Source organism: Bradyrhizobium daqingense, from assembly GCF_021044685.1.
Classification (GTDB): domain Bacteria; phylum Pseudomonadota; class Alphaproteobacteria; order Rhizobiales; family Xanthobacteraceae; genus Bradyrhizobium; species Bradyrhizobium daqingense.
Genome location: NZ_CP088014.1, coordinates 2,080,803 through 2,138,473, shown reverse-complemented (window position 1 = coordinate 2,138,473; position 57,671 = coordinate 2,080,803). Strand labels below are relative to the sequence as shown.

Below are 57,671 nucleotides of genomic sequence, written 5' to 3'. Positions count from 1 at the left end.
TGGCGCCAATTTTCCGGTGGAGGCCGCCGCGTTCAAGACGGCGGCGGAACGCGCGCTGCCGTTCCCTTCCCTCGTCATCGCCAGCACGGACGATCCCTATGGCGAGATCGATGCGACACGACAGCGAGCCAGGGCCTGGCAGTCCTCTCTCATCGTGCTTGGCGCACTCGGCCATATCAATGCGTCGAGCGGACTCGGCGACTGGCCGCAAGGGCGCGCGCTACTGGAGGCCTTCAGTGCGGGCCTTTCGCGATGACCGGTCAGCGCAGTTTGCGCAGCACGGGCGCAGCGATGGCAGCGAGCCCGGGATGTCGGCGCAGGCCCTGCGCGGCGTGGTCGCGCCAAGCGTATGGCAGGCCACGCCAGGACAGCGCGACGCTGACGTCGGTCAGCGGGACCCTCGTGGCGCCGAAGCGGCGCTTATAGTCCTGGTTGCCGATGCTGAGATCGAAGCGGCGCACGCCCTTCGCATGCAGCGCCGCCATGGTGCGCTCGATCACGAGCAGCCCGGGAGAGCAGCTCGACCATGAATCGCCGCCGTGACTGATGCGCAGCAGGCAATAAGTCGCGCCTTGCCTGATGCCGAACGACGTGCCGATGACGCCCTCGTCGCAGACCAGCGCCGCGACGACGGCATAGCCATCCGCGATGCCGTTGCCGACCACGTCGCGATAGAATCGCGCATGGGTCTCGTCGTTGAGGACGAACGGCGAGCCGAGCTTTTCCATGCGCGCCTGCTGCTGCACATCCATCACGTCCAGCAGTTCGTGGGCGCGCGCGACATCGGTGGCGAGCTCGAACCGTGCGCCGGCGTGGCGGGTGAAGACGCGCCAGCAGCGCGGCATCTGCATGCGCTTGATCGAAGCCTGGTAGGCTTCATAGTCGTCGCCGAGCAGCACGAGATTGCCATTGAGCGAGGAGGACCCGCTCCGGCCGAGTGATACCAGCGGATTCGGCTTGCCGCCGATCTCTGCCGGCATCTTCCTCAGGCGCAGCAGATCGAAGCCATCGGGCAGGGCGCGCAGTGCGGGGATCAACGCCTTGCCGATCGCACGCATCGCCGCCGCATCCAGCGCGGCGTCGCGCGACAGGATCGGCGCATTGTTGTCGGAGACGCCGAGATCGGCAAATTCGACGATGCGGATACCGCGCCTGACATGGCTGATCATCGGCACCAGCGCGATGTCCCTGCCCGTCGCGGCATCGGAGATGACGGCGATCAGCGGTGCGAGGTTGCCGAATGCCGCGTACCAGGCGCCGAGCCAGTGATCATGCTGGAACGCGGTGCGATGACCCACGTTCAGGCGCAAAGCAGCCTGCCGCCAGTCGCGCAGGAAATCGACCGCGATCCCCGGCGTGCTCGACACCCGACCTTCTGATTGCTCGACGCTGAGGAATGTCATCCGCGTGACATACGGTTACTGGGTGCTTCCAGATAGATTATGTTTCGTCGCAGACCACAAGCAGCGTCGCTGCTTATCGTTAAGCCGATGCCACCAAAGGCGCTTACTGCGACAAGCTGTCAGCGCGCCGGTTCCGCCGCCTCGACGCACTGGAACCTGGCCAGGAAGTGCAGACCGGCCACCGCAAGCACGAACATGAACCAGATCGGATTTTGCCGATCGAGCAGGAACGTCTCGGTGGCACCGTAATACAAGCCGAACAGCCATATCGTCAGGAACAGCTTTCCCAGCGCGCCGCTGCGGTTGTGCGCCTGCGCCGACTGGAAATTGCGGAGCGGCGCGAGCGCGAAGACGAGTAGCACCAGCAACAGCCCCGGCAGGCCGATGGTGACCGCGAGATCGAGATAGCTGTTGTGGCTGTGGGCCGCGGTCGTCGCCCATTCGGCGCCTTGCGCGGTCTGTCGCGCGGACACGTCGTCCCAGAACGCCGCATAGCCGTGGCCGATGATCGGCTTTTCTGCGACGGCTGCGAGGGCGAACTCCCAGATCGCGGAACGGCCGGTGAAGGTGGGATCGAGCGGAAGCGTCCGCGTGATGCCGCCGAGCGCCGGGCTCATGACGCTGCCAACTGTCAACAGGTTCATCAGGATCAATGGCACGAAGCAGATGATCCGCTTCAGCCACAGGCCGTGCGTGACGTACACCAGTGACGCCAAGAGGTAAATTGCGAGGCACAGCACCGACGACGTTTTGCCGCCGGTGAAGATCAGGAAGATGCCGGCGAGCGCGGCGATCGCCGGGCCCATCACAAACGAGCCGGCCGCGGACAGATAGATGCCGACATAGACCAGGATGGTCATCACCGGCGAAGCCACGTTCTTGTGACCAAAGCTGCCGCGCCAGTCGCCGGCGAGCTGCGGCTCGGTGATGTCGAGTGCCGTATGGATTGAATATTGCGGGGCGAGGACCACGCCGAGATAGCACAGCGCCAGCAATGCGAGCGCGGCAGCGCCGAGGCATAAATTGAAGCTGCGCTGCGTCGGCGGCAACAGCGGCAGCAGCACGGCGAGCGACGTCACGCTCGCGACGAGCACGAACCGCTGGAACGACACGCCGCGACTCTCGGAGAAGACAATGTTGATCAGCAGCCAGCCGATGAGGCAGAGATGCAGCGGGGTAAGCAGGGTCTTCAGCGCCGGTGTATCCGTCACGGCGACACACAGTACCGCGACGACGGCCAGAAGGCCGTAGACGATGTAGGTCAGCGCCATTCGTCCGCCGACCACGGTCACGAAATGCTCGCTGCGCAGGTCCGGAAACGGCTCGAGCGTCACCAGGATCAACAGCAGGGCCGCGACGGCGACGAGGCATCGCGCCGCGCGCATGGCGCTCACCCCTGCGAGTCCGTCACGCAGGACGTGGCCGAATGATCGGTCTTCGACGTCAGTCATATCAGCGGTGCTGCAATCCAAGCTGCAATCCATGGCGACAGCTGGTGAGGCCGGCCAAGCTCAGGTCTAGCTCACCGCCGTTAACCACCCGTCAACCAGCTTGGCGAAGGCGACAGGCAGATTTGGCACGAGCAGCGTTGCCGCGCTCCTCCGGATTTGCAGCAGGCCCGATGTCGCCTGCTTAACGTTACTCCACGAATCAGGCGTCGCGCGGGCGCTCGCGGCAGCGAACTCGCCGATAATGCGGCTATCATCCGCGGCAGCCGAGGTTTCGGCAGACGCGCCCTGGTTAACAGACCATTAAAGACGAGCTGCCGCTTGATCACCGCCGACGAGGTTCTCGAATTACCGGCCGCCTCACGCGTAGCGCCGGCGACGCGCCTGCCGCTGCCGGTCACCCCGACCCCCTCGGTCTCCGTCGTCATTCCCGCCAAGAACGCTGCGGCCTATATCGGCGAAACCATCGCGAGCGCACTGGCGCAGGACGATGTCGGCGAGGTGATCGTCGTGGACGACGGCTCGACCGACGACACGATTGCCATCGTTCACGCCATGCGCGATCCGCGGCTGCGGATGATGAGCAACGATTCTGCCGGCGTGTCTGCGGCGCGCAATCTCGGCGCGCGCCATGCGAGCGGCGATTGGCTGCTCTTCCTCGACGCCGACGACCGCCTGCGTCCCGGCGCCGTGGCGGCGCTGCTGACGGCGGCGCGCGGCGCCCCGCGCGCGGTTCTCGTCTATGGCGATTACAACACGATCGACAGCGAGGGACGGCAGATCGGCCGGCGCGACCTGCTGAAGAAACGCAGCAAGCCATCCGGCGACGTGCTGACGCGGCTTGCGGCCGGCAATTTCATCGTCAATGGCGGCATCGTGATCACCCGTGCCGAAGCTTTCCGCGCCGTCGGCGGCTTCGACGTCTCGCTCAGATATTGCGAGGACTGGCACTGCTGGTGCCGGCTTGCCGCGATCGGCGAGTTCGAGTTCGCACCAAAGCTCCTGCTCGACTATCGCGTGCATACGGCCAACACGATGAATGCGGGAGTGCGGACGCCGCACGACTTCTTCCCCGCGGTCGCACGCGTGTTCGACGACGGCCTGATCCTGGCAAGACTGCCCGAAGGCATGGCCGGCCCGCTGCGCCAGGCCGCCGAGGTCCATCTCGTCACCTATTCGGCGATGCAGGCCGTGCGCTTCGGCAGATATCGCCAGGCCTTCGCCTATCTCGCGATGGTTGGCCGGCGGTCGCTCAAATCGCTGCCGCGCGCGGCGCTTCGGGTCCTTCTCACCCGCTTTGGCATCTAGGACGCCTATCACGGCATCAGGACACGATCTTCGAGGCCTCATAGGGCCTCGGCTCGATGCCGAATGCCGCGAGCACCGAGCCCAGCGCGACCATCACCGGATGCATCGCAACGACGGCCTTCGAGGACGTCAGCAGGCTGGCCGCGCGAACCAGCGACAGCGGCAGCCGCCCCAGCATCTGCGCGAACACCAGCGCGCGCGCCGTCGCGCTCTGCGCGGCCTTCGACTGCACGCGATAATTGATGGCGCCGATGCGCAAGCCTCGCTTCGCGATCCAGCCGAGGCTGGTGCGGCTCTGCGGCACGGTCTCGGTGATGACGGCCTCGGCCGTCCAGTGGAAAGTCAGGCCGGCATCGCGGCACCGCACGAAGAAATCGCAATCGCCGCCGCCGAGGAAATTGAACCGCAGGTCGAAGGCCGGGCGTTCGAACCGTTCGAACACCGCGCGCGTGATCAGGCAATTGCCGCAGCCATAGATCAGCGGCACTGCGCCGCTGTAATCATAGGCGGGACAGAAGGCGGGATGTCGCGACAGCCAGGGTTGGCTGTTGTCTGCGAAAACCGGCAGCACCGGTCCGCCGACCACGTCGGCGCCGGTCGCCTCCGCGGTGCGAACCATCAACTCGAGCCAGTCGGGCGATGCGATCTCGTCGTCGTCGATCATCAGGAAGCGCGTCGCGGCGGGAAACAACGCCTGCGCCGTCTCGAACGCGGCGTTGATCGCCTGGCAATTGCCCTGCCGCTTCTCGACGAGGCAGATGCCCTGCAGCCTGCCATCGGCGAGATATTCCGCGGCGACCGGCGCGCTTTCGCGCCGCGCCGTATCGTTCTCGACCATGACGACGGCAAAGGAGCGGGGCGTGCGCTGGCTCACCAGCGAGTCCAGGGTCAGCCGCAGATGCTGCGGACGACGGAAGCAGGGAACGCAGACGACGATGCCGACCGAAAGATCGATGACGCGGGAGCTCGCCACGATCTCCCGATTGGGATCGGAGACCACGTCCGAGATGCGCGTCGCGGACAGCTCTGTCGGGATCAATGTCATGGCGTCCTAGATGTCCGAGATATGTTGAAAAAACCCTGCTTCGATCACGCGGATCGGTCACGTCCCGCCACGGCACAACGTCGCGGGACAGTGGCGTCCCAAAATGAACGGCCGCGCGGCGCATCCCGCCACGACGCCGGCGATTTGCAGCCATCTCGGCACGATACCGCGCACTTAACCGCGTTCGCGTGCTTCTGACGCAAAACCGTGCACGCGTGGTAGTGCAATTCGCAGTCCAATGCGCCGACGACGGCTCGAGATGAACAATGCTGTAGTTAACGCCTATGTGCATTAACCGGACTGTAAGCACTGCGAGCAGTGAGACGGCGCGGCATTAGATTTGCTCTTCGGGGGAGCGAGTTTTTTCCTGTAAATTTGAATAGAACAAGCGCGGTCAGAAAATCATGAACAAGCCAGCGACGATCGATTTCGCGACAACCACGGCCATCAAGGCCTCCGCGGCGGCCCCACTCGCACTGCACGATCTGGTCCCCGGCGAAGCCCGCGACAGCCTGCTCGCCGTCCATGACGTGCTGCGCCGCGAGCTGCCGCAAGGCCGGCTCGCCATCTATGAAGCCGGCGGCGGCTCGTGCAGCGTCCTGCCGCCGGAATTGCCGGGCCGCAGTCACGTCACCGTCGTCGACATCGACGAGGACCAGGTCCGCAACAACACCTATGCGGATGAAGCGATCCTCGGCGACGTCCAAACCTGTCGTTTCGGGGGCGAGACCTTTGATCTCGTGATCTGCTACAACGTGATCGAACATCTTCCCGATGTCGAAGCCGCACTGCTGAATTTCCGCGATGCGCTCAAGCGCGGCGGATTGATCCTGATCGGCGCGCCCAATCCGCGCTCGCTGTCGGGGGTCATCACCAAATATTCGCCGCACTGGTTTCACGTCTGGTTCTACCGTCACATCCGCGGCATCAAGGATGCGGGCCTGCCCGGCGAGCCGCCCTTCCCGACCTTCTTCCATCCGCTGGTGACGTTGCCGAGGCTCGAAGCCTTCGCAGCCGCCAACGGGCTCGAGATGATCTATCGGCGCGAAGTCGAGAGCCCGCGCTATCCCGAGATGCGCGGGCGCAAGCCGCTGCTTGCAGCCCTGGTCGACGCCGGTGCCGCAGTGATGAACGCGGTGCTCCCGCGCGGCACCGACGTCCGCCGCGGCGACTATCACGTCATCCTGCGAAAGAGCTGAAGCCATGCGCGCGCAATCGATCGAACGGCGAGCGACGCTTCGCGGGCACGCTGCGCGCGGTAACCACCCGTTAATCTCTGGGGGATCGCGGCGACGCTCCGAAAGGCGGCATGCGCTTAAACGCTTTGTTTGCCATTTCGGTGAATAGTCCCTCAATGAGTATGGTTAATTTTCCCTGTTGCGTTAATTGGGCACCTATATCCCGGGTGCGTGGCGTAAAGCGAAGAGTAACCCCTCAGCCGCGGCACTTGGAATGAAAGCTGGGGATCATGCTTGACTATGACCAGCCGATCGATCGGGCCAGACCGGAGGCGCAACGGAAGCCTCAAGCCGGCTTCAACGCGCTGGAGCTCGCCAATCTGCTGTGGCGGCGAAAGGTCGCGATTGCCGCGGCCGCGCTGCTCGGCGCGACGCTTGCCGTCACCGTCGGCAAGAGCCTGACCCCTCGCTACACCGCCACTGCCCAGCTCTATGTCGACCCGCGCGAGCTCCAGCTGGTCGATCGCGAGCTCACGCCGCGCGCGCAGGATGTCTCCGGCATGTCCATGGTGGTGGAGAGCCAGGCGCGCCTGATCACCTCCAACAGCGTGCTGCTCCAGGTCATCCAGCAAGCCGGTCTCGACAAGGATCCGGAATTCGGCGGGGGCGGCGGCGCGAGCCTGATGTCCTCGCTGCTCGGCCTGGTCGGCCTGCAACCCCGCGCGCCTTCCGCAGCTGAGAAGAAGGAAGTGGAGCTCGCGGCGCTCGACGCGTTGAACAAGCACATCACGGTCCGCAAGACCGAGAAGAGCTTCATCGTCGACATCGAGGTCTGGTCGACCGATCCGGCCAAGGCCGCGATGCTCGCCAACACGCTGACCAATGCCTACCTCGCGGAATCCCGCAACTCGCAGGCTTCGGCAGCACGCCGCGCCACCAACGATCTGTCCGGCCGCCTGAAGGAGTTGCGCGAACGGCTGCGCAATGCCGAGACCGCGCTCGCCACCTACAAGGCTCAGAACAATTTCGTCGGCACCCAGGACACGCTGATCAGCGACCAGCAGCTGTCTGCCAGCAACCAGCGCCTCGCCGCCGCCCGCGCCGCGACGATGGATGCGCAGGCTCGGCTCGACCAGATCGAGGCGAGCCGGCGGACGGCTGCGGATGCAGGAGCGATCCCCGAGGCGCTGCAATCGCCGACGATCGCGAATTTGCGCGCGCAATACGCCGACGCCCGCAAGAAGTATGCTGAGCAGGCCGGCGAGCTCGGCCCGCGCCACCCGGCGCTGCGCCAGACCGAGAAGCAGGTCGAGGACCTCAAGCGCACCATCAGCGAGGAGATCGACCGCTTCGCCCAATCCGCCAAGAACGATCTGACCCGCGCCCGCGACTTCGAGGCCTCGCTCAACCGGGCGCTGGAAGCGCAGAAGCGGCAGAGCGTCCAGCTCAGCCAGGCCTCAGTGCGCCTGCGCGAGCTCGAACGCGAGGCCGATGCCAGCCGCGACGTCTATCAATCCTTCCTCAAGCGCTCGCGCGAGACCGAGGAGCAGGAGAGCCTGAACACCTCGGCAGCCCGAATCATCGGCGAAGCGACGGTGCCGCAGCGGCGGTCGTTCCCGCCCGCGATGAGCCTGTTCGCCATGATCGGCTTCATCTTCGGCGCGGTCGCCGCCTCGAGCTGGTTCGTCGCGGCCGAGCTGATGTTCGCCGGTGCGAGCGCGCCCGCGCCGACGCCGGTACGTCCACAGCGTACGCCGGCGCCGGATGCCGCGCGGGCCCCGCAGCGCGCGCGTGCCCCGGAACCCTCGCCGCCTGAGCAGGAAGTCGCGCAAGCAACGCCGGAACTCGTCGCGCCTCCGCTGCAGCCTGCAATGGTCGAAAAGCCGCTGATCGAGAAGCCGCTGATCGCACGGTTCCAGGAGGCCGACGTCATCCATACGCTCGGCGCCATTCTCGCCACGGGCGGCGGCGTCGATCTTACGCGGCTGGGCTGGCCGACGCTGCGCCCGGGCTTCCCCCTGACCACGCTGCTCAATGCCTGGCGCGACATGCGTGCTGCGGTAGCCCGCCGGGCCGCCGGCAAGGCAATGCCAGTGATCGCGCTCGTCGGTCCCGGCGAGACTACCGGACGCAGCGTGACCGCACTGAACTTTGCGCTGGCGGCCGCGCGCGACGGCGCCCGCGTGCTGATCATCGACGCCGACCATCTGGCACGCCCGCTCTCGAACAAGGTCAGCCGTGGCGGAAAGAACGAACCGAGCCGGCTCGGCTGGCTCTCGATCGGCAGCAAGGATTCGCGCGAGATCAAGACGGTGAACGGCATTTCGGTGCTGCCGGCCGCTGACGGCGACGCAGGCAAGGCGACCGAAGCCATCCGCAAGGCCATTGCGCAGGCGCGCGCCGCGGGCGGATATGATCTCGTGATCCTCGACGGCCCCCCGGTGCCGCTCGCAGCCGGCGGCCGCAAGCTGCTCGACGATACCGACGCGGTGGTGGCGGTGCTGCCGACCAGCCTCGACATCAACGATGGCCTGGAAGAGATCCTGGCCACGCTCGGCCGCGCCGAGCGCAAGCTCGTCGGCGTCGTGCTCGACGAGCTCACTCCCGCAGCCCAAACGCGACAGCGGGGCAGACAATATGCTTGAGCGCCGCGTCAACATCGCTGGACGGGCGGCAACTGCCGACGTGCCGCGAACCACCGTCGGCGGCCTTCGCATGGCCGCGATCGACCTGGAAGAAACTGCCGATTTCATGATCGAGGCGACAGATCCCGACAATCGCATCGGCCGGCCCCTGTTCCTGACCTCGGCAAATGGCGAGGTGCTGGCCCGCTGCTCGACCGAGCCGCAGACCGAGCGCCTGTTCCGCGGCGCCGATCTGATCAACGCCGATGGCCAGCCGCTGGTCGCTGCTTCGAAGCTGCAATCCTGGTTTCCGCTGCCGGAACGCGTCGCGACCACGGACCTGTTCCACCTCGTCGCGCGCAAGGCGGAAGCGGTGGGCCGCACCTTCTACATGTTCGGCGCCAGCGAGGCCGAGAACATCGCAGCGGTCCAGAACGTCCAGAAGATGTATCCGAACCTCAAGATCGTCGGGCACAGCCACGGCTATCTGCGCGGCGAAGCGCTGCGCGCAAAGGTCGACGAGATCAACGCGCTTGCGCCGGATTATCTATGGGTTGCACTCGGCGTGCCCAACGAGCAGGCATTCGTGGAGGAGTTCACGCCGCATCTCACCAATGTTGGCGTTATCAAGACATCTGGCGGCCTCTTCAATTTCTTGTCAGGCAGCCGTTCCCGCGCGCCGCAATGGATGCAGAAGATCGGACTGGAATGGGCCTGGCGGACCTGGCTCGAGCCACGCCGCCTGCTCTGGCGCTATTTGACCACCAACCCCCGCGCGCTCTATCTTCTCTTCGGCCGCAACCGACCCCTCCGCTAGAAGAAGAGCTGAAGACGACATGACCGACCGACCGACCGTCCTCGTCACCGGGGGCGCGGGCTATATTGGCTCGCATGCCTGCCGCGCACTGACCGCCGCCGGCTACCAGCCCGTCGTTTATGACAATCTCTCGACAGGTCATCGCAGTTTCGTCGCTGGCCCCCTGGTAACCGGCGACCTGCTCGACGGCACGACGCTGGCGCGCGCCTTCGCCGATCACAAGATCACGGCGGTGATGCATTTCGCGGCGGCGAGCCTCGTCGGCGAGTCCATGACCGATCCGCAAAAATATTACATCAACAACGTGCAAGGCACGCTGTCCCTGTTGCAGGCGATGCGCAATGCGAACTGCCAGCGCATCGTGTTCTCCTCGACCGGCGCCGTCTATGGCAACGCCGACTCCAAGGAACTGCCGGAAGACTTTCCCTGCGCGCCGATCAATCCCTACGGCGCATCGAAGTTGATGATCGAGCGGATGCTCGTCGACTATCGCTCGGCCTACGGCTTCGGCGCCTTCTGCCTGCGCTATTTCAACGCCAGCGGCGCCGATCCGGGCGGCGGCATCGGCGAGTTGCGCGACAACGAAACCCATCTCATTCCGCGCGCGATGATGGCGCTCCAGGGGCATGTCGAGTTCGCGGTGTTCGGCGACGACTACGACACGCCCGACGGCACCGCGATCCGCGACTATATCCACGTCACCGACCTCGCGGCGGCACATGTGGCCGCATTGAAGCTTCTGGAACAGGGGCATGCCGGCGGAAGCTTCAATCTCGGCACCGGCTCCGGCTTTTCGGTGCGCGAGATCCTCAACGCCATCAGGCAGGAGACCGGACGCGAGGTGCCGCACACCGTCAAGCCGCGCCGCGCCGGCGATCCGACCTATTTGGTCGCCGATCCCTCGGCTGCGAAGAAGGTGCTGAACTTCGTGCCGCGTCACTCCGATCTACCGACGGTGATCCGCACCGCATGGGCCTGGCACCAGAAGGCGCATCCGTTCAGGCCACGTTAGAGAGCCATATTGCAGCTTGCCGGCGGGCAGCTCGAGCGGCTAAAGAGATGAAGAGACTATGACAACCAGCGGCGGCCGCTTTCCGGCCGCCCCGTGTTTTTCGTATGGCCGCCGATGGAAGCGGCATACGTGGCCCCGCGACGCGAGCCGTTTTTCAGCCTGAGAGACCACGACCGAGTGCGCGCATCGGCCTGCCTTGGCGCCACTCAAGGAGCACGAAGCGAATGCATCAGGCCGCAAGCCTGCAGTTCGAGCGCGTGGTGGACGAGTTCGCCCGCTGGCTCGCCGTGCCCGAGGAAGAACGTTCGCCGGCACCGGCCTGGTGGTGGGGATCCGCGATCGCGATGCTCGACGAACACCAGCCGATGCCAAGCGAGTGGTCGCGCACGCTCGGCCTCGGCAACGGATCGGTCTTTGCCGATGGCGCGCGCCTGCTGCTCGCGCTGTTCGGGGATCAGACTTCGATGCCGTGGCCGGACGATTTCCCGCGCAAGGCGGAAAGCAAGGATGACGAGGCTCGCGAGCTGCACCCGCAGCCGTCAGACGACAGCGCGTTTCAGCCGTAATGATGCAGCTTCGGTCGCGGCAAGGTCTTGCTCCGGCTGGAGCGGCGGAGCGCCAATCGGGACCATCGGCCGCAGCAGCTCGGCCATCTGCCGCGCCGGCAATGGTTTGGAGATCAGATAGCCCTGCATCTCGTCGCAGCCATGAGTGCGCAGGAACGCCTCCTGCTCGGCGTTCTCGACGCCTTCGGCAACGACGGTCATGCCGAGCGCCTTGCCCATGCTGATGATCGCCTGTGCGATCGCCTGGTCTTCCGAATCCTGCGGCAAGTCGCGCACGAAGGAGCGATCGATCTTGATCGTGTCGATCGGGAAGTGCTTCATCAGCGACATCGACGAATAGCCCGTGCCGAAATCGTCGATGGCAAGACGGATGCCGCGGCTCTGGATGGCGTCGAGCACCTTGAGCGCGCGACCGACATTGCGCATCATCATGCTCTCGGTGACCTCGAGCTGGAGCAGCACCGGCGACATGCCGGAGGCCGCCAGCGCCTCGTCGACGTCCTGCAACAGATGCTCGTCGGCGAACTGCCGCGGCGACAGGTTAACCGCCATCGACAGCGGCAGCAGGCCGCGGCGCTGCCAGGCCATGGCCTGCGCGCAGGCCTCGTTCAGCACCCAGCGGCCAATCGGGACGATCAGGCCGGTTTCCTCAGCCAGCGGAATGAACTGCGCCGGCGAGACATTGCCGAGATCGGGATGGGTCCAGCGCAGCAGCGCTTCGACGCCGGTGATCTGGCCGGTCTCCATGTCGATCTTGGGCTGATAGTTCAGCGAGAACTGCTCGCGCTCCAGCGCCCGGCGCAGTGCGCTCTCCAGCGACAGCCGCTCGATCGACTGCGTCTTCACTTCCTTGGAGAAGAAGCGATAGCCGTTCTTGCCGTCCTCCTTGGCGAGATACATCGCCATGTCGGCGTTCTTGGTCAGCGTCTGCGCGTCGGAACCGTTGGCCGGATACATAGCGATGCCGATCGAGGCCGTGGTGTGGCACTCGTGCCCGGCCAGCTCCATGGGCTCGGCGAGCGCGGCGAGCAACCCGGTGGCGATGTGCTGGACGACATCGATTTCGCCGCACTGGTCGAGGATCACCACGAACTCATCGCCGCCGAGCCGTGCCACGACGTCGCTGGCCCGCAACGCACCACGCAGGCGGTTCGCGACTTCGAGCAGGAGCAGGTCGCCGGCCTCGTGGCCCAGCGAATCGTTGATGACCTTGAAGCGGTCGAGATCGATGAACAGCACCGCAAAACGGTGGTCGTGGCGCTGCGCCGTGTCGATCGCCTCGCGCAGCAGCCCGTTGAACGTCTCGCGGTTCGGCAGGTCGGTCAGGCTGTCATGCGAAGCAAGGTATTCGATCCGCTCGTCGGCCTTGTGCTTCTCGTCGGCGCGATCGAAATTCTCCATCGCGAAGGCGACGTTGTCGGCGAGGCGCTGCAACAGCTCGACGAACTCGGCCGTGAAGGTGTCCCGCTCCGTCGACATGTAGATCATGACGCCGACAGCCAGATCGTGAACAATGAGCGGGATCGCCGCACCCGAACGCGCACCGTCGCCGCGAACGATGGCGTGGAAGGCGCTCACACGCGCGTCAGTGAGATAGTCGTTGCTGATGCAGGGCTGCCGGGTCCGGAACGCGGTGCCCGCCATCCCGCGTCCTTCGGGGCGTTCGGGGTCGACCGAGAGGCGGACGTTACGCGTGGTATCGGACGACGGTCCGGCGCTGGCGACGATCTTGAGCTGGTCGCTGTCGGCGCTTGCGAGCGCGACGGTCGTCGAGGTGAACTTGGCGCCGTTCGAAGCGGCGAGACAGACGAGGTCGAACAATTCGGCGCGCGACTTCGCCCGCATGATCGCCTCATTGGTCGCGCTCAGGGCCGCGAACATGCGCCTCAGTCGCTCCTTCTGCGCCTCGGTGCGGGCCTTTTCCTCGGCGCGATCGAAATTGTCGAGCGCGAAGGAGACGTTTTCCGCGAGGCGCGCCAGCAGCTCGACCAGATCCGGTGTGAAGGTATCCTCCTCCGGAGCAAGGAACAGCAGGATGCCGATCGGCTCCTGGCCGGCGCGCAGAAGCGGGAAGCTGGCGGCGGCACGGGTCCCGTCCTCCACGGCCTTTGAGTGCCAGTGTGCCGAGCGTGGATCGTGCATGTAGTCGTTGATGACACTGGGCCGGCGCGTCCGCACCGAAATTCCGATGATCCCCTGGCCCTCGGGATGCTCGGAGGAAATCGCGCAGCTCCGCCCGACCATCCGCTCCTGCAGCCGTCCCTTCACCGCGACGACCCGGACCAGCTCACATGTCTCGTCGATGAGTCCGATCGTCGCCGAGGCGAACATGCCGCCCAGTACCGCCGCCTGACATGCGACGTCGAACAGCTCCTCGCGGGTCTGTGCGCGCATGATCGCTTCGTTGGTGGCGCTCAATGCCGCGAACATGCCGCTCAACCGGTCCCGCTGCTTGTCGGCCTTCGCCTTCTCCTCGGCGCGATCGAGATTTGCGACCGCGAACGAGACGTTGCGCGCAAGCCGTTCCAGCAGTTCGAGCAACTCGGGCGTGAATGTGCCGATCTCGAGGGAGTTGAACAGGAACACGCCTTCGGTGCGGTCGCCGACGAGCAGCGGCAGCGCAGCGGAAGACTTGACGCCGGTGCGGCGCGCACTGTCGTACCACGGCTGGAGCCGGTCGTCGGCCAGCAGGTCGTTGGACAGGCAGGGCTGTCCGGTGCGGAAACACGTGCCGGTCAGGCCTCGTCCCTCCGGCACCTTATCCGTCGTGGCAAGTTTGAGTTTGCGCACTTCATCTGAGTTCGGCCCGGCGGAGGCGACGACCCGCAATAGCTCGGAGGCAGGCTCGGCGAGCGCGATCGTCGCCGAGCCGAACTTGCCGCCCTGTACCGAGGCTTCGCATACGAGATCGAACAGCTCGGCACGCGACGTCGCCCGGATGATCGCTTCATTGGTGGCGCTCAGCGCGGCATACATGCGCGCGAGCCGTTCTTCCTCGCGCGCGATCTGCGCCTTCTCCTCGTCGCGATCGAAGTTCTGGAGTGCAAACGAAACATTCTCCGCCATGCGCAGCAGAAGCGCGACGACTTCCTGATCTTTGGCCCAGGATTTGCTGATGAAGAAGAGGATGACGCCGACACTCTCGCCACCTTTGACCAGCGGGGCCGCGACGCAGGCTGCAACACCCGCGTTGACATTGACCTCCTCCCACAGCGTTCCCTTGGTGCGACTGACGAGGTCTTCCTCGACATGAGGCTTTTGACTACGGAAGACATTGCCGGAGACGCCGCGGCCATAGGGATTGTCGGCATCGACGGAGTATTTGGTCTGTGCGACGAGCTCGAGATTCTGGCCAGTGCCTGCGGCGGGCTTCAGCCAGTGGGAATCCCGCTCCTTCAACAGAACGACCGTCGCCAGCGACTTGCCCCCATGGACCGAGGCGTCGCACACGAGCTGGTACAGCTCCTGCTCCGTTTTGGCGCGCAGAATGGCCTCGTTGGTGGCGCTGATTGCGGCGAACATGCGGTTCAGCCGCCGCGTCGCCCGCTCGCTGGTCTGCCGCGCGGTCTCGCGCGCGAAGTTATCCAGCGCATAGGAAATGTTGGCCGACATCCGCTCGAACAGCGACACCATCTGCACGTTCAGAGAGCCGGCCTCGCGGCGGGTCACGAAGAGAACGCCGACACTCTTGCCGTTGCAGAGCAGTGGCAGCGCCGCAGCTGCGCCGATGGCGGCCGACGTCGCACCTGCGCGCCATGCCAGCGACCGCGGATCGTTCAGATAATCGTTGCTGATGCACAGCTTCTGATCGCGAAATGCCTCGCCGCCGACACCCGAGCCTTCAGGTGTGCCGGCTTCCGCCGTGATCACGATGGAGCGCAGCCGCGCAACGTCGTCGCCACAGCCGGCCGCGAAGCCCAGCCGCCGGCCATCCGGCTCCACCAGGAACACGGCGACCGCCAAAAAGTCCCCGCTCGAAAACCCGGCGTCGCAGACCTTCTGGTAAAGCTCCTCCGGCGATTTCGCGTAGAGGATCGCTTCGTTGATGGCGCTCAACGCCGCAAAGGTGCGCGCGAGTGTCGTCGGCACGATCTCAGCTCCCGGGCATTTCTGCCTATTTCTCCCGGGTGCCTTTATGACGCGCGATCGCCTAAGTGGTCGTTATTGCGCAATGTAAACCGTCGATCAAAGTGAACGAGCTGCGAACGAGGGCTGCGAAACTGTCGAAAATACCGCCGCGCGGGACGAATCCTCGACCTAACGCGCGCTCTCTTTACGAATTCGCAGCCCTGTATTGGTTTACGGGAGATTGATATCGCGGCGACGCTTTGAGACGATGCCGGCCAACAAGCAGCCCGCTCAAGGGCACCAGATCGAGGGAACGCGATGCCGATCGTCAGCGCCGATCGCCTCACGCCCATCAGCGCCGCTCTGCTTCGCGCCGCCGGAGCTTCCGAGGAAGGGGCCGGTCAATATCGACCGCGTCAAGGCCGGACACATCGGAGAACAGCAGCATGGATCGGCAGATGATACTGGTCGGCTTCCTCCAGGCGCAGAACTGCACGAATTTGCCGAGTTCGTGGCGGCATCCGGACTCGCGCGACGATTCGATGTCGGCGGACTATTATCAGGAGATCGCCAGAATTCTCGAAGCCGGCAAGTTCCACATGGCCTTCTTCGACGACCGCCTGGCGATGCCGGATCGCTACGGCAACGACCACGCCCACACCGTCGAGTATGGCATCCGCTGCGTGAAGATGGACCCGCTGATCGTGCTGACCACGATGGGCATGGTCACCGAGAAGCTCGGCTTGGCAGCGACCTGCTCGACCACCTATTACGAGCCCTTCGACGTCGCCCGCCGCTTTGCGACGCTCGACCTGATGTCGGGCGGACGTGCGGGGTGGAATGTCGTCACGTCGCTGAACGACGGTGAGGCGCTCAACATGGGGCGCGACTCCCACCCCGAGCACGATTCCCGCTATGACCGCGCCGACGAGTTCATGGAGGTCGTGCTCGGCCATTGGGACACCTGGGAGGACGGCGCGCTGATCATAGACAAGCAAAGCGGCCGCTTTGCCGACCCCGCCAAGGTCAAGCGCCTCGATCACAAGGGGCCGGCCTTCAAATCGCGCGGACCGTTCACAGTGCCGCGCTCGGATCAGGGTCATCCCGTGATCATCCAGGCCGGCGCGTCCGGCCGCGGCCAGCGCTTCGCGGGTCGATGGGGTGAGGTGATCTTCACCGCCGCGCGCAATCTTGCTGCGGCCAAGGAAGGCTACGCCTCTGTGCGCAACGAAGCCGCCAAGGCCGGCCGCGATCCCGACCAGATGTTCCTCTGTAACCTGACCACACCCGTCTGCGCGGCAACCAAGGCCGAAGCCGAGGACAGGATGGCGCTAATCAACACGCTGCCGCTCGAGATCGACGCATTGTCCTTGCTCGCCGAAGCGCTCAACTACGATTTCGCCTCGAAGGATATCGACGAGCCGCTGACGGCGGAAGAACTGAAGAGTATGCAGGGCATCCTCGGCATTCGCGACGGCGTCTTGAAGAATTCGGGCAAGAGCAATCCGAGCGCGCGCGACTTTGTCACCTTCTCCGGCCGCGGCCAGGTGCAGGATGCGATGGTCGGCGGCCCCAGGGACATCGCAGACAAGCTCGAAGAAATGTTCGTGGAACGCGGCTGCGACGGTTTTGTCATCGCCGCGACGTACGTGCCCGGCTCCTATGCGGACTTCGTGCAGCATGTCGTGCCCGAGCTGCAGCGGCGCGGACTGTTCCAGCAGGATTATCGCGGCAGAACGCTGCGGGAAAATCTCGGGCTGAAGCGGCCGTCGGCCGGCGCCTGGAAGAAGCAGCGGCGCGATGCTGCGGAATAGGTTGTCGGGTAGACGAAGAAATCCGCACTGCACTCCACGGTGCTGTAGGGTGGGAAAGCGAAGCGTGCCCACCGCTCTCCCCAACGCGAAAGGATGGTGGGCACGGCGCTTACGCGCCTTTGCCCGCCCTGCGGCAAGGTCCCTCGAAATCAAAACGGCAGCGCCACGCCGGTCTTGATCTCCTTCAGCACCACGTTGCTGCGGACATAGCGGATGCCGGGGATACGGAACATGAACTCGTCCAAGAACCTGTTGTAAGCGGCCATATCCTGCACGACCACCCGCAGGTGATAGTCGGCATCGCCCGTGGTCGCAAAGCACTCCAGCACCTCGCGACGCCCCGTGACGCGTGACACGAACTCGTCGACGAACTTGGCATCATGCCGCTCCAGCGAGACGTGGAGGATGGCGGACATCGTAAAACCCGCCCGCTCACGATCAATCAGCGCGGCGTAGCCATGGATGACGCCGCTGTCCTCGAGCGCACGCACCCGGCGCCAGCAGGCCGAGGTGGACATGCCGACCTCGTCGGCGACCTGCTGATTGGTGGCGCGGCCATCCTTCTGCAGATGGGCGAGTATTCGCGTGTCCTGTTCTTCGATCATGAAACCTCTCAAGGCGGAAAGTTCTACCAAATTTGATCGTGCTGCGCAAAACTCTACCGGATTCGTGATCTACGCGGGATGAATAGGTAAGACCTACCAGCCGCCAGGGCCTAACCTCCTCTGATCCGGCAGGGACTGCCGCGGGAGGTCCGCATGGACGCCATTCCGTCGCTCGACGCCTACGAACTCTCCGACCGCTACGACCGCGAGGAAGGCCGCGTTTTCCTCACCGGCACGCAGGCGATCGTTCGCATCGCACTCGATCAGGTCAGGCGCGATCGGGCGCGCGGCCTGAACACCGCGGGCTTCATCTCCGGCTATCGCGGCTCGCCGCTCGGCGGCGTCGATCTCGAACTGTGGCGCATCCAGGAACGGCTCAAGCGGGACCGCATCGAATTCCTCCCCGCCGTGAACGAGGACTTGGCTGCAACCGCCGTGCTCGGCTCGCAGCAGGTCGAGACGCAAGGCGATCGCGAGGTCGATGGCGTGTTCGGGCTCTGGTACGGCAAGGGACCGGGCGTCGACCGCTCCGGCGATGCGCTCAAGCACGGCAACGCCTACGGCTCCTCGCCGCATGGCGGCGTTCTGGTGGTCGCGGGCGACGACCATGGCTGCGTCTCCTCCTCGATGCCACACCAGTCCGACGTCGCCTTCATGAGCTGGTTCATGCCGACGCTGCATCCTACAAGCGTCGGCGAATATCTCGAATTCGGCGAATACGGCTACGCGCTGAGCCGCTTTTCCGGGATGTGGGTCGGCTTCAAGGCGATCTCGGAGATCGTGGAATCGGGCGCATCCGTCGCGCTGCGCCCGCCCCGCGACTTCCGCACGCCCGACTTCACGCCGCCGCCGGGCGGTCTGCACTATCGCTGGCCCGACCTGCCGGGACCGCAGATCGAGGAGCGTCTCGAAGCGAAGAAGCACGCGGTCTACGCCTTCGCGAAGGCCAATCCGATCGATCGCCACATCTACGACATTCCGAACGCGACCTACGGCATCGTCACGACGGGCAAGGCGCATCTCGACCTGATGGAAGCGCTGCGGCTGATGGCCCTCGACGAAGCGGCCTGCCGCAGCATCGGCATCGACATCTACAAGGTCGGCATGGTCTGGCCGCTGGCGCTGCATGACGCCATGGAGTTCGTGAAGGGCAAGCGCGAGATCCTCGTGGTCGAGGAAAAGCGCGGCATCATCGAGAGTCAGTTCAAGGAATATTTCTACGACTATCCCGGCAGCAAGCCCGAGCGCATGGTCGGCAAGCACGACGAGCAAGGCGCGCGGCTGATCTCCTGGATCGGCGAATTGTCGCCGCGCGCGCTCGCGGGCGTGCTTGCGCGCCGTCTCGATCCGATGTTCCCAGGCCTCAATCTCGCCGCACGCGCTGCCGCCTTGATGCCGGAGGCGGCACGCACGATCAACGTCGCCGGCGCGACGCGCACGCCCTATTTCTGCTCGGGATGCCCGCACAACACATCGACGAAGGTGCCGGAAGGATCGAAGGCGCTGGCCGGCATCGGCTGCCATTTCATGGCCAGCTGGATGGACCGCGAGACCTCCTCGCTGATCCAGATGGGCGGCGAGGGCGTGAATTGGGCGGCGTCATCGAAATTCACGGGCCACAGGCACGTCTTTCAGAATCTCGGAGAAGGCACCTATTATCACTCCGGCTCGATGGCGATCCGGCAGGCGATCGCCGCCAAGGCCAACATCACCTACAAGATCCTGTTCAACGACGCCGTCGCAATGACAGGCGGCCAGCCGGTCGACGGGCCCGTCAGCGTGTATGCGATCGCGCACAGCGTCCGCGCCGAAGGCGTTCAGCGCATCGCGCTCGTCTCGGACGATCCCGCGCAGTTCTCGCCGGCGGACCTGCCGGCCGGCGTCACCATTCATCCGCGCGAGGAGATGGACGCGGTGCAGCGCGAGCTGCGCGACGTGCCTGGCGTCTCGGTCCTGGTCTACCAGCAGACCTGTGCCACTGAGAAGCGGCGCCGGCGCAAGCGCGGGCAGATGGCCGACCCAAAGCGCTTCGCCTATATCAACGATCTCGTCTGCGAGGGCTGCGGCGATTGCTCGGTCGAGTCAAACTGCCTCAGCGTCGAGCCGAAGGAGACACCGTTCGGCCGCAAGCGCCAGATCAATCTCTCGGCCTGCAACAAGGACTTTTCCTGCCTCAATGGCTTCTGTCCCAGCTTTGTCACGGTCGAGGGCGCGACGCGCCGGAAGAAGGCTGCGAGCCAGATCGACCCGGTCGGCCGCGCCGCGACGCTTCCCCTGCCCGCTTCCGCGATGCTCGACCGGCCCTACGATCTGTTGGTGACTGGCGTCGGCGGCACCGGCGTGATCACGGTCGGCGCACTGATCGGCATGGCCGCGCATCTCGAACGCCGCGGCGTGTCGGTGCTGGACTTTACCGGCTTCGCGCAAAAATTCGGGCCGGTGCTGAGCTACATCCGGCTTGCCGCCTCTCCCGAAGCGCTGCACCAGGTTCGCATCGACCAAGGCGCGGCCGACGCGCTGATCGGCTGCGACCTCGTCGTCAGCTCCTCGCCGAAGGCCTCCGGCACCTATCGCCGCGGCACACGCGCCGCGGTCAATACCGCGGAAATGCCGACCGGCGACGTCGTCCGCTTCCGCGACGCCGACCTCGCCTCCCCTGCCCGCCTGCACGCGATCGGCCGCGTGATCAGCGAAGGCAATCTCGACACGATCAACGCGAATGCGCTGGCCGAACGGCTGCTCGGCGATGCCGTCTATGCCAACATCATCATGCTGGGCTTTGCCTGGCAGCACGGACTGGTCCCGGTCTCGCTGCAAGCGCTGCTGCGCGCCATCGAGCTCAACGGCGTCACGGTCGAGCGCAACAAGCAGGCGTTCGCCTGGGGCCGCATCGCCGCCGCCGATCCGGATTTTCTGCCGAAGACCGGCGATGCGCCCGCGGTCGAGATGCTCGATCAGCTCATTGATCGCCGCGCCGGCTTCCTCACCGCCTATCAGAACGATGCCTATGCGGCGCGCTATCGGGCGATCGTCGCGAAAGTCCGCCGCGCCGAAGCTGTCCTGGCCAGCGAGGCCTTGACTGATGCGGTCGCCCGCTCGCTGTTCAAGCTGATGGCGTACAAGGACGAGTACGAGGTGGCGCGGCTGCACATGCAGAGCGGTTTCATCGACGAATTGAAGCGAGAGTTCGAGGACGGCTTCAGCATCCAATATCACCTTGCGCCGTCCTTCCTGCCGTCAAGGCGCGACGCACGTGGGCGTCCGCGCAAGCGTGCCTTCGGACAATGGATCCAAAGGCCGCTCGCCATGCTGGCGCGGCTGAAGGGGCTACGCGGCACACCGTTCGATCCGTTCGGCTACGCCGCCGAACGGCGTGCAGAGCGGGAGCTGATCGGCTGGTACGAGCGCCTGATCGACCGCATGCTCGACGAGCTCGATGCTGCGCATCTGACTGATCTCATTGTCGTGGCCAAGGCCCCCATGAACATCCGCGGCTACGGGCCGGTGAAAGAGGCGGCGATCGCGTCTGTCAAAGCGGAGGTCGAAACCCTGCTGGCGCGGCGGATGACGGCGCGGGCAGCCTGACCACCGCGCCGCTCACGCATAGGGATTGATCAGCTTCTGCTGCTCGGCGCTGTGATGCACGAGCATGTCGATGAAGGTCCTGACTTTCGCCGACAGATGATGGCGGTGGGGATAGACCGCGTTCATCGACATCTCGACCGGGCGATATTCCGGCAGGAGCCGGACGAGGTGACCGGCGTCGAGATCGCCCTGGACGAGGAACCCGGCCATCATGCAGACGGCAGCGCCCTCCAGTGCCACCTGCCGCAGCGCCTCCCCGCTATTGGTGACGAAGCGGCCCGAGACGCGCACCGAGGCCGGAGCCCCCTTGCGGTCGAAAAAGCGCCATTCGTCGCCGAAGGGAAAGTTCAGGTGCCGAGCGCAATTGTGCGCGGTGAGCTCGTCGAGCTTCTGAACGCGACCGTGCCGCTCGAGATAATCGTGCGAGCAGCACAGCACGTGTCGCCAGGTGGCGAGACTGCGGACGATCAGGCTTGAATCCGGCGGCGCAGTCATGCGCAGGGCAACGTCATAGCCTTCCTCGATGAGATCGACTTCGGCCTCGCCCATGCGTAGGTCGATCTTGAGATCCGGATAGGTCGACAGCAACTGCGCCACCACCGGCGCGGCGAACGGCACCATATGCGTGGCGACGTGGATGCGCAGCGTGCCGCGGGGCACCGATTGCAATTCGCTCGCGATGTCATCCGCCTGTTCGAGATCGCCGAGGATCTGCGTGGCGCGGTCGTAATAGGCCTTGCCGATCTCGGTGAGGCTGACCCTGCGCGTGGTGCGGTTGAGCAGCCGCACGCCGAGCCGGTCCTCCAACGCCTGGACGTGGTTGCTCACCATGGTGGTCGACATGTTCAGCTTGCGGGCGGCTGCCGAAAAGCCGCCGGTTTCAACGACCCGGGCGAAAGCGGTCAGGCTGGTAAAGCGGTCCAAGGTGCGAGGCTCCGATTATCCACTCCTACTGGATAATTCTTCCATAAATGAGGGAATTATCACAGCCGCCTGGACAACGCATCTTACGCCCATCCACGGCGCACTTTTTAGAACGGGGCGTCCGGGAATTTTTTCGAGGATGCCATGTCGAACGCCTCTTATGTCGCTGAAACCAATGAACAAACCAGCCTTCGCCCGTCCCGCCAGGCGATCAAGCGCGCAGCCGTTGGCCTGGCACTGGCGCTCGGCGCAGCAGTCGCCGGCCACTACGGCTATGACTATTGGACCACCGGCCGCTATCTCGAAGCCACCGACGACGCCTATGTGAAGGCCGACTCCACGATCATCGCCCCCAAAGTTTCCGGCTACATCGCGAAGGTGCTGGTCGGCGACAACGAGAAGGTCAAGGCAGGGCAGCCGCTGGCCAAGATCGACGATCGTGACTTCAAGGCAGCACTGGACCAGGCCCGCGCCGATGTCGCCGCCGGCGAAGCGTCGGTGCGCAACATCGATGCGCAGCTCGAATTGCAACAGCCGATCATCGCACAGAGCACCGCCGACGTGGCTGCGGCGGACGCTAATCTGAAATTCGCGCAGGAGGAGCGCGCCCGCTACGACGATCTCATGAAGTCGGGCTCGGGCACGATCCAGCGCGCGCAGCAGACCGACGCGGCGCTCCGCGCCAGCAGCGCCCAATTGCAGCACGCGAAATCGGGTCTCCTGGCGGCGCAGCGCAAGGTCGACGTGCTCACCACCCAGCGCGCGCAGGCGACGGCCCAGCTCGACCGCGCCCGCGCGGTGGCGCAGCAGGCGGCGCTGAACCTGTCCTACACCGAGATCACCGCGCCGGTCGACGGCACGGTCGGCGCACGCAGCTTGCGCGTCGGCCAGTACGTGCAGGCCGGCACCCAGCTCATGGCCGTGGTGCCGCTCGATGCGGTCTATGTCGTTGCGAATTTCAAGGAGACTCAACTCACGCATATGCGCCCCGGCCAGCCGGTCGAGCTGCGCGTCGACAGCTTCCGCAGCCAGCCGCTGCGCGGCCATATCGACAGCCTGTCGCCGGCGAGCGGGCTCGAATTCGCGCTGCTGCCGCCGGACAACGCCACCGGCAATTTCACCAAGATCGTGCAGCGCGTCCCGGTGAAGATCGTGCTCGACGACCACGAACTCACAGGTCTGTTGCGGCCCGGCATGTCGGCGGTGCCGACCGTCGACACCAAGGCGACGGTGCTGGCCGAACGCGAGACGACCAGGCGCCTCGCCAACAATACGTCCCGCCCGCACGGCGGCTGAAGCTGACGAGGCTGTCATGAGCACGCTCCAACCCACCCAGAACGCCGCAGCCAGCCTCCCCGCCCCTGCTCCGCCCGCGACGCCGGCGGTTTCCGCGAGAACATGGATCGCGGTGATCGGCGCGACGCTCGGCGCCTTCATGGCGGTGCTGAACATCCAGATCGTCAATGCTTCGCTCGCCGACATCCAGGGTGCGATCGGCGCCGGCATTGACGACGGCGGCTGGATCTCGACGTCCTATCTGGTCGCCGAGATCGTGGTGATCCCGCTGTCGGGTTGGCTGACGCAGGTGTTCTCGATCCGGATCTATCTCCTCACCAACGCGGTCCTGTTCCTGGCCCTGTCGGCGGCCTGCGCGCTGGCGCAGGATCTGTCACAGATGATCGTGCTGCGCGCGGTGCAGGGCTTCACCGGCGGCGTGCTGATCCCGATGGCCTTCACCTTGATCATCACGCTGCTGCCGCGGGCCAAGCAGCCGGTCGGCCTTGCATTGTTCGCGCTGTCGGCGACGTTCGCGCCCGCGATCGGACCGACAATCGGCGGTTATCTCACCGAGAATTTCGGCTGGCAGTACATCTTCTACGTCAACCTCGTGCCGGGCGCGGTCATGGTCGGCATGCTCTGGTACGCGCTCGACGCAAAACCGATGAAGCTGTCGCTGCTGCGCGAGGGCGATTGGGCCGGCATCATCACCATGGCGATCGGCCTGTCCGCGCTCCAGACCGTGCTGGAGGAAGGCAACAAGGACGACTGGTTCGGCTCGCCGTTCATCGTGAAACTGTCGGTGATCGCGGGCATTGCGCTGGCCGCGTTCCTCATCATCGAGCTCACGGGGAAGAAGCCGCTTCTGAACCTGCGTCTGCTCGCTCGCCGCAATTTCGGCTTCGGCATGCTCGCGAACTTCCTGCTCGGCATCGCGCTTTACGGCTCGGTGTTCATCCTGCCGCAATATCTGGCGCGCATCCAGGGTTACAATGCCGAGCAGATCGGTATGGTGCTGGCCTGGACCGGGCTGCCCCAGCTCGTCCTGATCCCGCTCGTGCCGCGTCTGATGCAGAAATTCGATGCGCGGATCGTGATCGGCATCGGCTTCGTGCTGTTCGCGGCCTCCAACTTCATGAATATCTACATGACAAGCAATTACGCCGCCGACCAGCTGCTGTGGCCGAACGTGGTCCGTGCGATCGGGCAGGCGCTGGTCATGGCGCCGCTGTCGGCGGTGGCGACGGCGGGTATCGAGCCGGAGAATGCAGGCTCGGCATCCGGCCTGTTCAACATGATGCGCAACCTCGGCGGCGCCGTCGGCATCGCGCTCCTTCAGACCGTGCTGACCAAGCGCGAGCAGTATCACTCCAACGTGCTGATGCAATCGGTCTCGGTGTTCGAACAGGCGACGCGCACACGGCTGGAGCAGCTCACCCAGTATTTCATCAATCACGGCGTCCTCGACCATGCAGATGCGGCGCGCCGCGCCTATGTCGCGATCGGCCGTATCGTGCAGAAGCAGGCCTATATCCTCGCCTTCAGCGACACCTTCTACCTGCTCGGGATGGCGCTGATCGTTGCCCTGGTCGCGGTCCTCTTCCTGAAGAAGTCCGGCCAGATGTCCGCCGGCGGAGCCCACTGATTTCAGCCCAACAACGGAGAACGACGATGAAGCCCCGCATGAACTACTATCAGGCCGCGCCCGACACGATCAAAGCGCTGATGGCGCTGGAGGCGCAGATCCAGTCGACGGGCCTGGAGAAATCACTGATCGAGCTGGTCAAGATCAGGGCCTCGCAGATCAACGGCTGCGCCTATTGCATCAACATGCACAGCGAGGACGCCCGCAAACGCGGCGAGACCGAGCAGCGCATCTACCTGCTCGACGCCTGGCGGGAATCCCCGCTCTATTCCGACCGCGAGCGCGCCGCGCTGGCCTGGACGGAATCGGTGACGCTGATTTCGCAGACGCGCGCCCCTGAGGACGTTTACGAGCAGGTCCGCGCGCAGTTCTCCGAGGAGGAGACGGTGAACCTGACGATGCTGATCGCCGCCATCAACGCCTGGAACAGGATCGCGATCGCGTTCCGCGCAGTGCATCCGGTGAAGGTGAAGGCGTCGGTGGCATAGGGCAACCACATCGACACAAAAACAAGCCGTCATGCGCGGGCTCGACCCGCGCATCCATCCAAAAGAACGTCTGAGTCGCGATGGATTGCCGGGTCAAGCCCGGCAATGACAAATTAGACCGCCGTCGCCTTGGCGAACTCCACATAGATCTCGCGCAGACGTGTTGCCATCGGGCCGGGCTTGCCATCGCCGATCTTCTTGCCGTCGATCGCAACGATCGGCTGGACGAACAATGAGGCCGACGTGGCGAAGGCTTCCTTCGCTGCCAGCGCCTCGGCGACCGTGAAGGAGCGCTCCTCGACTCGGAGCTGGCGCTCTTCCGCAAGCGCTACTACGGCCTTGCGGGTACAGCCGGGTAGGATCGCATTGGAGTTCTTGCGGGTGACGATGACGTCGTCCTTGGTGAGGATGAACGCCGAGGACGAGCCGCCTTCGGTGACATAGCCGTCTTCCAGCATCCAGGCTTCGCCGGCGCCGGCTTCCGCCGCGGCCTGCTTCGCCAGCACCTGCGCCAGCAGCGCCACGCTCTTGATGTCGCGCCGTTCCCAGCGGATGTCGGGCACGGTGATCACGTTGATGCCGGACTTCGCCGCGGCGGCGTTGATGATGTCCTTCTCCGAAGTGAACATCACCAGGCTCGATTTGACGTCCCCCTTGGGAAACGCGAAGTCGCGGCCCTTATCGGCCCCGCGCGTGACCTGGAGATAGACCAGGCCGTTCTCGACCTTGTTGCGCGCGATCAGCTCCTTCTGCAGCTCGGTGATGCGTTCGACCGTCTCGGGCAGCCTCAAGCTGATCTCGCCGACGGAACGCTCGAGCCGCGCCAGATGTGAGGCATTGTCGACCAGCTTGCCGTCGAGCACGGCCGAAACCTCGTAAATGCCGTCGGCGAACAGGAAGCCGCGGTCGAGGATCGAGACTTTCGCATCCGAAAGCGGGACGAATGAGCCGTTGACGTAGGCGATCGAGTCCAAGGCAAGTCTCCTGGCAGGAAGGGGGATTCCTGCCGGTATACGGGATTTGGTGAGGCCGATAAACCCTCGATCCGTCATGCCGGGGCGTTCGCGAAGCGACTGAACCCGGAATCTCGAGATTCCGGGTTCGATGCTTCGCATCGCCCGGAATGACGACTCAGTCAGTGCGACAGGATCTTCGACAAGAACTTCTGCGCGCGGTCGCTGCGTGGCTTACCGAAGAAGTCGTCCTTCGCGGCGTCCTCGACGATCTCGCCGCGGTCCATGAAGATGACGCGGTTGGCGACCTTGCGGGCAAAACCCATCTCATGGGTGACGACCATCATGGTCATGCCTTCGCGGGCGAGATCGACCATGACGTCGAGCACTTCGCTGACCATCTCAGGATCGAGCGCGGAGGTCGGCTCGTCGAACAGCATCACGATCGGATCCATCGCGAGCGCGCGCGCGATGGCGACGCGCTGCTGCTGCCCGCCGGAGAGCTGCGCCGGGAATTTCTGCGCCTGCTCCTTCAACCCGACGCGCTCCAGAAGCTGCATGCCCTTTGTCACCGCCTTGTCGTGCGATCGGCCCAGCACCTTCTCCTGCGAGAGGCAGAGATTGTCGATGATCTTGAGGTGCGGAAACAGCTCGAAATGCTGGAACACCATGCCCACGCGCGAGCGCAGCTTCGGCAGATTGGTCTTGGGATCGTTGACCTTGGTGCCGTCGACCAGGATGTCGCCGCTCTGGAACGGCTCCAGCGCGTTGACACATTTGATCAGCGTTGACTTGCCCGAGCCCGAGGGGCCGCAGACCACGACCACCTCGCCCTTGGTGACACTGGTAGTGCAGTCGGTCAGCACCTGGAAGCTCGGCGTGTACCATTTGTTGACGTGGCTGATTTCGATCATGAGCGGCTAGCCCTAGCGGATGATGGCGATGCGCGCCTGCAGACGGCGGACGCCGTAGGACGCGATACAGGAAATGGTGAAGTAGACGACGGCTGCGAACAGGTACATTTCAACCAGGCGCCCGTCGCGCTGCGCCACCTTGCTCGCCGCTCCCAGGAAGTCGGTGATCGAGAGCACGTAGACCAGCGACGTGTCCTGGAACAGCACGATGGTCTGCGTGATCAGCACCGGCAGCATGTTGCGGAAGGCCTGCGGCAGCACGACGTAACGCATGGTCTGGGCGTAGGTCAGGCCCAGCGCGCTGGCTGCGGCCGGCTGTCCGCGCGAGATCGACTGGATGCCGGCACGCATGATCTCGGAGAAGTAGGCCGCCTCGAACATGATGAAGGTGATGAGCGAGGAGGCGAAGGCGCCGACGCTGATCGGACGCGAGGCACCGGTCACCCACTGCCCGATATAGGGCACCAGGAAGTAGAACCAGAAGATGACCAACACCAGCGGCAGCGAGCGCATGAAGTCGACATAGACCCCGGCGATGCGGCCAAGGATCTTAAAGCCGGAGAGCCGCATCAGGGCGAGCGCCGTGCCGAAGATGAGGCCGCCGAGGGCTGCAAGGCCGGTCAGCGTCAGCGTGAACGTCATGCCCTCGTAGAACAGATAGGGCAGCGCGCGGCGGATGACGTCGAAATCGAGATTGCCGAACATGGCTCATTTCCCCGTGATGTAGCCGGGGATCGCGACCCAGCGTTCGAGGAAGCGCATCGCGGTCACGACGACGGCGTTGACGAGGAGGTAGAGGATGGTCGCGGCGGTAAAGGCTTCGAACACCTGGAACGAGAATTCCTGCATCGAGCGCGCCTGCCCGGTCAGCTCAAGCAAACCGATGGTGATCGCCACCGCGGTATTCTTGATGGTGTTGAGGAATTCGGAGGTCAGCGGCGGCAGGATGATGCGGAAGGCCATCGGCAGCAGCACGTAGCGATAGCCCTGCGCGGTGGTCAGGCCCAGCGCCGTTGCGGCCATCTTCTGCCCGCGCGGCAGCGAGCCAATGCCGGCCTGCAGTTGCACGGCAACGCGTGCTGACATGAAGAAACCAACGCCGATCGCCGCGGTCCAGAACGGCGCGTTCGGCAGCTGTTTCAGCCAGGTGCCGGCGCCCTTCGGCAGCAGTTCCGGCAGCACGAAGAACCACAGGAAGAGCTGCACAAGCAGCGGCATGTTGCGGAAGAATTCGACATAGGCAAAGCCGAACCAGTTCGCACCCTTCGACGGCAGCGTGCGCATCACGCCGACGAGCGAGCCGGTGATCAGCGCGATGACCCAGGCCAGCGCCGCGGTCTTGAGGGTCAGCGCCAGTCCCGACAGCAGCATGTCGAGATAGGTACCGGTCCCCATCGGGTTCGGCTGGAAAAAGATTCCCCAGTTCCAGTTGTAGTTCACGTGTCCCCCGCGCGAACGCGCCCGTCATTGGGCGACTTGAGCAGTCTTCAGAGAAGTCCTAGACGCCTATGCAAATGTCCGGCCACCCCTGTGTCAAGAGTGGCCGGACATGATTCCGATCGAAAGATCGAGGTCTGTCTTACTTATAATCGTCCGGATTCGGCGAATCAGTCGGCTTGGCGAACTCGTTCTTCAGCTCGGCCGAGATCGGCGTATTCAGGTTCAGGCCCTTCGGCGGAATCTTCTGGGTGAACCACTTCTCGTAGATCTTCTGGGCTTCGCCCGACGTATAGAGCGCCGCGGTCGCCGCATCGACCACCTTCTTGAAGGCGGGGTCATCCTTGCGCAGCATGATGCCGTAGGGCTCAGGCTTGGAGAACGCGTCCTTGGAGACGGCGTAGTCGTCCGGATTCTTCGAGCCGGCGACGAGGCTGGCCAGCAGAATGTCGTCCATGACGAAGGCCACCGCGCGGTCGGTCTCGACCATCAGGAAGGCTTCGGCGTGGTCCTTGGCCGGAATGATGTTGGCGCCGAGGCCCTTGGCGACATTGGCTTCGGTGAGCTGCTTGATATTGGTGGTGCCGGCCGTCGAGACCACCGTCTTGCCCTTGAGGTCGTCGATCGACTTGAGGCCGCTCGACTTCTTGAAGACGTAGCGGCTGGCGGTCAGGAAGTGGGTGTTGGTGAAGGAGACCTGCTTCTGGCGCTCGGCATTGTTGGTGGTCGAACCGCATTCGAGGTCGATCGTGCCGTTCGCCATCAGCGGGATGCGGGTCGCCGAGGTCACCGGGTTGAGCTTGACCTCGAGCTTGTCGAGCTTGAGCTCCTTCTTCACGGCGTCGACGATCTTGTAGCAGATGTCCATCGCGAATCCGACGGGCTTCTGGTTGTCGTCGAGATAGGAGAACGGGATCGAGGAGTCGCGGAAGCCGAGCGTGATCGCGCCGGTGTCCTTGATGTTCTTCAACGTGCCGGTCAGCTCCTGGGCCCCGGCCTGGCTGACGACGAAGGTCGCGGCAAGCGCGAGCCCGATGTGACGGAAATGTTTCACTTTTCTCTTCCCCTTTCGGATGATGCGGCCCGGATGCAAGCACAAATCGGGCCGGATTAGAATGTGACTTTCGACTGGATCGAAGGCTCAGGTTAACGGGCCTGTTAGCGGGTCTTGCAACTCGCCGAGATCCCAGAACAGCCCCGCCATCACCGTCAAGGCCTCTTCGGTCAATGGCAGCAGGATGTGCTCATTGGGCGCATGCTGGGAGCAGCCGGGATAGGAGTGCGGCACCCAGATCGTCGGCAGGCCCAGGATCTCGGAAAACACGTCGTTGGGCAGCGAGCCGCCGAAATTCGGCAGCACGGCCGGCGCCTTGCCGGTGGTCTGCAGCACCGAATCCGCCGCCCATTTGATCCAGGGGCTGTCGAAGTCCGTGCGCGATGCAGCAAAGCTCTGCGCCGCCCGCACTTCGATCATCGGAAACCCCTTTGCGACCAGATGCGCGCGGATGGCCTCGATCAGGCCCTCGATCTTGGTCCCGACCACGAAACGCAGTTGCAGCACGGCATTGGCATGGCCGGGAATGGCGTTCGCCGGCTTCTCGATATTGCCCGACGACATCGCCAACACTTCCAGCGTATTCCAGGCGTAGAGCCGCTCGGCCGCCGACAGGCCCTCCTCGCCCCAATTCTCCGCCAGCGCTGGCTCGTCCGCGCTCGGCACCACCTCGACGTCGGCGAGATAGGCGCGGATTTGGTTGGTGAGGCGGGGCGGCTTCAAGGCATCGAGCTGGAGCCGGCCGTGGCCGTCGACCAGCGTGGAGATCGCGTTGACCAGGATGGTCGCGGGGTTAGCCAGCACGCCGCCCCAATTTCCGGAATGGTGACCGCCATCGCGCAGATTTACGTCGAGATGAATGCGGATGCCGCCACGACAGCCGAGGAACAGCGTCGGCCGATCGGCGGACAGGCGCGGCCCGTCGGAGGCCATGAACAGGTCGGCCTTGAGCGCATCGCGATTGAGATCGCAGACCTTGCCGAGATCGGGCGAGCCGATCTCCTCGCCCATCTCGACGATGAACTTGGCGTTGAAACCGAGCTTGCCGCCGCGGGCATCCCGCACGGCGCGCAGCGCCGCCATGTTGATGCTGTGCTGGCCCTTGTTGTCGGCGGTGCCGCGGCCATAGAGGCGCGTGCCCGCAACCGTGGTGCGCCAGGGATCGCGGCCATCGCGCCACTCGCCCTCCATGCCGTCGACGACGTCGCCATGGCCGTAGATCAGCACGGTCGGCGCGGACGCACCCTCGTGATGCTCGGCAAACAGAAACGGCGCCTTGCCGCTCGGGGATTCCACGATACGGCTGGAAAAATCCAGCGCGGCGAAAGCCGGCTGCATCTCCTGTTCCAGATAAGCGCGCAGTTCAGTGCCGCGCGACGGATTCTGGCTTTCAGTTCGGTACGCGACGCGGCGGTCGAGCTCGGAAAGAAACGCACCGGAGGTGAAATCCTCACGGGCACGGGCAATGGCATCAGCTCTGGTCATGGCTTGCATTTCGAGGTTCGGAGGCGAAGGACACTACCCGAGACGGGGAGGTCTTCGAAAGTGGGGGGCTTCGACAGGTCTTGGAGTTCTCTTGGGATTTCGTTCTTGCTCTCTTGAGGTTGGCTTGCCAAGTGCGGCAGCGCCAACGGATTTTGGCCTTGCCAAGGCCGAGACATCCAAGTCTAGGATATGCAAGAACGTCGCCAAGTCGGGGCGCACGTCTACCATTCGAAGAGCGCTCAGTACAGAGTGCCAATCGGTTCAGAGTGCCAAGGGACATCATGGCCAAAGAGATCAGGCTCAACGCCTTTGCGATGAATTGCGTGGCGCACCAGTCACCGGGCCTGTGGACCCACCCGCGCGATCGCACAGCCGACTATAACCGGCTGCCCTACTGGATTGATCTCGCCAAGACATTGGAGCGCGGCCGTTTCGACGGGCTGTTCCTTGCCGACGTGCTCGGGGTCTATGACGTCTATGGCAACAGCCCTGACGCAGCCTTGCGCAATGCGGCGCAGACGCCGTCGAACGAGCCGCTGCTGCTGCTCTCAGCGATGGCGGCAGTGACGCAAAATCTCGGATTCGGCGTCACCAGCAACCTGTCCTTCGAGCCGCCCTATCCGTTCGCACGGCGGATGTCGACGCTCGACCACCTCACCGAGGGCCGGATCGGCTGGAACGTCGTCACCGGCTATCTCGACAGCGCCGCGCGCGGTGCCGGCAAGGACAGGCAAACCGGACATGACGACCGCTACGACATCGCCGACGAATATATGGAGGTGGTCTACAAGCTCTGGGAAGGCAGCTGGGAGGACGACGCCGTGCTGCGCGACCGGGCCCGCGGCATCTTCACCGATCCGGCAAAGGTTCATCGCGTCAATCATGAGGGTACGAATTACCGCATCAACAACACCATTCATCTCAGCGAACCCTCGCCGCAGCGCACGCCGGTGCTGTACCAGGCCGGCACCTCGCCGCGCGGCCGACAATTCGCGGCGCGACACGCCGAATGCGTGTTCATGTCGGGCCCGTCGGCCAAGGTGATCGCGCCGCGCGTCTCGGCGATCCGGCAGGAGGCTGCCGCGCTCGGCCGCAACCCGGCCGAGATCCTGATGTTCTCGATGATGACGATCATCCTCGGACGGACCGAAGCCGAAGCGAAGGAGAAGTACGCCGACTACCGCCGCCACATCAGCCCGGAAGGCGCGCTGGCGCTGATGTCGGGATGGACTGGCGTCGACTTCTCCGGCTACGACCTCGACCAGCAGGTGCGTCACGTCCAGAACGATGCCGGCCGCAGTGCCATGGACAACGTCACCCGCGCCGATCCCGACCGCGTCTGGACCGTGCGTGACGTCATCGAGCATGTCGGCATCGGCGGCGCCGGCCCGGTCGTGGTCGGCACGCCGGAGATGGTCGCGGACAAGATCGAGCAATGGTTCGAAGCAACCGATGTCGACGGCCTCAACGTCGCCTTCGCGATCTCACCCGGGGATTTCGAGGATATCGCCGACATGCTGGTGCCGGAGCTGACCCGGCGCGGACGGTACAAGCCGGGCTACGAGCAGGGCACATTGCGGGAGAAACTGTTCGGCGCGGGCCGCGCAAGGCTAGATGCGCCGCATCCGGCGGCGGGGTATCGCGTGGGGAAGAAGGGGTAGACCCGCTGGCGTCGTCCTGGCGAAGCCAGAACCATGCCAAGGAGGGAGTGTGCCCCTCCGCGTCATTGCGAGCAAAGCGAAGCAATCCAGAAATCCTCCGCGGAAGCAGTCTGGATTGCTTCGTCGCAAGGGCTCCTCGCAATGACGGCCGTGGCGGCAGCCTGCCCCTACACCTTCCCGTCCACCATCACCTCGATCAGCTTCGTCCCCGGCCGGCTGAACGCTGACGAGAGGGTTGCCTTCAGTTCTCGCGGATCGCTGATCTTGATCGCCTCACAGCCGAGCGCCTTGGCGACGCCGGCGAAATCCACCGGCGGATCGACGAAATCCATGCCGACGTAATTGTCATCGCCATGAAAGGCGAGCAGGCGCTGCTTGATGATGCGGTAGCCGCCATTATTGGCGATGACGACGTTGAGCGGCAGCTTGTGATGTGCTGCCGTCCACAGCGACTGAATTGAATACATCGCGCTGCCGTCGCCGGAGAAGCACACCACGGGCCGATCCGGATTGGCGATGCTGGCGCCAACGGACGCCGGCAGGCCCCAGCCGATGCCGCCCGAGGCAAGGCCGTGATAGCCGTAGCGATCGCGGTGCGGCCGCAGCGCCGTCACCTGGCGGCTCGAGGTGAGGCCTTCGTCGACCAGGATGGCATGGTCAGGCATGGCCTCGATCATCTGCAGCACGAGGAAGTCCGGATCGATCGGGGCTCGGCCGGCGCTCTTGCCGACCTGCTCGACCAGCGCGGCGCGGCGCGCAGTCCAATTCTGCGGCGCTAGCTCGGCAAGACGCTGTTTTCCACGTTGCGCCAGCGCAGCGCCGCCCATCTCCTTCAACACCGGGATCAGCGCGCGCAGCGTTTCCTTCACATCCGCCTTCAGCGCGATCTCGGCGCCGTAATTCTTGGCGATCTCCCAATCGACGAGGCCGATCTGCACGATGCCGAGGCCATCCGGCAGCGCATCGACCTCACTATAGACCGACATACGCAGGGGGTCGCCGCCGAGCGCGATCAGGAGATCGTGGGGCGCGAGCGTATCGCGCGCGACCTTCTGCACGCGCGCCAGCGTGCCCACGAAGCTCGGACTTTCGGAGAGGAAATGCGCGCCATAGGGCGTGGAGGATTGGTAAGCCGCAGCGCCCAGTAGCTCCGCGAGCTCCGCAGCTTCCTTGAGCGCATCGCTCTTGACCACCTCGTCCATGGTGACGATCACCGGGCGCTCGGCTTTCAGCAGCCGCGCAGCAAATGCCTTGAGCGCCTCATCCGACGGCTTGGTGCGCGCATCGATGCGGGTGGAGCGGCCGAGATCAATGCCAGCCTCGGAATTGAGGATGTCACCCGGCAGCGAGATGAACACCGGGCCTGTCGGCGGCGTCATCGCGACCTTGGCGGCGCGGCGCACGATGCGCGGCAAATCTTCCAGCCGCGTCACCTCGACCGCCCATTTCACCAGCGGCTCGGCCATGCGCACCAACGGGCCATACAGCACCGGCTCCATCAGGCCATGGCCCTGCTCCTGCTGGCCGGCCGTGAGGATCATCGGCGTGCCCGTGAACTGGGCGTTGTAGAGCGATCCCATCGCGTTGCCGAGACCGGGCGCGACATGAACGTTGCAGGCAACGAGCTTGCCGGAGGCGCGGCTGTAGCCGTCGGCAATCGCGACCACCAGGCTCTCCTGCATCGCCATCACATAGGTCAGATCCGGATGATCTTTCAGCGCATGCATGATCGGCAGTTCGGTGGTGCCGGGGTTGCCGAACAAATGCGTGACGCCCTCGTCCTTGAGCAGCGCGAGAAAGGCGGAGCGGCCGGTGATCTTGTTCTTCATGTTTCCTCCAGGAGCGGGCGTTGCCGCAAGGACCGGCGCATGATGGCCGAAGTCGGAGGACGCGCGCAAGGAAGCGCGATCATGGCTGCGTTGCGCATGGCGGTCTCGTGTCCCGGACGCGGCGCAACGTGAAACGTTGCGACGCAGAGTCGGGACCCAGATTCGCGCTCAGCTCGCTGACGCATGGGTCCCGGCTCTGCGCAGCAGCGTTTCACGCTGCAGCGCGTCCGGGACACGCGAGCGGAACGAACAAGGCTACATCTCCTCGCGCCCCAATTCGAAGAAATCCTCGCCCTTCGCCCGCTTCTTCTTTTTCGAGCGTTGCCAAACCACACCTGGAAAACCCTTCAGCGGCACCAGCGGCTCGCCGGTATAGGCCCATTCCTGCAGCTCTTCGATCGCAATGTGATAGAGCGGCTGCCGACCGGTGCGCGCGTTGAACAGCGCACGCGGGATGTTGACCATGTGCGGACCACGCGGGCGCTCATAGGCGATCGGCGTGCCGCAATGCGAGCAGAAGCTGCGGGTGGTTTTCGTGACCTTGTCCTCGTAGCTTACGAGCGCAATCTTGCCAGCCGCGATGCGGAAGCGTTTCTTCCAGCTTCCGACATAGGTCGCATAGGCTGCGCCATGGGCGCGGCGGCTGGCGGCGGAATGATCGTGCCAGGCCCAACGCGCGGGCACGTCGATCTCGAAGCGGATCTTGCCGCAGAGGCATTGCCCAGTGGCTATACCTGCGGCGGCGGCGGCTTTGGCCATTGTGCCTCCCGTCGTCATTGCGAGCGCAGCGAAGCAATCCAGGCTGCCTCTGCGGAAAGATTCTGGATTGCTTCTGCGCTCGCAATGACGGAGTTTGTGGTGACAGTCGGAGCACCACAATAGCTCCGTGGCCCGGATGGAGCGAAGCGCAATCCGGGAATCGTGCCGCGGGGACGAATCCCGGATTTCGCTGCGCTCCATCCGGGCTACGAAGAAAGGCTACGCCGGCGTCAACTCGTCATACACCGGATAATCCGTGTACCCCTTCGCCTCGCCGCTGTAGAACGTCGCACGGTTGTACGGCGTGATCGGATAGTCGTGCTGAAGGCGGCGCGGCAGATCGGGATTGGAGATGAAGATGCGGCCGAAGGCGATGATGTCGGCGTGTCCCTGGGCGATGGCCGCATTCGCGGTCTCGCCGGTGAAACCGCCGGCGGTCATCAGGACGCCGCTGTAGATCGGGCGGAACAGTACCATCGCCGAGGGCACGTTCTCCCAGTGAACGTCGGCGCGGCCAGCGCCGCTGGAGCGCGGCTCGATGAAGTGAAGATAGGCCAGACCAAGCTTGTCGAGCGCCTTCACGACGTGGGTATAGAGCGGCATCGGGTCGGGCTCGCCGGAATCATTGGCGATGCCGTGAGGCGACAGCCGGACGGCGACGCGGTTGGCGCCCCAGACGTCGATCGCAGCCTGCGTCACCTCGAGCAGCAGCCGCGCGCGGTTCTCGATGGAGCCACCATATTGATCGGTGCGCTGGTTGCTGCGCGATTGCAGGAACTGCTCGAGCAGATAGCCGTTGGCGCCGTGGATCTCGACGCCGTCGAAGCCGGCGGCCAGCGCGTTCCTGGCCCCCTGCCGAAACGCCTCGACGATGTCCTTGACCTCCGCGGTCTCCAGCGCGCGCGGCGTCTCGTAATCGGCGATCTTGCCGTCGACGGTCATCGCCTTCATGCCCTCGGCCCTGATCGGGATCGCCGAGGCCGAGACCGGCAGCGCGCCGCCATGGAACGAGGAATGCGAGACCCGGCCGACATGCCAGAGCTGGAGAAAGATGATGCCGCCCTTGGCATGCACGGCGTCGACCACCTTGCGCCAGCCGGCGATTTGCGCCTCCGAATAGATCCCGGGGGTCGCAGGATTGCCGCGGCCGTGCGAGAGCACCGGCGAGGCTTCGGCGACGATCAGGCCGCCCGGCGTTGCGCGCTGGCCGTAATATTCGGCGTTGAGCGGTCGCGGTGCGAAGGTTTCGCGCTCGGCACGCATGCGCGTCAGCGGCGCCATCGCAACGCGGTGCGCAAGCTTGTACGGGCCGACCTGCAACGGTTTGAACAACGCCTCGAATTTCATGGGGTCCCCGGATGTCTATGAAAGGATGTGGATCATATAGCGAGGGGCGGTCACCGGAAAAGGTGCCGCCCCCAAGTAGATATTCCCTCTCGCGGAAGGCGAGCGAGAACAGATCTTACGCCGTCTTGATCCAGACGGCCTTCACGTTGAGATATTCCTCGACATGCTGCTTGCCGGACTCTCGCCCGTAGCCACTCATCTTGTAGCCGCCGAACGGCACGGCCGGATCCATGGCCTGGTAGCAGTTCACCCACACCGAGCCGGCGCGCAGGCTCTTCGCCACCGCATGCGCCTTGCTGACGTCGCGCGTCCACAGGCCGGAGCCGAGGCCGAACGTCGTGTTGTTGGCTCGCTTGACCAGCTCGTCCATGTCCTTGAACGCGATCGCCGAGATGACGGGCCCGAAGATCTCCTCCTGCGCGATGCGCATGTTGTCCTGGACGCCAGCGAACACCGTCGGCGAGACGAAGAAGCCCTTCGACAGCGCGCCTTCGGTGACGCGGCCGCCGCCGGCAAGGGCCCTGGCGCCCTCCTTCTGACCGATGTCGAGATAGCCGGTGACGCGTTCTAGCTGCTGCTCCGACACCAGCGGCCCGATCTGCGTGTTGGGATCGAGACCGTTGCCGACTTGCAGCTTCTTGCCGAACTCGGCGACGCGGCCGACGAACTCCTCATAGATCGACTGCTCGACGAACAGGCGGGTGCCGGCGCTGCAGATCTGCCCGGAGTTGGCGAACACCGCCATCGCAGCGCCCGGCACCGCCGCATCGAGATCGGCGTCCGCGAACACGATGTCCGGAGACTTGCCGCCAAGCTCCAGCGAGACCCGCTTGAGGTTGCCGGCGGAGGCACGGATGATCGACTGGCCCGTGACATGCGAGCCGGTGAAGGCGACCTTGTCGACGTCGTGATGCGAGGCGAGCGCAGCGCCCGCCGTCTCGCCGTAGCCGGGCACAACGTTGATGACCCCGGGCGGCACGCCCGCTTCCATCGCCAGCTCGGCGATGCGCAGCGAAGTCAGCGGTGCTTCTTCGGCAGGCTTGAGCACCACGGTGCAGCCGGTCGCGATCGCCGGGCCGATTTTCCAGATCGTTGCCGTCAGCGGCCCGTTCCAGGGGATGATGGCGCCGACGACACCGACCGGCTCCTTCAGCGTATAGGAGAAGATCTCGCCGGGGAGCGAATTCTCGATGGTCTCGCCGTGCAGCGCGGTGGTCTGGCCGGCGTAATAACGCAGCATGCCGATGGCGCGGAGACGATAGGCGCGGGTGCGGCTGACGGGAGCGCCCATGTCGAGCGTGTCGAGCTGCGACAATTCGTCGAAATTCTTCTCGACGAGGTCGGCGAGCTTGAGCAGCAGGTTCTGCCGCTCGAACGGCTTCACCTTGCTCCAGGGGCCCTCGAAGGCGCGGCGTGCGGCGGCGACCGCGCGGTCGATGTCTCCCTTGTCGCCTTCGGCGACGGTCGCAAGCAGCTCGCCAGTGGCGGGATTGCGGGTCTCGAACCGCTTGCCTGAGGCAGCGTCGACCCACTTCCCGTCGATCAGCATCTGCTTGTAGGACCCGTTCGCGAACGGATGGCGCGTGATCGGAATAGCCTGCGACACAGCCATGGCTGCACTCCCTGTCAGCTGATTATTGGGTTCGATCTGGGCAGGATCGTTGGTGGCGTAAAGTACAGCGGGGCCGGAGAAGCGTAAAGGCGGCGCGGAACGAAGACCTCCCATGCTGACTTGTGCAGCCTCGCGCGCGGGGCGTGCTATGCTACGGCGAAGCGCAATACTTCGCCGGAGAATCCGCATGTCACATCCCGCCATCGCCGAGGACAACGTTGCTGTGATCACGGGCGGCGCATCCGGCATCGGATTTGCCGCCGCCGCGGCGTTTGCGCGCACCGGCATGAAGGTGTGCATCGCGGATGTCGATCAGGGACGACTGGCCGAGGCTGCAGCAAAACTGTCGCCTAGCGGGGGTGCCGCAGATGTGATGATGTTTGCCGTCGATGTCAGCAAGGCCGACGGCGTGACGGAACTCGAACGCGCCGTGCGCGAGCGCTTCGGCGGGACCGACATCCTGATGAACAATGCCGGCATCCAGCCCGGCAGCACCTTGTTCGCCGAGCCTGACAATTGGCAACGCATCATCGACGTCAACATGTGGGGCATCATCAACGGCTCGCGCATCTTCGCACCGAACATGATCGCGCGCGGCAAGCCGGGCCTCATCATCAACACCGGATCCAAGCAAGGCATCACCACCCCGCCCGGCGATCCCGCCTATAACGTGTCCAAGGCGGGCGTGAAGGCGTTCACCGAAGCGCTCCAGCACGAGCTGCGCAACGCGAAGGACTGCCGCATCACTGCGCATCTGCTCATTCCCGGCTTCGTCTTCACGGGGCTCACCGCGAAAGGCAGCACGGAGAAACCGGCCGGCGCCTGGACGCCGGAGCAGACGATCGAGTTCATGCTGACGCGGCTGGAGGCCGGCGACTTCTATATTCTCTGTCCCGACAATGACGTGCCGCGCGCGCTCGACGAGAAGCGCATGATCTGGGCAGCCGGCGACATCATCGAGAATCGCCCACCGCTGTCGCGCTGGCATCCCGACTTTGCGGATGCGTTCGCGAGGTTCGTGAAGGGAGACTGACTGTCCACCCTAAAGGTGAGGAGCGCCTTTGCGCGTCTCGACTACAGCGTCTCCTGCTTGTGCCCGCAATTCTTGCAGGCGAACTTGACGCGGGTCTGGCCCTTCTCCGCCTGCACCCGGTTCGGCGCGCCGCACTTGCCGCAGACCGCCTCGATGCGGGTGGCGCCCTGCTTGACCACGATGGTCTTCTTTTCCATCGATTCGCGGATCAGGCGCTCGGCCTCCTCACGCAGGGATTGTTTCGACAAAGCTCGTCTCCGCCTCTGGAAAGCGCGAGAGCCATATCGCACCTGCGTGTGAAGCACAATGCGTGACGGATATCTCGGTCCATAAACGTCTTGCGAGATGTGCCTGGACGCAAACGCGGCGGAGCATGTTGCCCCGCCGCTGCGATTCAGTTCCGCTCTCAAGCCGCTTTGGAAACTTCCATCAGCAGCCGCTCGGCCTTGGCATCCTCGATACGATTCACGAGGCGGCTACTCTCGTGATTGTCGCGCACGGTCTTGGTCAACGTGATGCAGGTCTGGATCAGCATGACGATGCCCATGGTGAGATAGCCCTTCATCCAGAGGTCGATCGGCAGGAAGAAGATGCCGATGGCGACGAGGAAGGCGGAGGCTGCGAAGGATGCGTAAGTGAAGCTCACCCACGCGCTGCTGTGGGGCTGGCCATTCTGGTTCATGATGGTCTCCTAATGGTTCAATTGACGATTGGGTTCGAAACGAGTGTTGAGATCAGGCTGCCGGCATGCGCCTGGACTTCAACCGCGCCAGCACGTCATCTGCGGTCGTCTTGAGCCGGGGGCCGAAGCCCTGTTCGGCGAGTCGTTCGGCGGTCGCGAGCGGACCGCTGGCCGCGTCGAGCTCGACCAGGGCATCGTCGGCGGCCTGAGCCTCCATCTGCCGCTCGCGCAGGCGCCTCAGCGTACCCTCCGCCTCCGGCAATGTGGATTCGTAGGGACGTGCCGCCTCGATCCCGCTGCGGCGAAGCGAGCGAACCGCTTCCGAGGCGCGGGCGATACGGCGGCCGCGGTCGAGCTCGGTGATGCGGGCCTGCGCGTTGGCGACATGGCGCTTCAGCCGGGCGATCTCGGTCGCGAACAGCGCGCGCGCCGTCATTGCCGCATCGCGATCAGCTTCGAGAGCCGCGATCGCTTCGGCGGCGTCCTTGGCGAGGTCCTCGCGCCCGCCGTCGAGCGCCGCAACCGCGCGGGTCTCGAGATCGGCGATGCGCGCATTGGTCGTTTCGAGCTTGCGGCCTTCCTGCTGGTCCTGCGCAATCGCCAGCGCCAGCGTGCGCTTGCTGCGGTCGACGGCCGCGGCCGCATCGCGCATCTGTTGGTCGAGGATGAGAAGGGCGGTCCGGTCTTCCAATTCCTCCCCCGCTGCGGCCACGCTGCCGCGGAAAAGGGTCACGACGGTCTTGAACATCTGCAGCTCCCTGTTATGAGCGTTGCTCACAGATGGTTTGTAGCAAGAAACTTGAACATCGTTCAAGAAATATTTGAGCATCGCTCAAGAGTTTGGTTAATGATAAGTAAGGCATTGGAACGGCGAGAGAAATTACGGCTCGAACTGATCAAGGCGGCCGAGCGGATGATTGCGGAGCGGGGGTTGGCGGGCCTGAAGACCCGCGATCTTGCCCGGGAGATCGGGTGCGCCAACGGCGCTGTCTACAATCTCGTTGCTGACGTCGACGAACTCGTCCTGCGCGTCGGCTCGCGCACCCTGCATCGCCTCGACGAAGCCCTCAGCGCGGCGGAACGCGCGGGTGAACCATCGCCCCAGGAAATTCTGGTCCGCACCGCCATCGCCTATTGCGATTTCGCCGCCGAGAATCTCGAGCTCTGGCGCGCACTGTTCGAGCATCGCATGGCGGCTGACAAGGTCCTCCCCGACTGGTCCGTCAACGACCAGCTGCAGCTGTTCCGCCACATCTACCAGCCGCTGGCGCGGCTGTTTCCTGAGCGCGGCCAGGGGGAGCTGAGCATCACCGCCCGCAGCCTGTTCTCGGCGGTGCATGGTATGGTGGCGTTGGGACTGGAGCAGAAGCTGGTCGCCGTGCCGCTGCCGGCGCTGCGCAAGGAGATCGCGGGCCTCGTGCGCGCAATGCTGGATGGACTGGCCGCGCACGGGGCTTAAGGGCCGACGCGGTGAAACCATTGGCTGAGGCTGACTAAAATTTCGCCTGTCGTATCGCGACGGCCACGCCTAGCCTCGCGGCGAAACATCCCTCGCACTCCCGGAGTCCTTCATGCCCCTCCTCGTCCGCGGCGGCACCGTCGTCAATCACGATCATTCGCGCCGCGCCGACGTGTTGATCGAGGGCGAGACCATCGTCGCGATCGGGGCCTCGCTCGATGCGCCGACCGGCACCGACGTGATCGACGCCGGCGGCGCCTACGTCATCCCGGGTGGCATCGACCCGCACACCCATCTCGAAATGCCGTTCATGGGCACCGTGACGGCAGACGATTTCGAATCGGGAACCAAGGCGGCGCTCGCCGGCGGCACGACCATGGTGGTGGATTTCTGCCTGCCGGATCCCGGCGAGTCGATGCTCGCGGCCTATCAGGACTGGCGGCACAAATCCGAGAAGGCGGCCGCCGACTACGGCTTCCACATGGCGGTGACGTCGTGGTCGAAGCAGATCCACGACGAGATGGAGACCGTGGTCAAAACCTACGGCATCAACACCTTCAAGCACTTCATGGCCTACAAGGGCGCGCTGATGGTGAACGATGACGAGCTCTATAACTCGTTCGCGCGCTGCGCCCATCTCGGCGCCATGCCGGTGGTCCATGCAGAAAACGGCGACGTCGTCGCCTTGATGCAGGAGGCGCTGATCGCACGCGGCGTCACCGGCCCGGAAGGCCACGCCTACTCGCGGCCGCCGGAGGTCGAGGGCGAAGCCACCAATCGCGCCATCATGATCGCGGACATGACGGGTACGCCGGTCTATATCGTGCACACCAGCTGCCGCGAAGCCCATGAGGCGATCGCGCGGGCCCGCGCGGCCGGAAAGCGCGTCTATGGCGAGCCGCTGATCCAGCATCTGCTGCTCGATGCCGGCGAGTACCAGAACAAAGACTGGAACCATTCCGCGCAGCGCGTGATGTCGCCGCCGTTCCGCGACAAGTCGCACCAGGACAGCCTGTGGGCCGGCCTGCAAGCCGGCTCGCTCCAGGTGGTCGCGACCGACCATTGCGCCTTCACCACCGCGCAGAAGCGGTTCGGCCTTACCGACTTCAGGAAGATCCCGAACGGCACCGGTGGCCTCGAAGATCGCCTGGCGCTGTTGTGGACCGCGGGCGTCACCACAGGACGCCTGACCAAAGAGGAGTTCGTCGCGGTGACCTCGGCCAACATCGCCCGCATCCTCAACATCTTTCCCCGCAAGGGCGCGATCGCAGTCGGCTCGGATGCCGATATCGTAATATGGGATCCCAAGGCGACCAGGACCATCAGCGCCAAGCGACAGATGAGCCGGATCGATTACAACGTGTTCGAAGGCTTTTCCTGCACGGGTGGGCCGGCCGTGACGCTGTCACATGGCCGCATTGCCTGGAAGGACGGTGATCTGCGCGTTAAGGCCGGCGACGGCCGCTACATCGAACGGCCCGCCTTCTCGCCAGTGCATCTGGCCAACTCGATCTGGAAAGAGCTGACCGCCCCGCGCGCGGTCGAACGCGGCGCGGTGACGCCGTAAAGCCGTCGCATCTGGGCGGACGTCCAAACAACCGCGCCTTGAATCTTGGAGCACTTAGGAACGAACCTTCGGAGGCCTCGTTGTCGCGCATATTTCCCTCCAGCACGCGAGTCCCTCCATGTATCACCACGTCAAGAAACTGATGTTCACCGTGCGCGTCGACGAACCCGATCCGCGTTTCGGTAATATGCTGCTCGAGCAGTTCGGCGGCGCCAACGGGGAACTCGCGGCCGCGATGCAATATTCGATTCAAGGGCTGAACTGCGAGGATCCTGACCGCAAGGACCTCTTGATGGACATCGGCACCGAAGAGCTCAGCCATCTCGAGGTGGTCGGTTGCCTGGCGCGGATGCATCTCGCGCCCTCAAAGAACGACCGTCAGGCCGCGGAAGCCGATCCGTTGATCGCGATTGCCGGCGGCGGCGGCGTCAATCTCTTCAACTCACAAGGCAATCCCTGGACGGCCGACTATCTCAAGATCACCGGCGAGCTCGACGTCGACCTTCGCAGCAACATCGCCGCCGAGGCCCGCGCGAAGATCGTGTATGAGCGCCTGATCAATTTCTGCGACGACGCCGGCAGCAAGGACGCACTGCAGTTCCTGATGACGCGCGAGATCACGCATATGAAAGCCTTCGCGCGCGCTCTCGAAAGCCTGTCCAAGCCCGCCTTCAGCATCGGGCGGATCGCCCCGACGCCCGGCCTCGTGAATCAATACTTCAACGACTCCACCGGTAGCGGTGATCACGGCGAGATCGACACGCGCGGTCCCTGGAACGAAGGCGAAGACTGGGTCTTCACGGAATCGCCTGCGCTTCAGTCTTCTGAGCCCGGCGCTGCCCCGTCGATCGTCACGGAGAGCTCACCGCCCGTCGACGAGGCCGGTCTGACCGATCTTCTGCTTCACGAGCTGCGTGACATCCTCCACGCCGAGAAGCAGTTGACCAAGGCGCTTCCCAAGATGGCCCAGGCCGCGCGTTTCGATCAATTGCGGGAATTGTTCGAGCAGCATCTGGCCGAGACCGAGAACCAGGTCGAGCGCATCAATGAATGCTTCGAGCTGCTCGGCGAGAACGCCCGGGCCAAGCCCTGCAAGGGCATGATGGGCCTGATCGAGGAAGGCCAGGAGGTCATGAAGGAAAGCGAGGAGAAGGAGGACGCGGCCGCCGACCTCGCCCTGATCTCAGCGGCCCAACGCGTCGAGCATTACGAGATGTCGGGCTACACCACGGCACGCAACCTCGCGCAACAGCTCCGGCACAGCGCGGTCGTTGCCCTGCTCTCGAAATCGCTTGCCGAGGAAGAGAATGCCGATCTCCTGCTCAATCAGGTGGCACGCTCGCTGATGTCAGTCGCGAAAATGCCTGCGGCGCTGGAGCAGGCCGAATAGGAAGCGCTGACGACGAAACGTGAACGTTCGACGTCAACCGCCCCTCGCCATCGCGCGCGGGGCGGTGCGCGCTGCGCCTGCTCTTGGTGAGTGAGACGGCCCGCGCCTGCTCGACCGCGAAGCCTCCTTCGAGCCGCGTCTGGCTCGCGCGCAGCATTGCCGCGTCGAGCTTGCCCTGCCGCAATCCGTCCAGGGCGCAGGCGAAGACGCGGTAGAACTGCACGCCGTCATAGGCGACCAGCAGCAGATCGACCCCGCCATTGATCGCCTCCACCACGGCTTTGCAGACGTCGTTCTGGTAGATCGCGCCCATCACGAGATCGTCGGTCATCACCACCCCCTGGTAATTCCACTTGTCGCGGATGATCCCCTGGACGACACGCTTCGAATGCGAGGCGGCGCGATCGGGATCGACGGCGGTGAGCGTGACATGACCGACCATGAGCGCGCTACGCGAATGCGACAGCACCGCGCGGAACGGCAGCCAGTCCGTTGCCTCCAGCTCCGCCACCGGCGTATCGAGATTGGCGCTGAAATGATGGGTATCGTCGCGCACGCGGCCGATGCCGGGAAAATGCTTCAGCGTCGCGCCGACGCCAGCGTCCTCCAGCCCGCGCACATAGGCACTCGCGATGCTGCTGACGACTGCGGGATCGGTCGCGATCGCGCGCTGTCCGATCAGGGTGTGGAAATCGAGACGATTGCGCCGCGGCGGCGGCTTGAGGTCGAGCACCGGCGCGAGGTTGAGATTGACGCCGAGTCCTGCAAGCTCGCGCCCGTGAATGCGGCCGAACTCTTCGGCCTTGGCCTGCTGGTCTTCCGGGGCGAGCGCGGCGAGCGTCGCCAGCGCCGGCACCTTGGTCAGCGGCGGTGCGAGATGGCCGACGATACCGCCCTCCTGGTCGGCAGCGACGACCAGCGGCGGCAAGCCGGCCGCGCGTCGCTTGTCCTGAAGCGCCGCGATCTCCGCACGCAGCGCCTCGACCGTCCGTCCCCGGATGTTGTGCCGGGTGACGTAAACGCTGCCGATCAATCCCTGCTCGGCGAGGCGCGCGACTTCCGGAAAGGAGGAATAGCCGACCATGAAGTGAGGTCCGAGCTGCTGTGCCTCGGCGGCGCTGGCGGTGAGGACATCATGCTTGCGCAGCTCGAACCTGACATGCGCCGCCCCCATCAACAGCGGCGTCAGGCACCAGAGGATGACGAGCAGCTTGCCCGCCGTGCTGCGCCAGCGCCCTGTTCGCAGCAAGGCGATGACGACGACAATGCTTGCGACGACAAGGGCGACGTTTCCGGCGCCACGCAGCACGAGCAGATAGGGATCGTTCTTGTTTGCCGCCGCGAATGCAGCGAGCGGCGCGGCGAGCCAGAGCAGGATGAGACCGATGCGCTTGAGAAATTGCATGATGCGTCACACGCGGTTGGAGCGAATGCTTCGCACCTATCAAAGCGATCCGCGCTGCGCGAGAGGCAAAAGCGCAGCTGCACGAAAACTGCAAAAGACTCCTGAAACCGTGCAGACGTTGATCCCGCCGTCTGCACAAGCACCGTTCAGAGTTCGTCATGCCACCCTTCACGGAGAATCTTCTGGACATGACCAGCCTGGCTTCGACCTCGACGACGGACATCCAACCGATCAGGCCTTCCGCGCTGTCGGCCAAGCTCGCCATGGCGCTGCTGCTCGCCGCGCTCGCCGACTGGCTCTTCTACGGCCAGCGGATCGGGCTGTCGCTGGCGATCTTTGCGACGGCGATCGCCTGTGCCTCGCTGCTCGCCAATCTTGCGACGCTCAATCTTCGACGCGCGGCAATCGGAGGTGCGATCGTCGCGCTCGGCCTGGTGCCGGTCGTGGAGCAGCTCAACACGCTCTCGTTCCTGATCTCCATCGCGGCGCTGCTCGTCGCCCTGCTGCTCGCGACCAATCCGGAGACGACCGGGCTTCCAGACCGCGCCCGCGCACTCCGAAGCTTCGTTCTGTTCGGCTTCTTGCGGTTCTTCCCGGAAGCGCTCCAGGTCCTGAATTGGTCGGCCTTCACCCGTGGCATCGCGCTCTGGCTGCTGCCGATGATCCTGAGCGGGGTGTTCATCGCGCTGTTCGCGGCGGCCAATCCGGTCATCGAACAATGGGTGTCCCTGCTCAATCCGAAGCTCATCCTGGAATATGTCAGTGTGCGGCGCGTGCTGTTCTGGAGCTTGATGCTGGCGCTGGTCTGGCCTTTCATCCATGTGCGATGGCGGAGCAAGAAGGCTGCCGTTGCGAGCGCAACCGATGCCGCTGGATCAGAGCCTCGGGCGCCGCTCGTCCCGGTCGAACTCCTGGGCCCCTCCATCGTCCTGCGCTCGCTGATCCTGTTCAACCTGCTGTTCGCGGCGCAATCGATCCTCGACGGCATCTATCTCTGGGGCCATGCGGCACTGCCCGACAATCTGACCTATGCCGCCTATGCCCATCGCGGCGCCTACCCGCTGATCGCGACCGCACTGCTCGCCGCCGCTTTCGTGCTGGTGGCGATGCGCCCGGGCGGGCCGGCCGAAAAATCGAAGGTGATCCGGCCGCTGGTCTATCTCTGGGTGGGACAGAACGTGCTACTGGTCGCCTCATCCATCCGCCGGCTCGATCTCTATGTCGACATCTACATGCTGACCTATTGGCGGATCGCGGCGTTCATCTGGATGGGGCTGGTGGCGCTCGGCCTGATCCTGATCGTCGCGCGCATCGTGCTCGACAGGTCCAACCAATGGCTGGTCGGCGCGAATTTGATCGCATTGACGATCGTGCTCTATGGGTGCTCGCTCGTGAACTTCGACGCCTTCATCGCCGACTACAATGTCGCCCACAGCCGGGAAGTGTCGGGGAAAGGCGTGCAGATCGACATCGATTATCTCATGACGCTGGGACCGCAGGCGGTGCCCGCCATCGACAAGGCGCTTGCGCTGCGGCCCGCCGCCAGGGAGGGCTGCCTTGTGCCACGCCGCGACCGCCTTGTAGAACAGCAGCGTCAGGACCTGGCCTGGCGAAGCTGGAGCTTTCGCGACTGGCGGCTCCAGCGCAGGCTGGACGCCCAGGCGAAAGCTCGGACCGGCAGCCAGCCGGCGAGCTGACGAGGACACGGAGAGTTTCTTGGCGCATCGCATTCTCATCGTCGACGACGAAGGCCACATCCGCGAGGTCATTCGTGTCGCCCTGAAGAAGGCCGGCATGGACGTGATCGAGGCGCGCGACGGCAAGGAGGCGCTCGCCCGCTTTGCCGCCGACAAGCCCGATCTGATCGTGCTCGACATCGGCATGCCCGAGTTCGACGGGCTCGATGTCTGCCGCGAAATCCGCAAGGGCTCCGACGTGCCGATCCTGTTCCTGTCGGCGCGCGACGAGGAGATCGACCGCATCCTCGGCCTCGAGATCGGCGGCGACGATTACGTGACCAAGCCGTTCAGCCCGCGCGAGCTGGTGGCGCGGGTCAACGTCATCTTGCGCCGTCTCAGTCCCCGCAACGGCGAGATCAAGACCGGCCCGGGCGCGCTCATGCAAGGTGGCCTCCTGATCGATCCCGAGCAGCATGTCGCGACCTTTGCCGGCACGCCGCTCAAGCTGACGGCGATCGAGTTCGGCATTCTGCGCGCCTTCCTGACCCGGCCGACCTCGGTGTTCAACCGCGAGCAATTGATGCGGGCGGCCTATCAGCTCAACATCCAGGTCTCCGACCGCACCATCGACAGCCATATCCGCAACATCCGCGCCAAGCTCGCCGCGCAAAATTGCGAGACCGTGATCGAGACCATCCACGGTGTCGGGTTCAAGCTCGGCCGTTGCGAGAAAGAGGCATGAGCGCGGCTCCCGACAAATGGCGGCCGTCGCTTGGGCTTGTCATCTTCACGGTGTTGACCACTGTCGGCGTGCTGCCGCTGGTGGGCCTGTTCTTCTTCCGCCTCTACGACAACCAGCTGATCCGCCAGACCCAGGCCGAGCTGATCGCGCAGAGCCGCGTGCTCGCGACGATCTATGCGCAGGAGGTTACGGCAAGGCTCGATAGCGGCCTGACGCTCGGCGCCGAGGTACCGCCAGGCGTGCTGCCCGATCCCGGCGACCAGGTCACGCCGATCCGCCCCGCGCTCGATCTCACTGCTAACGACCTGCTGCGGCGGCGGCCGGATGCACAGGCAGCGGTCCGGCCGGCCGAGCCGGCCTATGTCGAGATCGGCGCCAGGCTGACGCCGATCATCCGCGAGACCCAGAAGGTGACGCTGGCGGGCTTTCGCATCCTCGATCCGCAGGGCGTGGTGATCGCCGGCCGGCAGGAGGTCGGGCAATCGCTCGCCCATATCGAGGAGGTCGCGGACGCTCTCCACGGGCAATACCGCGCCACCTTGCGCAACCGCGTGCCGGACAAGCCGCCGCCGCCGATCTACTCCTTCAGCCGCGGCCTCGGCGTGCATGTGTTCTCGGCGATGCCCGTCATCGTCAACAACCGCGTCGCGGGGGTGATCTACACCACGCGCACGCCGAGCAACATCTTCGACCATCTCTACCAGGAACGCGGCAAGTTCGTGCTGGCCGGGCTCGCCGTGATCCTCGGCACCATCGCGATCGGCCTCGTGTTCTCGCGCACCATCACGTTGCCGATGCGTGAGCTGATCGACCGCGCCGCCCGAATCGGCCGCGGCGACCGCGAGGCGTTCAAGCCGCTGCAGCATTACGGCACACGCGAGTTCGCCCAGCTCTCGCACAGCTTCCTCGGCATGGCCGAGCGGCTCGCAAGGCGCTCGGACTATATCGCGACGTTCTCGGCCCACCTCACCCACGAGCTGAAATCGCCGCTGACGTCGATCAAGGGCGCGGCCGAGCTGCTACAGGACTCAGTTCAGGGCAAATCGGGCAGCCTGACGCCAGCCGAGCAGAAGATGTTCATCACCAACATCCTGTCCGATACCCAGCGGCTGGAGGCGATGGCGCAGCGGCTGCGTGAGCTCGCCCGCGCCGAAAGCCTGCCGCAGAACGAGCGGACCGAGCTTGCCCCCGTGATCGCCGACCTCAGGAGCCGCTTCCCGGAAAGCGAAATTCTGTGCAGTGGGAGCCTTCATCGAGCGGTCAGCATGTCCAGCGAGAAGGCGCTGATCGTGCTGTCGCATCTCGCCGACAATGCGATGCGGCACAAGGCGAGGACAATCAGGCTGGAGGCGGTGGACCAGCGCACGACCCTGCAGCTGACGGTGAGCAATGACGGCGAGTCGATCTCGACACCCAACCGCGATAGGATCTTCGACGCCTTCTTCACCACCCGCCGCGACCAGGGCGGCACCGGGATGGGGCTGGCGATCGCGCGCGCGGTAATGGCGAGCCATGGCGGCTCGATCAGGCTCAAGCCCACAGACCAGGGCGCGGCCTTCGAGCTCCAATTCCCGGTCGCCTAGATCGCGAACACCCAGGCGGCCACGATGGTGCCGATGGTGACCAGACCGGCAATGGTCCAGCCGGCGGCATATTCCAGCTCAGGATGACCGGTCGCCCGCATGATCTCTGCCGGATCAGCGGTATGCTTCTCTGCCATGACAGCCTCGCACATGACTCTCCGCGTCATATGTAAGTCGCATCAGCCGCCAATAGGTTCCATCACGGACGTGCGAGGAATGACGCAGCAGCTTGGCTTGTTCGCAGACCCGTTGGCCGGGCCCGCCGGGCTTCGACATACGGACAATTTTATCGATGCCGCTCTCGAGCAGGCCTTGATCGGCCGCATCGCAGCATTGCCGCTCCAACGGTTTCAGTTCGGCGCTTTCGAGGGCAATCGCCGGGTGGCGTCGTTCGGCTATCGCTACGACTATTCGCTGCAGCGCCTGGCCGAAGCAGAGCCGATCCCTGACTGGGTGCTGCCGATTGCACGGCAGGTGGAGGCTTGGGCGGGGCTGCCGGAGGCCAGCGTCCGCCAGGTGCTCTGCACCGAATATGAGGCCGGCGTCGGCATCGGCTGGCACCGCGACAAGCCGCATTTCGACAAGGTGCTCGGCCTCTCGCTGGGCGCGCCCTGCAAGTTCCGCTTCCGCCGCCGCAGCGGCGAGCGATGGGAGCGCCACACGCTGGAAGCCCTGCCGCGCTCGCTCTACATGATGGACGGCGAGGCGCGGTCGCAATGGGAGCACAGCATTCCGCCGGTGGAGGCGCGCCGCTATTCCATCACCTTCCGGACGATGAAGCGGGTCTAAAACTGCGAAGAACAACCCCATGCACAAAAGGTCGCGTTCGAGGCTACTTGAGCGGCGCCGGGTCACAGTGCCGCGAATTTGCCTCAAGGCCGGCTGACTAATGAGGCGAATTGAAAAGACAGGCCATATCGGCGAGCCAATATGGGCCCGCAAGGCCGGCATCACCATGAAGAATTGTCTGACATTTTTCCTGCTTCTGACCATGACCACGGCCTCCGCGCACGGGCCTATGCCGGCCCGGCTGTCGCCGCCGTCCGGTCTCGTGCAAGTGGGCCTCACCGACAACGACACCACGGCCGGCGGCACCGCGCGCCTATGCGAGCAGGTCAGCTTCTCGCGCGGGCTGCGCTATGGCGAGAGCGAGGCCAATGTGCTCGACATCGCCACCAGCGCAATCAAGGCGGACACGCCGCGGCCGGTGCTGTTGTTCGTGACCGGCGACACCTTTACCGGCGACCGCCAGGCGCCGGAACTGGCACGACAGATCGAAGACCAGGCGATGTGCTTCGCCGCGCGCAACCAGATGATCGGCGTCCGCGTCAACTATCGCCTGGCGCCTGCGGCGACCTGGCCGATGGGGGCCACCGACGTCGCGGCGGCGCTGTCCTGGATCCACGGCAATATCGACCTGTTCAACGGCGACGCCCGCGAAATCGTCGCGGTCGGCTACGGCGCCGGCGCGTTCCATGTCGCCACCCTGTTGGCGCATCCCGAGTTTCAGGCCGACCGCGCCGACGTCGCGGCCGTCGTGCTGGTGTCCGGCATCTACCGCGCAGGCAAGGATGCCAGCGACAGCGAGAAGGCGTATCTCGGCACCGACGCCAGCCAGTACAACATGCGCTCGGTCTTTCCCGGCATCCTCAATGTCGACGTGCCGATCGTGCTGGCCTGGGCCGCGGACGATTCCCCCGGCATCGTCGCGCAAGGCGAGACCCTGAAGAAGACGCTCTGCGGCGCCGGCCATTGTCCGCGCAGCGCGCTGCTGCGCAGCCGCGACGGCATCGCCAACGCCTTCGGCCTCGACGGCTCCGGTGACAGCCTCGCCGAGCCGACGCTGCTGCTGGTGCGCCAGCTCGAGGCGCGGGGACTGCCGTAGCGGCGCGTCAGCACGCCTGCCATTTCATACGGGCCGCGCCGCATTGAATCCGGCTGCCAAAGCCACACGATCGCCAAACGCTTGACGTAGATCAATCCGCCTGGGTGCGGACTGAGCCGACCTCGTTGGGGGCCAACGACAAGGTGTCGAGCATGCGCGTCACCGGCAAACTGTTGTTCGTCTTGATCGCTGCATTGACCTCGCTCGGGGCGATGTCGCTGCAACGTACGGACCAACCCGCGACCGACAAGGAAATCCGCATCGGCAATGTCATGCCGTATTCGGGGCCACTCTCGGAGTTCGGGGCCATCGGCCAAGCCGAGGCCGCCTATTTCGACATGATCAACGCGCGTGGCGGCATCAACGGCCGCAAGATCCGCTTCATCACGCGCGACGACAATTCCGATCCGGCGACGGCGCTGGAGCTGACGCGCAACCTGGTCGAGACCGATAACGTGGATCTGATGTTCGGCTCGTTCGGCACGCCCGGCAACCTCGCCACGCGCTGGTATCTCAACGAGAAGAAGATCCCGCAGCTGTTCGTCGCCTCCGGCGACGAGGAGCTGAGCCAGCCGGGAGCGTTTCCCTGGACCATGGGCTGGCAGCCCTCGTTGCGGTCGGAAGGACGCATCTACGCCAACTACATCCAGGCCTATTATCCCCGGAAGAAGATCGTGGTGCTCTGGCAGAACGACCAGTTCGGCCGCATGCTCTACAAGGGCATTCAGGAAGGTCTCGGCGATCTGAACCGTCACGTCCTCGTCGACATCGCCTTCGACATCGCCGACGAGCATCTCGACGGGCACGTCTCGATCCTCAAGCGCTCGGGCGCCGACATCTTCGTCTTTCTCGGCGTGCCCTCGACGGCCTCCAAGGTGATCAAGCTGGCGGCGTCGATGAAATGGCGTCCAGTCTTCATCGTGAACGATTCCTCGGCCACCATCGCCAACGCGATGGCGCCGGCGGGCCTGGAAAATTCGGCAGGAGTCGTCTCCGCGGCCTTTCTGAAGGATCCGAGCGACCCCGCCTGGAAGGACGATCCAGCCATGAAGGACTGGTTCGCTTTCATGGACAAGTATCATCAGGTCGAAAGCACCAACAACAGTGCCGCCGTCTACGGCTATGCCGCGGCCGAGGCGCTCACCCAGGTATTGAGGCAATGCGGCGACGATGTCTCGCGCGAGAACATCATGCGCCAGGCGGCGTCGCTGAGGAATCATCGCCCCTCCCTTGCCCTGCCCGACATCAGGATGAACACCTCGCCCCACAACTATCTGCCGATCAAGCAGATGCGCCTGGTGCAATTCGACGGCCGGTCGTGGCAGCCTTTTGGGGATGTAATCGAGACGGCGTTCACGGAAGGCGTGGCAAGGTGACATTCAAACACAAAGGCGACCGTCATGCCCGGGCTTGTCCAGGGCATCCACGTTCTTCGGGCTACGTGGCAAGACGTGGATGGCCGGGACAAGCCCGGCCATGACGATGCGGACGCTTCGGTGCTCCACGCGCCGGACCCGAAATGAAGATCGCCCCCGGCGCGCTCGGTGATGATGGAGCTTCGCTCCGCCGCCCGAACCAGGAGCCCACGCCATTCGAGGACTTGCATTGAGAGACCGGGTCTGGCTGGTTTGAGCTCCTGACAATCAGATCGGAGCTCACCATGATCCAATTCGACACGTTGCTGACCTATGTCGCGGTGGTTCTCGGCCTCTTTCTCATTCCGGGTCCCGCCGTCCTCCTGGTGCTCGGGCGCTCGTCTGTGGGCGGGCATCGCGTCGGAATTGCCACCGGCCTTGGCATCGCGACTGGGGATCTGCTTCACACCGCGATGGCTACGCTTGGATTGTCGGCAGTGCTGATGACCTCGGCCCTCGCCTTCAGCCTGGTGAAGTACGCCGGCGCTGCCTACCTCATCTATCTTGGCATCCGCGCGCTTATGGAAAGAGGCGAGGATATCAAGTTGGCGCAGTCGCGTTTGGTCGACACATCGCTCGCCTTCCGGCAGGCGGTGCTGGCCGAACTGCTCAACCCGAAGACGGCGCTCTTCTTCCTGGCCTTTCTCCCACAATTCGTACGTCCCGATCACGGCTCCGTCGTTGCCCAGCTTGCAATTCTTGGCCTCATCTTCGTCATCATGAGCGCGATCTACACCGCATTGATCGCCCTCGTTGCCGGGCAAGTCGCTGGCTGGCTCACCCGTCATCGCAGCATCGGCCGCTGGCAGGGCCGCGTCATCGGGACGATCTACCTGGGACTTGGCGTTCGCATGGCCTTGCAGCAGCAAAAGTAGCCTGATCATTCCATCCCGCCGGGAGAGCCCCATGACCGAGACCATCCGCATCAAGCGCTTCCAGGCGCGGCCCGTGATCGTGCCGATGAACCTGCCGCTCCAAACCTCGACCGGATCGGTCGCCAAGGCGCCGCTGGTGCTGATCGACTGCGAGACCGACCAGGGCGTACGCGGGCATGCCTATCTGTTCTCGATCACGCCATCGGCCTTGAAGCCGCTGACGGCGATGGTCACGGAAATGTCGGATCTCCTCGCCGGCGACGAGCTGCTGCCGTTCGAGATCGAGCGCAAGCTGGCGCAGCGCTTCACGCTGTTGGGCCTCGCCGGCCTGCAACGGCTGGCGCAATCCGGCATCGACATGGCGGCATGGGACGCGCTGGCGCGCAGCAAGGGCCTGCCGCTGGCGCGCCTGCTCGGCGCCGCGCCGAAGCCGGTGCGAGCCTACAATTCGAAAGGGCTCGGCATTATGCCGGCGGGCGCCGCGGTAGAGGAGGCGCACAAGCTGTTGGCCGAGGGTTTTCATGCCGCCAAGATCCGCGTCGGCCGGCCCGATGCGCGAGAGGATCTCGCGGTCGTGCGCGCGGTGCGCAAGGCGGTCGGCGATCAGGTGACGCTGATGTGCGACTACAATCAGGCGCTGACGGTCACCGAGGCCATCCGCCGCGGCGAGATGCTCGACGACGAAGGCCTCACCTGGATCGAGGAGCCGATCCGCCACGACGACTATGCCGGCTGCGCCCGCATCGCGGACGCGCTGCACACGCCGGTCCAGATCGGCGAGAATTTCGACAGCGCCTTCTCGATGCAGGCAGCGCTCACGGCCGAAGCCTGCGACTACGTGATGCCTGACGTGCAGCGCATCGGCGGCGTCACCGGCTGGCTCCGCGCCGCCGCGCTCGCCCATGCCGCCGGCATCGAGATGTCGACGCATCTGTTCTCGGAGGTGAGCGCGCACCTGCTCTGCGTGACGCCGACCGCGCATTGGCTGGAATATGTCGACTGGGCCGACGGGGTGCTCGCGACGCGATTGAAGATCAAGGACGGTTTTGCACTGCCGAGCGAGGAGCCCGGCAACGGGATCGAATGGGACGAGGCGGCGGTGAAGAAATATCGCGTTGGGTGACATCCTACCGCTACATCCTGGGCGTCGTCCTGGCGGAAGCCGTGACCGGCGAAGATTGGCCGCTCGGTGCTGCGACCGGACACAATCGAGGAACACGCGGCATGGGTCCTGGCCCCCGCGCGCAATTGCGCGCCAGGCCAGGACGACGTCGGGGGAGATGACTATTCACCTTCGTCATTGCGAGGAGGGTCCTGCGACGAAGCAATCCAGACCGTCGCAGCGAAGACTTCGGATTGCTTGCTGCGCTCGCAATGACGCCGAAGGTCAGAAGCAGAGGTCGCCTAGAGGCATCCTATTCAATCACCTCATCGGCGCGCGCTAATAGCGTTGCCGGAATATCCATCTGTATGGTCTTGGCGGTCGCTAAATTGATGACAAAGTCGTATTTGATTGGCAGCTCGACCGGAAGATTTCCCGGTTGCTCGCCTTTCAATATCTTGTCGACCGAAGTTGCTGCGCGTCGAAACAGGTCAACTAAATTGGGACCATAGGACATCAGCGCCCCTGCTTTCACGTAGACGTCGGCAGGTGCCATCACGGGCAAGCCATACGCCATCGCCACTTGCGCGATCTGTCTACGCTCATTGAAGAACATGGGATCGAAAACCGTGATCACGCCAGTTTTCTTGTCTCTAGGGATGAGAGAAAGAGCTCGCTCGAAGTCGCGAGGACCTAGCACCTCGATCGGCTGCACCGTTAAATCCAGTGGACTTGCCGCTGCTACCACCTGATCGAAAAAGCGTTGAGCAGTCGAGCGGTTATCTGGATTGATAAGCAATGCCACGCGGGAGAGATTGGGAAACGTCTCTTTGAATAGTTGAAGTCGCTTTGGGCTAACATCCACTACTGCATAGCCCGTGATGTTACCGCCTGGTCGCGAAAAGCTATTGACCAGCCCGCCCCCTACGGGATCAGCAACAATAATGAAGACAATCGGAGTAGTTTTGGTTGCCGCTTTCGCCGCGTATGCTGCGGCCGACGCTGAGGTAATGATGACGTCGAGGTTAAGCTGCGCCAACTCCGCGGCCATCGCTTTGAAACGCTCAGGCTGCTCTGCCGGAAAGCGATGCTCGTATATTACGTTCTTTCCCTCCACGTACCCTAGCTTGGCAAGTCCGTCTACCAGCGGCCTCAGAAAGACCGCCTCTTCCTCTGCATTGCCAGCGTGCCAGAGCACGCCAATCCGAGCAATCTTGCGACTTCTTTGAGCTTGAGCCGCGAATGGCCAAGTCGTCACGCCGCCAACCAGGGTCAGGAACTCGCGTCGCTTCATTAGATTGCCCACAATCCAATGGCTTTCCGGTTCGTTGGAGACAACCTATAGCACACTTCGCATCAATCATCCTCGATTGGTGTAGCCCGGTATGGGTTACGTGCTGAAGTGAACAGAGGTCACAGCCCTAATCCGCTCTCCAGGTGCGAGCAGTCGATCGTTGGACGGTTGGCGAGGCCGCTGCGGGCCAGTACCGACTTACTCAATGATTTCGTCAGCGCCAATTAGTACCGATGGTGGGATCTGTAAGCCGAGCGCACTATCAACTTTTCGATTTATCAGCTTGAAACGCGTCGGCTGCTCGACCGGCAGATCGCTCGGCTTAGCACCCTTTTTGAGGCCGCGGCGGGCCAACAGGCGACATGCGGTATATTACTCTATGACCAGCAGTCCTCGCTTTTTATCGCCGTCGAACGTATTGGCAGCGTCGAACAGCCGCTTCCGCTCGACGAGCCATGGCTGAAAATCAACATTGACATCGAGCACGAAAACGAGGTCCTCGGCTTCGAAATAGCCCCCGATTGGGGAATGGTGCCCGCTACCAGCGCCAAAAATTTGAGCGCGATCGAAATTCACGACGTAGCGCCGCCCCGGGTCGTTGGAGCGACGGAGATGCTCCAGGAACTGCTTCTCGCTGAGATCGCGCAAGATGGTAACGTTCCGCTTGGTCTTCGACTGGGCGACTTTGGCCAGTTCGTCGA

48 protein-coding genes (2 of these 48 cut by a window edge) are annotated in these 57,671 nt (G+C 64.4%); 25 read left to right on the top strand and 23 right to left on the bottom strand.

Features of this window, described 5'->3' with window-relative positions:
* Positions 1–256, top strand: the 3' end of a protein-coding gene (locus LPJ38_RS10140; protein WP_158644768.1) for an RBBP9/YdeN family alpha/beta hydrolase. It extends 284 nt beyond the left edge of the window; only the last 256 of its 540 coding nucleotides appear in the window; its start codon lies beyond the left edge, outside the window; the stop codon is at positions 254–256.
* A 4-nt stretch (positions 257–260) separates the two neighbouring features.
* Here the strand turns inward: LPJ38_RS10140 and LPJ38_RS10135 are convergent, their stop codons facing one another.
* Entirely contained in the window at positions 261–1,403 is a 1,143-nt protein-coding gene (locus LPJ38_RS10135) for a GNAT family N-acetyltransferase (protein WP_167520560.1), read from the bottom strand.
* 119 nt (positions 1,404–1,522) lie between these two features.
* Positions 1,523–2,854 carry an O-antigen ligase family protein gene (locus LPJ38_RS10130; protein ID WP_231088602.1) on the bottom strand — a complete coding sequence of 444 codons (1,332 nt, stop codon included), beginning with the start codon at positions 2,852–2,854 and terminating at the stop codon, positions 1,523–1,525.
* A 318-nt stretch (positions 2,855–3,172) separates the two neighbouring features.
* Between LPJ38_RS10130 and LPJ38_RS10125 the strand changes: the two genes are divergently transcribed.
* Positions 3,173–4,159, top strand: coding sequence for a glycosyltransferase (locus LPJ38_RS10125; protein WP_145637684.1), 987 nt, complete (start codon positions 3,173–3,175; stop codon positions 4,157–4,159).
* Between the two features lie 16 nt (positions 4,160–4,175).
* Here the strand turns inward: LPJ38_RS10125 and LPJ38_RS10120 are convergent, their stop codons facing one another.
* On the bottom strand, positions 4,176–5,204 hold the full coding sequence (locus LPJ38_RS10120) for a glycosyltransferase family 2 protein (RefSeq protein ID WP_145637682.1): 1,029 nt from the start codon (positions 5,202–5,204) through the stop codon (positions 4,176–4,178).
* 404 nt (positions 5,205–5,608) lie between these two features.
* Between LPJ38_RS10120 and LPJ38_RS10115 the strand changes: the two genes are divergently transcribed.
* The 5 genes from LPJ38_RS10115 to LPJ38_RS10095 all read left to right on the top strand — a co-directional run bounded on the left by LPJ38_RS10115 (position 5,609) and on the right by LPJ38_RS10095 (position 11,401).
* Entirely contained in the window at positions 5,609–6,403 is a 795-nt protein-coding gene (locus LPJ38_RS10115) for a class I SAM-dependent methyltransferase (protein ID WP_145637679.1), read from the top strand.
* 269 nt (positions 6,404–6,672) lie between these two features.
* Positions 6,673–9,027, top strand: coding sequence for an exopolysaccharide transport family protein (locus tag LPJ38_RS10110; protein WP_145637677.1), 2,355 nt, complete (start codon positions 6,673–6,675; stop codon positions 9,025–9,027).
* Entirely contained in the window at positions 9,020–9,823 is an 804-nt protein-coding gene (locus tag LPJ38_RS10105; RefSeq protein WP_145637675.1) for a WecB/TagA/CpsF family glycosyltransferase, read from the top strand. Before LPJ38_RS10110 ends, LPJ38_RS10105 begins: the two co-directional genes overlap by 8 nt.
* 19 nt (positions 9,824–9,842) lie before the next feature.
* Positions 9,843–10,835: a UDP-glucose 4-epimerase GalE gene (gene galE / locus LPJ38_RS10100; RefSeq protein ID WP_145637673.1), complete on the top strand. Its 993-nt coding sequence runs from the start codon at positions 9,843–9,845 to the stop codon at positions 10,833–10,835.
* 224 nt (positions 10,836–11,059) lie between these two features.
* Complete coding sequence (locus LPJ38_RS10095) at positions 11,060–11,401, top strand: hypothetical protein (RefSeq protein ID WP_145637671.1); 342 nt, start codon at positions 11,060–11,062, stop codon at positions 11,399–11,401.
* Here the strand turns inward: LPJ38_RS10095 and LPJ38_RS10090 are convergent.
* Complete coding sequence (locus LPJ38_RS10090) at positions 11,375–15,490, bottom strand: bifunctional diguanylate cyclase/phosphodiesterase (RefSeq protein ID WP_145637664.1); 4,116 nt, start codon at positions 15,488–15,490, stop codon at positions 11,375–11,377. The genes LPJ38_RS10095 and LPJ38_RS10090 overlap by 27 nt on opposite strands.
* Before the next feature lie 425 nt (positions 15,491–15,915).
* On the opposite strand from LPJ38_RS10090, the gene LPJ38_RS10085 reads away from it, so the two are divergent.
* Positions 15,916–17,283 carry an LLM class flavin-dependent oxidoreductase gene (locus LPJ38_RS10085; RefSeq protein ID WP_145637662.1) on the top strand — a complete coding sequence of 456 codons (1,368 nt, stop codon included), beginning with the start codon at positions 15,916–15,918 and terminating at the stop codon, positions 17,281–17,283.
* A 149-nt stretch (positions 17,284–17,432) separates the two neighbouring features.
* Here LPJ38_RS10085 and LPJ38_RS10080 read toward each other — a convergent pair whose 3' ends face one another.
* A complete protein-coding gene (locus tag LPJ38_RS10080) occupies positions 17,433–17,888 on the bottom strand; it encodes an Lrp/AsnC family transcriptional regulator (protein ID WP_145637659.1) in 456 nt (151 codons plus the stop codon).
* Positions 17,889–18,041: 153 nt separating this feature from the next.
* Between LPJ38_RS10080 and LPJ38_RS10075 the strand changes: the two genes are divergently transcribed.
* Positions 18,042–21,473 carry an indolepyruvate ferredoxin oxidoreductase family protein gene (locus tag LPJ38_RS10075; protein ID WP_145637656.1) on the top strand — a complete coding sequence of 1,144 codons (3,432 nt, stop codon included), beginning with the start codon at positions 18,042–18,044 and terminating at the stop codon, positions 21,471–21,473.
* A 12-nt stretch (positions 21,474–21,485) separates the two neighbouring features.
* On the opposite strand, the gene LPJ38_RS10070 is transcribed toward LPJ38_RS10075, so the two are convergent.
* Positions 21,486–22,397: a LysR family transcriptional regulator gene (locus LPJ38_RS10070; RefSeq protein ID WP_145637654.1), complete on the bottom strand. Its 912-nt coding sequence runs from the start codon at positions 22,395–22,397 to the stop codon at positions 21,486–21,488.
* A 144-nt stretch (positions 22,398–22,541) separates the two neighbouring features.
* Between LPJ38_RS10070 and LPJ38_RS10065 the strand changes: the two genes are divergently transcribed.
* Genes LPJ38_RS10065 through LPJ38_RS10055 form a run of 3 tightly spaced genes read left to right on the top strand, consistent with a single transcriptional unit; the run spans position 22,542 to position 25,808 of the window.
* Entirely contained in the window at positions 22,542–23,693 is a 1,152-nt protein-coding gene (locus LPJ38_RS10065; RefSeq protein WP_145637648.1) for an HlyD family secretion protein, read from the top strand.
* Positions 23,694–23,709: 16 nt separating this feature from the next.
* On the top strand, positions 23,710–25,320 hold the full coding sequence (locus LPJ38_RS10060; protein ID WP_145637640.1) for an MDR family MFS transporter: 1,611 nt from the start codon (positions 23,710–23,712) through the stop codon (positions 25,318–25,320).
* 26 nt (positions 25,321–25,346) lie between these two features.
* Positions 25,347–25,808, top strand: a complete 462-nt coding sequence (locus tag LPJ38_RS10055; protein ID WP_145637638.1) for a carboxymuconolactone decarboxylase family protein — start codon at positions 25,347–25,349, stop codon at positions 25,806–25,808.
* A gap of 113 nt (positions 25,809–25,921) precedes the next feature.
* Here the strand turns inward: LPJ38_RS10055 and LPJ38_RS10050 are convergent, their stop codons facing one another.
* The 6 genes from LPJ38_RS10050 to LPJ38_RS10025 form a co-directional block, all read right to left on the bottom strand.
* A complete protein-coding gene (locus tag LPJ38_RS10050; RefSeq protein ID WP_167520559.1) occupies positions 25,922–26,782 on the bottom strand; it encodes a D-amino-acid transaminase in 861 nt (286 codons plus the stop codon).
* A 161-nt stretch (positions 26,783–26,943) separates the two neighbouring features.
* Positions 26,944–27,675 carry an amino acid ABC transporter ATP-binding protein gene (locus tag LPJ38_RS10045; RefSeq protein WP_145637632.1) on the bottom strand — a complete coding sequence of 244 codons (732 nt, stop codon included), beginning with the start codon at positions 27,673–27,675 and terminating at the stop codon, positions 26,944–26,946.
* A 12-nt stretch (positions 27,676–27,687) separates the two neighbouring features.
* Positions 27,688–28,380 carry an amino acid ABC transporter permease gene (locus LPJ38_RS10040; protein WP_145637629.1) on the bottom strand — a complete coding sequence of 231 codons (693 nt, stop codon included), beginning with the start codon at positions 28,378–28,380 and terminating at the stop codon, positions 27,688–27,690.
* 3 nt (positions 28,381–28,383) lie between these two features.
* A complete protein-coding gene (locus LPJ38_RS10035) occupies positions 28,384–29,115 on the bottom strand; it encodes an amino acid ABC transporter permease (protein WP_145637625.1) in 732 nt (243 codons plus the stop codon).
* Positions 29,116–29,254: 139 nt separating this feature from the next.
* Entirely contained in the window at positions 29,255–30,166 is a 912-nt protein-coding gene (locus tag LPJ38_RS10030) for an amino acid ABC transporter substrate-binding protein (RefSeq protein WP_145637622.1), read from the bottom strand.
* Between the two features lie 87 nt (positions 30,167–30,253).
* Positions 30,254–31,651 carry a M20 family metallopeptidase gene (locus LPJ38_RS10025; protein WP_145637620.1) on the bottom strand — a complete coding sequence of 466 codons (1,398 nt, stop codon included), beginning with the start codon at positions 31,649–31,651 and terminating at the stop codon, positions 30,254–30,256.
* A gap of 281 nt (positions 31,652–31,932) precedes the next feature.
* Here LPJ38_RS10025 and LPJ38_RS10020 point away from each other — a divergent pair, with 281 nt between their 5' ends.
* Positions 31,933–33,312 (top strand): LLM class flavin-dependent oxidoreductase, encoded by a 1,380-nt coding sequence (locus LPJ38_RS10020; protein ID WP_145637615.1) that lies wholly within the window; start codon positions 31,933–31,935, stop codon positions 33,310–33,312.
* 167 nt (positions 33,313–33,479) lie between these two features.
* On the opposite strand, the gene LPJ38_RS10015 is transcribed toward LPJ38_RS10020, so the two are convergent.
* The 4 genes from LPJ38_RS10015 to LPJ38_RS10000 form a co-directional block, all read right to left on the bottom strand.
* Complete coding sequence (locus LPJ38_RS10015) at positions 33,480–35,141, bottom strand: thiamine pyrophosphate-binding protein (protein WP_145637610.1); 1,662 nt, start codon at positions 35,139–35,141, stop codon at positions 33,480–33,482.
* 255 nt (positions 35,142–35,396) lie between these two features.
* The gene (locus tag LPJ38_RS10010) at positions 35,397–35,900 is read right to left on the bottom strand and encodes a GFA family protein (protein ID WP_145637607.1); all 504 of its coding nucleotides are present in this window, start codon (positions 35,898–35,900) and stop codon (positions 35,397–35,399) included.
* Between the two features lie 219 nt (positions 35,901–36,119).
* The gene (locus tag LPJ38_RS10005) at positions 36,120–37,247 is read right to left on the bottom strand and encodes an alkene reductase (RefSeq protein WP_145637605.1); all 1,128 of its coding nucleotides are present in this window, start codon (positions 37,245–37,247) and stop codon (positions 36,120–36,122) included.
* 115 nt (positions 37,248–37,362) lie between these two features.
* On the bottom strand, positions 37,363–38,859 hold the full coding sequence (locus LPJ38_RS10000) for an aldehyde dehydrogenase family protein (protein WP_145637602.1): 1,497 nt from the start codon (positions 38,857–38,859) through the stop codon (positions 37,363–37,365).
* A 187-nt stretch (positions 38,860–39,046) separates the two neighbouring features.
* Between LPJ38_RS10000 and LPJ38_RS09995 the strand changes: the two genes are divergently transcribed.
* Entirely contained in the window at positions 39,047–39,892 is an 846-nt protein-coding gene (locus tag LPJ38_RS09995) for an SDR family NAD(P)-dependent oxidoreductase (RefSeq protein WP_145637600.1), read from the top strand.
* Between the two features lie 41 nt (positions 39,893–39,933).
* On the opposite strand, the gene LPJ38_RS09990 is transcribed toward LPJ38_RS09995, so the two are convergent.
* The 3 genes from LPJ38_RS09990 to LPJ38_RS09980 form a co-directional block, all read right to left on the bottom strand.
* On the bottom strand, positions 39,934–40,140 hold the full coding sequence (locus tag LPJ38_RS09990) for a hypothetical protein (protein WP_008543990.1): 207 nt from the start codon (positions 40,138–40,140) through the stop codon (positions 39,934–39,936).
* A gap of 158 nt (positions 40,141–40,298) precedes the next feature.
* A complete protein-coding gene (locus LPJ38_RS09985) occupies positions 40,299–40,574 on the bottom strand; it encodes a YiaA/YiaB family inner membrane protein (RefSeq protein WP_061846546.1) in 276 nt (91 codons plus the stop codon).
* 52 nt (positions 40,575–40,626) lie between these two features.
* Positions 40,627–41,322, bottom strand: coding sequence for a PspA/IM30 family protein (locus LPJ38_RS09980; protein WP_145637597.1), 696 nt, complete (start codon positions 41,320–41,322; stop codon positions 40,627–40,629).
* A 102-nt stretch (positions 41,323–41,424) separates the two neighbouring features.
* Between LPJ38_RS09980 and LPJ38_RS09975 the strand changes: the two genes are divergently transcribed.
* The 3 genes from LPJ38_RS09975 to LPJ38_RS09965 all read left to right on the top strand — a co-directional run bounded on the left by LPJ38_RS09975 (position 41,425) and on the right by LPJ38_RS09965 (position 44,990).
* On the top strand, positions 41,425–42,033 hold the full coding sequence (locus LPJ38_RS09975) for a TetR/AcrR family transcriptional regulator (protein WP_145637831.1): 609 nt from the start codon (positions 41,425–41,427) through the stop codon (positions 42,031–42,033).
* 112 nt (positions 42,034–42,145) lie between these two features.
* Positions 42,146–43,600 carry a dihydropyrimidinase gene (gene hydA / locus LPJ38_RS09970; protein WP_145637594.1) on the top strand — a complete coding sequence of 485 codons (1,455 nt, stop codon included), beginning with the start codon at positions 42,146–42,148 and terminating at the stop codon, positions 43,598–43,600.
* Between the two features lie 118 nt (positions 43,601–43,718).
* On the top strand, positions 43,719–44,990 hold the full coding sequence (locus LPJ38_RS09965; protein WP_145637592.1) for a DUF892 family protein: 1,272 nt from the start codon (positions 43,719–43,721) through the stop codon (positions 44,988–44,990).
* On the opposite strand, the gene LPJ38_RS09960 is transcribed toward LPJ38_RS09965, so the two are convergent.
* The gene (locus LPJ38_RS09960; protein WP_145637590.1) at positions 44,923–46,395 is read right to left on the bottom strand and encodes a glycoside hydrolase family 3 N-terminal domain-containing protein; all 1,473 of its coding nucleotides are present in this window, start codon (positions 46,393–46,395) and stop codon (positions 44,923–44,925) included. The genes LPJ38_RS09965 and LPJ38_RS09960 overlap by 68 nt on opposite strands.
* 188 nt (positions 46,396–46,583) lie before the next feature.
* Here LPJ38_RS09960 and LPJ38_RS09955 point away from each other — a divergent pair, with 188 nt between their 5' ends.
* The 3 genes from LPJ38_RS09955 to LPJ38_RS09945 are packed head-to-tail and all read left to right on the top strand — an operon-like array spanning position 46,584 to position 50,399.
* On the top strand, positions 46,584–48,092 hold the full coding sequence (locus LPJ38_RS09955; RefSeq protein ID WP_145637829.1) for a DUF4153 domain-containing protein: 1,509 nt from the start codon (positions 46,584–46,586) through the stop codon (positions 48,090–48,092).
* A 19-nt stretch (positions 48,093–48,111) separates the two neighbouring features.
* The gene (locus LPJ38_RS09950) at positions 48,112–48,816 is read left to right on the top strand and encodes a response regulator transcription factor (protein WP_145637588.1); all 705 of its coding nucleotides are present in this window, start codon (positions 48,112–48,114) and stop codon (positions 48,814–48,816) included.
* Positions 48,813–50,399, top strand: coding sequence for an ATP-binding protein (locus tag LPJ38_RS09945; protein ID WP_145637586.1), 1,587 nt, complete (start codon positions 48,813–48,815; stop codon positions 50,397–50,399). The genes LPJ38_RS09950 and LPJ38_RS09945 overlap by 4 nt, the downstream gene beginning before the upstream one ends.
* On the opposite strand, the gene LPJ38_RS09940 is transcribed toward LPJ38_RS09945, so the two are convergent.
* Positions 50,396–50,536 carry a hypothetical protein gene (locus LPJ38_RS09940; RefSeq protein ID WP_007597071.1) on the bottom strand — a complete coding sequence of 47 codons (141 nt, stop codon included), beginning with the start codon at positions 50,534–50,536 and terminating at the stop codon, positions 50,396–50,398. The two genes, LPJ38_RS09945 and LPJ38_RS09940, sit on opposite strands and share 4 nt — an antisense overlap.
* Before the next feature lie 79 nt (positions 50,537–50,615).
* Between LPJ38_RS09940 and LPJ38_RS09935 the strand changes: the two genes are divergently transcribed.
* The 5 genes from LPJ38_RS09935 (at position 50,616) to LPJ38_RS09915 (ending at position 55,697) form a co-directional block, all read left to right on the top strand.
* Entirely contained in the window at positions 50,616–51,188 is a 573-nt protein-coding gene (locus tag LPJ38_RS09935; RefSeq protein WP_145637583.1) for an alpha-ketoglutarate-dependent dioxygenase AlkB, read from the top strand.
* A 166-nt stretch (positions 51,189–51,354) separates the two neighbouring features.
* Complete coding sequence (locus LPJ38_RS09930) at positions 51,355–52,284, top strand: carboxylesterase family protein (RefSeq protein ID WP_145637827.1); 930 nt, start codon at positions 51,355–51,357, stop codon at positions 52,282–52,284.
* Between the two features lie 152 nt (positions 52,285–52,436).
* Positions 52,437–53,660 carry an ABC transporter substrate-binding protein gene (locus LPJ38_RS09925; RefSeq protein WP_167520558.1) on the top strand — a complete coding sequence of 408 codons (1,224 nt, stop codon included), beginning with the start codon at positions 52,437–52,439 and terminating at the stop codon, positions 53,658–53,660.
* Positions 53,661–53,944: 284 nt separating this feature from the next.
* Positions 53,945–54,574 (top strand): LysE family translocator, encoded by a 630-nt coding sequence (locus LPJ38_RS09920; protein ID WP_145637579.1) that lies wholly within the window; start codon positions 53,945–53,947, stop codon positions 54,572–54,574.
* 31 nt (positions 54,575–54,605) lie between these two features.
* Positions 54,606–55,697 (top strand): enolase C-terminal domain-like protein, encoded by a 1,092-nt coding sequence (locus LPJ38_RS09915; RefSeq protein WP_145637577.1) that lies wholly within the window; start codon positions 54,606–54,608, stop codon positions 55,695–55,697.
* A 292-nt stretch (positions 55,698–55,989) separates the two neighbouring features.
* Here the strand turns inward: LPJ38_RS09915 and LPJ38_RS09910 are convergent, their stop codons facing one another.
* On the bottom strand, positions 55,990–56,970 hold the full coding sequence (locus LPJ38_RS09910; protein ID WP_145637575.1) for an ABC transporter substrate-binding protein: 981 nt from the start codon (positions 56,968–56,970) through the stop codon (positions 55,990–55,992).
* 372 nt (positions 56,971–57,342) lie between these two features.
* Positions 57,343–57,671: the end of a phytochelatin synthase family protein gene (locus tag LPJ38_RS09905; protein WP_145637573.1), read on the bottom strand. 334 nt of this gene lie beyond the right edge of the window; 329 of the gene's 663 nt are visible here — the last part of the coding sequence; its start codon lies beyond the right edge, outside the window; the stop codon is at positions 57,343–57,345.

What these genes read in the sequence shown, in the direction of transcription:
- LPJ38_RS10135 (WP_167520560.1), bottom strand. Translation starts at nt 1,403, where the DNA reads ATGACATTCCTCAGCGTCGAGCAATCAGAAGGTCGGGTGTCGAGCACG.
- LPJ38_RS10130 (WP_231088602.1), bottom strand. Translation starts at nt 2,854, where the DNA reads ATGACTGACGTCGAAGACCGATCATTCGGCCACGTCCTGCGTGACGGA.
- LPJ38_RS10120 (WP_145637682.1), bottom strand. Translation starts at nt 5,204, where the DNA reads ATGACATTGATCCCGACAGAGCTGTCCGCGACGCGCATCTCGGACGTG.
- LPJ38_RS10115 (WP_145637679.1), top strand. Translation starts at nt 5,609, where the DNA reads ATGAACAAGCCAGCGACGATCGATTTCGCGACAACCACGGCCATCAAG.
- LPJ38_RS10110 (WP_145637677.1), top strand. Translation starts at nt 6,673, where the DNA reads ATGCTTGACTATGACCAGCCGATCGATCGGGCCAGACCGGAGGCGCAA.
- LPJ38_RS10105 (WP_145637675.1), top strand. Translation starts at nt 9,020, where the DNA reads ATGCTTGAGCGCCGCGTCAACATCGCTGGACGGGCGGCAACTGCCGAC.
- galE (WP_145637673.1), top strand. Translation starts at nt 9,843, where the DNA reads ATGACCGACCGACCGACCGTCCTCGTCACCGGGGGCGCGGGCTATATT.
- LPJ38_RS10095 (WP_145637671.1), top strand. Translation starts at nt 11,060, where the DNA reads ATGCATCAGGCCGCAAGCCTGCAGTTCGAGCGCGTGGTGGACGAGTTC.
- LPJ38_RS10085 (WP_145637662.1), top strand. Translation starts at nt 15,916, where the DNA reads ATGGATCGGCAGATGATACTGGTCGGCTTCCTCCAGGCGCAGAACTGC.
- LPJ38_RS10080 (WP_145637659.1), bottom strand. Translation starts at nt 17,888, where the DNA reads ATGATCGAAGAACAGGACACGCGAATACTCGCCCATCTGCAGAAGGAT.
- LPJ38_RS10075 (WP_145637656.1), top strand. Translation starts at nt 18,042, where the DNA reads ATGGACGCCATTCCGTCGCTCGACGCCTACGAACTCTCCGACCGCTAC.
- LPJ38_RS10065 (WP_145637648.1), top strand. Translation starts at nt 22,542, where the DNA reads ATGTCGAACGCCTCTTATGTCGCTGAAACCAATGAACAAACCAGCCTT.
- LPJ38_RS10060 (WP_145637640.1), top strand. Translation starts at nt 23,710, where the DNA reads ATGAGCACGCTCCAACCCACCCAGAACGCCGCAGCCAGCCTCCCCGCC.
- LPJ38_RS10055 (WP_145637638.1), top strand. Translation starts at nt 25,347, where the DNA reads ATGAAGCCCCGCATGAACTACTATCAGGCCGCGCCCGACACGATCAAA.
- LPJ38_RS10045 (WP_145637632.1), bottom strand. Translation starts at nt 27,675, where the DNA reads ATGATCGAAATCAGCCACGTCAACAAATGGTACACGCCGAGCTTCCAG.
- LPJ38_RS10040 (WP_145637629.1), bottom strand. Translation starts at nt 28,380, where the DNA reads ATGTTCGGCAATCTCGATTTCGACGTCATCCGCCGCGCGCTGCCCTAT.
- LPJ38_RS10025 (WP_145637620.1), bottom strand. Translation starts at nt 31,651, where the DNA reads ATGACCAGAGCTGATGCCATTGCCCGTGCCCGTGAGGATTTCACCTCC.
- LPJ38_RS10020 (WP_145637615.1), top strand. Translation starts at nt 31,933, where the DNA reads ATGGCCAAAGAGATCAGGCTCAACGCCTTTGCGATGAATTGCGTGGCG.
- LPJ38_RS10015 (WP_145637610.1), bottom strand. Translation starts at nt 35,141, where the DNA reads ATGAAGAACAAGATCACCGGCCGCTCCGCCTTTCTCGCGCTGCTCAAG.
- LPJ38_RS10010 (WP_145637607.1), bottom strand. Translation starts at nt 35,900, where the DNA reads ATGGCCAAAGCCGCCGCCGCCGCAGGTATAGCCACTGGGCAATGCCTC.
- LPJ38_RS10005 (WP_145637605.1), bottom strand. Translation starts at nt 37,247, where the DNA reads ATGAAATTCGAGGCGTTGTTCAAACCGTTGCAGGTCGGCCCGTACAAG.
- LPJ38_RS10000 (WP_145637602.1), bottom strand. Translation starts at nt 38,859, where the DNA reads ATGGCTGTGTCGCAGGCTATTCCGATCACGCGCCATCCGTTCGCGAAC.
- LPJ38_RS09995 (WP_145637600.1), top strand. Translation starts at nt 39,047, where the DNA reads ATGTCACATCCCGCCATCGCCGAGGACAACGTTGCTGTGATCACGGGC.
- LPJ38_RS09985 (WP_061846546.1), bottom strand. Translation starts at nt 40,574, where the DNA reads ATGAACCAGAATGGCCAGCCCCACAGCAGCGCGTGGGTGAGCTTCACT.
- LPJ38_RS09980 (WP_145637597.1), bottom strand. Translation starts at nt 41,322, where the DNA reads ATGTTCAAGACCGTCGTGACCCTTTTCCGCGGCAGCGTGGCCGCAGCG.
- hydA (WP_145637594.1), top strand. Translation starts at nt 42,146, where the DNA reads ATGCCCCTCCTCGTCCGCGGCGGCACCGTCGTCAATCACGATCATTCG.
- LPJ38_RS09965 (WP_145637592.1), top strand. Translation starts at nt 43,719, where the DNA reads ATGTATCACCACGTCAAGAAACTGATGTTCACCGTGCGCGTCGACGAA.
- LPJ38_RS09960 (WP_145637590.1), bottom strand. Translation starts at nt 46,395, where the DNA reads ATGCAATTTCTCAAGCGCATCGGTCTCATCCTGCTCTGGCTCGCCGCG.
- LPJ38_RS09955 (WP_145637829.1), top strand. Translation starts at nt 46,584, where the DNA reads ATGACCAGCCTGGCTTCGACCTCGACGACGGACATCCAACCGATCAGG.
- LPJ38_RS09945 (WP_145637586.1), top strand. Translation starts at nt 48,813, where the DNA reads ATGAGCGCGGCTCCCGACAAATGGCGGCCGTCGCTTGGGCTTGTCATC.
- LPJ38_RS09940 (WP_007597071.1), bottom strand. Translation starts at nt 50,536, where the DNA reads ATGGCAGAGAAGCATACCGCTGATCCGGCAGAGATCATGCGGGCGACC.
- LPJ38_RS09935 (WP_145637583.1), top strand. Translation starts at nt 50,616, where the DNA reads ATGACGCAGCAGCTTGGCTTGTTCGCAGACCCGTTGGCCGGGCCCGCC.
- LPJ38_RS09930 (WP_145637827.1), top strand. Translation starts at nt 51,355, where the DNA reads ATGAAGAATTGTCTGACATTTTTCCTGCTTCTGACCATGACCACGGCC.
- LPJ38_RS09925 (WP_167520558.1), top strand. Translation starts at nt 52,437, where the DNA reads ATGCGCGTCACCGGCAAACTGTTGTTCGTCTTGATCGCTGCATTGACC.
- LPJ38_RS09920 (WP_145637579.1), top strand. Translation starts at nt 53,945, where the DNA reads ATGATCCAATTCGACACGTTGCTGACCTATGTCGCGGTGGTTCTCGGC.
- LPJ38_RS09915 (WP_145637577.1), top strand. Translation starts at nt 54,606, where the DNA reads ATGACCGAGACCATCCGCATCAAGCGCTTCCAGGCGCGGCCCGTGATC.
- LPJ38_RS09910 (WP_145637575.1), bottom strand. Translation starts at nt 56,970, where the DNA reads ATGAAGCGACGCGAGTTCCTGACCCTGGTTGGCGGCGTGACGACTTGG.